Source organism: Streptomyces sp. NPDC012794 (assembly GCF_042901085.1).
In the GTDB taxonomy this organism is placed as follows: Bacteria; Actinomycetota; Actinomycetes; order Streptomycetales; family Streptomycetaceae; genus Streptomyces.
Map to the genome: position 1 here is coordinate 60,947 of NZ_JBIBCI010000017.1, position 54,706 is coordinate 115,652.

Consider the following 54,706-nt stretch of genomic DNA (forward strand, 5'->3'; position numbering starts at 1 on the left):
TGACTATGGGATGACGCGGAGGAAAATCGGTGATACACCGGAATACCGGAAAGAGCCGCACCTCCCTCGGGAGACGTCCCGGGGCCCGCGTGACCCTTGTCCAGGCTCTGGCCAGGCCCCCGGCCGTCCTCGCGGACCACGGGAGCCATCGGCGACGGCGGATGGCTCATGGCACCGGCGAGGCGACCGGGGACTGTCACGTCGGGGGTGCCCGCGGAACGGGTTGCGCGTTCCCTCACTTCCGCGTTCCGCCGCCCGCGTGCCCCCCGGCGCTCCCGTTCCCCGGCACCCGCCCCCTCGGCTCGTCAGCGGCCCGCCAGCACTCCCCCGATGCCCCGCGCGAGGCAGGGGATCCGGTCGGCCGGGATGCCCGCGATGTTGATGCGCCCGGCGGTGGTTCCGTAGATCGCGTACTCCCGGCGCAGCCGGAGCATCTCCTGCGCCGTCAGCGGCAGCATCGAGAACATGCCCCGCTGCCGGGCGAGCGAACGCGCCTGCGCCTGGTGCCCCATGACGTCCAGGCGTGCGGTCAGGTCCGCCCGGTTGGCCTCGATCCGGCCGCGCATCGCGTCCAGTTCCGCGCGCCAGAGGTCCCGCAGCCCCGCGTCGTCCAGGATCGCGGTGACGACGGCGGCCCCGTGCTCGGGCGGCATCGAGTACAGGGTCCGGGCGGCGTTCTGCAGGGCCGTCTCGGCGTGCCGCACCGCCCGGGCGGACGCGCCGAGGACGATGGCGCAGCCGGTGCGGTCGCTGTAGAGGCCGAAGTTCTTGGAGCAGCTCACGGCGATGAGCATCTCGGGGACCCGCTCGGCCAGCAGGCGCGTGGCCGCCAGATCGGCCTCCAGCCCGTCGCCGAGTCCGTGGTAGGCGAGGTCGATGAAGGGGACCCAGCCGTTCCGGGCCGCCAGCTCCGCCAGCGCCGCCCAGTCCTGCGGCGCGGGGTCGGCCCCGGTCGGGTTGTGGCAGCAACCCTGGAGCAGGACGACGTCGTCGCGCCGCGCCCCCGCGAGGCCGTCCAGGACCCCGGCGGCGTCGAAGCCGCCCTCGGCGTCGCACCAGCCGAAGGTACGGACCTCCAGGCCCGCGGCCTCCAGGATGGGGCGGTGGTTGACGTAGGCGGGGTCGCTGATCCACACGGTGGTGCCCGGGCGGGTCCGGCAGATCAGGTCGGCGAGCAGGCGCAGCGCGCCGGAGCCGGCGACGGTCTGCACGGCCGCGGCGCGGTCGGACGGCCCCTGCGGGCCGAGGACCAGGTCCAGCAGGGCCCGGTTGAAGGCGGCGTTGCCGGAGAGCCCCCGGTACTCCTTGGACTCGGAACGCTCGGCGAGGCGTATCTCGGCCTCGCGGACGGCGGCCATGACCGGGGTGCGGCCGGTGTGGTCGCGGTAGACGCCGAGGACGAGGTTCAGCCGCTCGGCCCGCTCGTCGGAGCCGAACTCGTAGGTCAGGTCCCACAGCGGGTCGGTGGGCGGCGGGGGAAGGAGCTCAAGCATCTGCGGGGACCTCGGGGCGGGGACGCGGACGGACGGGGGGACGGGGAGGGACGGGGGTACGGCGGCGGTTGGCCAGCACCACCCCGGCGGTGATCAGCGGTACACCGACCAGCACGGCCGGGGTCGGCGACTCGCCGAGGACGGGAATGGCGAGGAGGACGACGGCGACGGGGCTGAGGCTGCCGACGACGGAGCTGCGCTCGGCGCCGAGCCGGCGGATGGCGAAGGCGTACAGCAGGCCCGCGCACAGCCCGACCCCGAGCCCCTGCACCACGAGGAAGGTGACGATGTCGCCGCCCGTGGCGTGGGCGAGGCCGGTCGGGAGGACTCCGGTCAGCACCAGCAGCCCGATCACGGCGAAGGAGGGCAGGCACAGCAGCCCGATCGACCCGACGGGGTCGAGGTCCACGTCCCGCAGGCCCACCGTGTACAACGCCCACAGGCCGCTGGCCACCAGGAGCGTGCCCGCTCCCTCCAGGACGTCGGCGTCAACGGGGACGACGTACCGCCAGACGAGGGCGGCCACCCCGGCCGCGATCAGCGCGAGCCCGGCCACCTGCGTGCCCTTGGGCAGTCCGTGGCCCCGGGCGGCCATCAGCGCGGCGACGAAGAGCGGGACCATGCCGGGGACGATCGAGCCGACGAAGGCGGCCGAGGTCAGGGATCCGCCGTGCATGGCGGCGAGGAAGAACGGCACCCCCGCCCCGCAGACGATCTTGAGGGCGGCGGCCGGCTTCACGGCGGCGATGCGGCGCCTGCGCCGCCACAGGGCCGGCAGCAGGACGAGGAGCGGGACGCCGAAGCGCAGCAGGGCCGCGTCGGCGGGCTCGAGGGTGGAGGTGCTCAGGCCGCGCGCGCTGAGGGCGAAGGCCGCCCAGATCGCCACGGTCACCAGCAACGCGGCCATCCCCCGGGCCTGCGGTGACGGTCCGCGCCGGCGGGGGTTTCCGGCCGGCGGGACCGCCGTGTCGTGAGGCGCGGCCGCGCCGGTGGTGTTGGTCGCGACCAAGGAATCTGCTCCAGCCTGTGAGAGCGGGCCGGTCCGGCCCGTTCCCGGGCAACGTTAGGGCTTGTGCCGGGGCAGCCGATTGCCAGTTCTGCCTCTCGGACATACGTTTGGGGCAGGATCTGCCAAGGACTGGCGGAAAGGCCCGAGGAGCAACCGTGGACGCGGTCGATCTGCAGATCATCCGGGAGTTGCAGGCCGACGGCCGCCTCTCCAACCAGGACCTCGCGGACCGCGTCCGCCTCTCCCCCTCCCCCTGCCTGCGCCGGGTCCGCCGGCTGGAGGAGGCGGGCTTGATCCGCGGCTACACGGCGGTGGTGGACCAGGTGTCCTTCGGGCTCCCGATCACCGTCTTCGTACGCATCCGCCTGGAACGGCACACGGCGGAGGCCGTCGCCCTGTTCGAGGAGCACGTCGCCGTCATCGAGCACATCCAGGACTGCTATCTGATGGCGGGCAGCAGCGACTACCTGCTCCGGGTGGTCATCGAGGACCTGGAGGCGTACGAGTCCCTGGTGCGCCACCGCATCCACGCCATCCCCGGCATCGCGTCGATCGAGTCGAGCTTCGCGTACGGCAGCGTCAAGCAGTCCCGCACCTATCCGCGCCCGACCCCGGGCGGCGGCGCGCGGACCCCCTGAGGGCGGCGGGCCGGGCGGAAGGACGCGGCACGGGGGTGCGCGGCTCGGCGCCGGGGGCGGCGGCCCTCCCCCGCACGGGGGAGCCTGATCGTGCGCCGGTCTGATGCCCGCGCGCCGCGCGTCCCGGACAGTGGTCCACGGGTTGGCCGAGGACGATGAGGAAGCGGGGACATCCATGGCGGTCTGGCTCGGGTCGCTCCCGGCGTTCGTATGCCTGCTGGCCGTGTTCGCCGTGGTGGAAAGCGTATGGCGATGGTTCACGGGGCTGGGCCTGATCCCGTGGGTACGCAGGCGCACGGGCCGGTCGCTGTCGAGCATCGCCTTCGACGAGTTCACGGCGGTCGTGAACGGGAACAAGACGGCCGAGCTGGAGCAGCGGCGGGTGGAGCTGCTGAGGCGGGACGACGAGAGCGACGGTGCGCCGCCACGCCGCTCCCGCGTCAACCTGGCCGGCGGCACGGCGTGCATCGTGCTGCCGCCGGGGGCTCCCAGTCGCATGCCGGGGCCGGATGGCGGCCGCGCCGGCCGCGACGGCCCCGGCGCGTGCGGACCAGCCGGCGACTAGGTCGTGGCGGCTTCGAAGGCCGCGTAGGCGGCGGCGTCGAAGAGGACGAAGCGGACCTCCTCCACCGAGGTACGGGCGGTCCGGACGGTTTCGATCGCGATGCGGGCGCCGTCGTCCATCGGCCAGCCGTAGATGCCGGTGGAGATCGCCGGGAAGGCGACCGTACGCGCCCCCAGCCCGTCGGCGACGCGCAGGGATTCGCGGTAGCAGGAGGCGAGGAGGTGCGACCGGTCCTCCTCCCGTGACCAGACCGGGCCCACAGTGTGGATGACGTGCTCGGCGGGCAGCCGGCCGGCGGTGGTGGCGACGGCCTGGCCGGTCGGGAGGCCCTTGCCGTAGTGGGAGCGGCGCAGGTCCTGGCAGGCGGCGAGGATCTCGGGGCCGCCGCGCCGGTGGATGGCGCCGTCCACTCCCCCGCCGCCGAGCAGCGAGGAGTTCGCCGCGTTGACGATCGCGTCGGCCTCCTCGGCCGTGATGTCGCCCTGGACGAGGGTGATGCGTACCATCAGCCGGCCTTTCGCAGGTGCCGCCAGACCGCCTTGGCGGCGTTGTGTCCGGACATGCCGTGCACGCCCGGGCCCGGCGGGGTCGCCGAGGAGCAGAGGAACACCGCCGGGTGGGCGGTGGTGTACGGGGACAGGGTGAGCTTGGGCCGGAGCAGGAGCTGGAGGCCGGAGGCGGCGCCGCAGGCGATGTCCCCGCCGACGTAGTTGGGGTTGCGGGCCGCGAGCTGCGGCGGGCCCGCCGTGGCGCGGGCCAGCACCAGGTCGCGGAAGCCGGGGGCGAAGCGCTCCAGCTGCCGTTCGACGGCTTCGGTGAGGTCTCCGTCCCAGCCGGAGGGGACGTGGCCGTACGCCCAGAAGACGTGCTTGCCCTCCGGTGCCCGGCCGGGGTCGACCAGGCTGGGCTGGGCGGTGATGAGGAAGGGGGTGCGCGGGGCGCGGCCGCCCGAGGCCAGCTGGAGGGCGGCGTCGATGTCGCGGCTGCCGGGGCCGATCTGGACGGTGCCGGCCCTGCGGGCGGCCTCGGCGGTCCAGGGGACGGGCCCGTCGAGGGCGTAGTCGAGCTTGAAGGCCGCCGCGCCGTACCGGTAGCCGTCGTACGCCCGGCCGAGGCGGGCGATCCGGGCCAGCGCGGTCGGCGAGGTGTCGAAGACGTAGGCGCGGGCCGGGGGCAGGTCGTCGAGGCGTTTGACCTCGAAGCCGGTGTGGAGGGTGCCGCCGAGGTCCGTCAGGTAGCCGGCGAGGGCGTCGGAGATGGACTGCGAGCCGCCGCGCGGCATCGGCCAGCCGCCGGCGTGCGCGGCGAGGGCGAAGACCAGGCCGACGGCGCCGGTGGCGATCCCGTTCAGCGGGGCCATGACGTGCGCGACGAGTCCGGCGAACAGGGCGCGGGCGCGGTCGTCGTGGAAGCGGCGCAGCAGCCAGGTGGAGGGCGGCAGTCCGGCGAGGCCGAAGCGGGCCAGGGTGAGGGGGTCCCGGGGCAGGGCGGTGTTGGGCAGGGACATGAAGTCCCGGGCGAGGGTGTCCCATGTGCCGAGGAACGGTTCCACCAGCCGGCGGTACACGCCCGCGTCGCGCGGCCCGAGGGAGGCCGCCGTCTCCGCCACGGAACGGGCGAGCACGGCCGCCGTGCCGTCGTCGAAGGGGTGCGCCATGGGCAGCGGGGCGTGCAGCCACTCCAGCCCGTAGCGCGCCAGCGGCATGGTCGCGAACACCGGGGAGCCGGCGCCGAGCGGGTGTACCGCGGAGCAGGGGTCGTGCCGGAAGCCGGGGAGGGTCAGCTCCTCGGTGCGGGCGCCGCCGCCGATCGTCCCGGCGGCCTCGAAAACGGCCACCGAGTGGCCCCGGCGGGCCAGTTCGACGGCGGCCGTCAGGCCGTTGGGCCCCGCCCCCACCACGACTGCGTCGAGAATCGACGGCACTGACAACAGCTCCTTCGTCCGGCGACGGCAACTGCCTCCAGCCTAGGCCCTGCCGTCGGAGCCCCTCCCGCGGCTATCGCGGTGAGGTGCTCCGCCGGGAGGTGCTCCGCCGGCAGGTGCTCCTCGGCGTTCGGCGCGGCGGCTACGCGCCCCGCAGCAGTTCGCGGACGCGGACCGCGGTGGCCTCGTCACGGCCGATCGCGAACGGGAGGGCGTTGTCCCGGTCCACCCGGAAGGGGACCCCGTCGACGGTGCTCTGTGCGCCGCCCGCCTCGGCGACCAGCAGCAGACCGGCCGCGTGGTCCCATGCGGAGGGCCAGGTGAAGGCGAGCGCGTCCATCTCCCCGCGCGCCACCTTCAGGTACTCCAGACCCGCCGAACCGCACGGGCGGGCGGCGACGCCGGGCACGTCGAGCCGGGCCAGGTTCCGCCGGTCCTCCTCGGACGTGTACAGCGGGTGCGCGGTCGCCACGCGCAGCTCGGCGCCGGGCTGGGGCGAACCGCTGTGGATCCGCTCGCCGTTGACGTACGCGCCCTGCCCGCGTACGGCGGTGGCCATCTCGTCCAGGGCCGGGGCGAAGGTCCAGGAGGCGAGGATCTCGCCGCGCAGGGCGAGCGCCACCAGGGTGCAGAAGCCGGGGTCGCCGTTGACGAACTGCCGGGTGCCGTCAACCGGGTCGACGATCCACACGGGGGCGTCGGCGCGCAGTGCCCCGTAGACGTTCGGGTCGGCGTGCACGGCCTCCTCGCCGACCACGGCGGAGCCGGGAAGCAGCCGGGTCAGGGAGGCGGTGAGGTGTTCCTCGGCCTTCCGGTCGGCGATGGTCACGAGGTCGTGCGGGCCGCTCTTCTGGTCCACCTCGTGTTCGGCGAGCTGCCGGAACCGGGGCATGATCTCGACCGCCGCGGCCTTGCGGACGGCTTCGTCGACAGCGGACAGGTCAAGGGCCGGAAATTCATCGATCATGCCCCCAGCAAAGCACGTGCGGCTGACAAACCCATCGCCGTTTCCGGTCGGCGTCCCGTACACGGGGGGCTGTCCGGTGAACGGCCGGGCCGGACCCGGGCCCCGCCCGCTCCGCCCGCCCCCGTCGCTCCGCGTCAGCCTTCTCCGGCCGCCGCCTCCACCAGGACGCGGGCCGCCGGGGTGGAGGCCTGGCCCGGGGCGAGGGACCACGGCGAGTACTTCAGCAAAGCGTCCGGGCGAGAGCGTGCGGTCCGAGGCCTGGTCAAAGGTGCCGCGCGTGCGCAAGGATGCCGCGTCCGCACCACGCGGCCACTCTTTTCTCCGCCGTCCCGCACCCCTCACAGGAGGATGTCCATGCCGCGCACACCCCGCGGGTTCGTCGCGGCGGCCACCGCCGCCGTCGCACTGTTCGGTCTCGCCGTCCCCGCCTCGGCCACCGCTCCCCGACCCGCCAACGCCCTGCCGCAGGGCCGCGTGTTCATGGTCAACCCCGTGCAGTCGTCCGGCGACCAGACGCTCAGCGACGCCAAGGACTCCGTCGGCGCGATACCCGCCTCCGCCTACGCCATCGCCTCGCTGCGCAACCTCGACGCCAGTGGCGGCCTGTCGGGCAAGTGGGCCGCCGTCCGCTCGGAGACCGGCGCGCCGGCCTCGGTGGCCGACGCCGCGGGCTACAACCGCTCCGACGACCAGTTCGAGCAGGTCATGGCGTACTTCTGGGTCAACGAGGCGCAGGAGTACCTCCAGAGCCTGGGCTTCGGCAGCGAGCTGCCCGGCGCCAACGACCGCGTCCAGCCGGTCCGCATCAACCAGTGGGGCGCCGACAACTCCTACTTCACCGACAAGAAGGCCGAGATCCGCTTCGGCAAGGGCGGTGTGGACGACGCCGAGGACGCCGAGGACGCCGAGGTCATCCTCCACGAGTACGGGCACGCCGTGCACCACGCGCAAGTCCCCGGCTTCGGCACTTCCACGGAGGCCGGGGCGATCGGCGAGGCCTTCGGCGACTACCTGGCCGTGGAGGTCGGCGACCACGCCGCCGCCGCGTACGGCTGGCCCCGGGTGGCGGACCGGGCGTGCGTCGCCGACTGGGACTCGGTCCCGTACAGCGCCGCCCCGCACTGCCTGCGCCGCATCGACGGGACGAAGGTGTACGAGGACCGGGTGGGCGAGGTCCACGCCGACGGCGAGATCTGGTCCCGCGCCCTGTTCGACATCCGCGGCGCCCTCGGCGCCAGGACCGCCGACCGCATCATCGTGAACGCCCAGTTCCGGTTCGCCCCGGACACCGGCTTCCGGGAGGCGGCGCTGGCCACGATCGACACCGCCCGGAGCATGTACGGACAGAGCGCGGCGGACGCCGTCCGTACCGCGTTCAAGGACCGCCGGATCCCCGGGGTCCAGTAGGCCCGGACCGCCCGGCGCCCGCCGCACCGGGGGCGGGCGCCGGAAAGCTCCGGTTTTCGGTCGTTGAGCGGACATCGATCTCCGCTCCCCGGATAACAGCAGGTCAAATAATTGTTGCGTACCTGTCATTGAGTGGCTTCTCTCTGGCAATCTCCGTGGCGTCCCCCACGACACCAGGAGAGCGAGTGACCCACCCCATGTCCTCTTCCCCCACCTCTCGCAACCGCACCCGCATGCTGCGCACCGCCGCCGTCGTCGCCTCGGCCGCGATGGTCGCGGTCGCGGTCCAGAGCGGCACGGTCAGCGCGGCAGCCGAACGGGAGGCGGGCGCGACCGCCCTCACGCTGTCGTCCGGCGCCCGCGCCCAGGCGATATCCGCCGCGCAGAGCGAGGCGGCGACCACCGCCCGCGCCATCGGCCTCTCCTCCGAGGAACGCCTCGTGGCGCGGGACGTCATCAAGGACGCGGACGGCACGGTGCACACCCGGTACGAGCGCACCTACGCCGGACTCCCGGTCCTCGGCGGCGATCTGGTGGTCCACCAGAAGAAGGACGGCAGCCGCAAGACAACCAAGGGCACGGAGGCCCGCATCGCCCCGGCGGCCGCACGCGGCCTGAAGCCCGCTCCCGCCGGCGCCCGGCAGGTCGTATGGGCCGCCACCGGCACGCCGGTCTTCGCCTACGAGTCCGTCGTCACCGGCACCGAGCCCGACGGCACTCCCAGCGAGCGCCACGTCATCACGGACGCCGCGACGGGTGCCGAGCTCTACGCGTACGAGGCCATCCACACCGGGACCGGCACCAGCGGCTACTCCGGCACCGTCCCCCTCGGCACCACGCAGAGCGGATCCGCGTACAGCCTGACCGACGCCGCGCGCGGCAGCCACAAGACCTACGACCTGAACGGCGCGGCCTCCACCGCCACCGGCACCCTCTTCACCGACGCCGACGACGCGTGGGGCGACGGCACCCCGTCCAACCGGCAGACCGCCGCCGTCGACGCCCACTACGGCGCGGCCGTCACCTGGGACTTCTACAAGTCCGAACTCGGCCGCAACGGCATCGCCGGCGACGGCAAGGCCGCGTACTCGCGCGTCCACTACGGCAACGCCTACGTCAACGCGTTCTGGTCCGACAGCTGCTTCTGCATGACCTACGGCGACGGCGCGAACAACCAGAAGCCGCTCACCTCACTGGACGTCGCGGGCCACGAGATGAGCCACGGCCTGACGGCGGCCACGGCCAAGCTGAACTACAGCCGCGAGTCGGGCGGCCTCAACGAGGCGACCAGCGACATCCTCGGCACCTCGGTGGAGTTCTTCGCCAACAACTCCTCCGACGCCGGCGACTACCTCATCGGCGAGAAGATCGACATCCGCGGCAACGGCACGCCGCTGCGCTACATGGACAAGCCCAGCAAGGACGGCGTCTCCGCCGACTACTGGTCCAAGACCGTCGGCCGGCTGGACGTCCACCACTCCTCCGGCGTCGGCAACCACTTCTTCTACCTGCTCTCCGAGGGCAGCGGCGCCAAGACGGTCAACGGGGTGTCCTACGACTCCCCGACCTACGACGGCTCCACCGTCGCCGGGATCGGCCGCACCAAGGCGTACAAGATCTGGTACAAGGCGCTCTCCACCTACATGACCTCGACCACCAACTACGCGGGTGCCCGCACCGCGACCCTCCAGGCGGCGGCCGACCTGTACGGCGCCTCCGGCCCCGAGTACCAGCAGGTGGCGGCCGCCTGGAAGGCCGTCAACGTCAACTGACCCACCCCGGGGCTCCTCGAGCACCGTACGGCCACTCTGCCCGACGCTCCCTTGTCACGGCTGCAGCGAGCCGCGGAACACTCCTCGGCATGGGAGAGCCAGTCGACGTCATGCCTTACGACCCCGCTTGGCCGGCCATGCTCGCCAAGCGGGGTGCGGGCCTGCGTACAGCCCTCGGTGATACTGCGGTTCGTATCGACCACATCGGGTCCACCTCGGTGCCAGGGCTGGCAGCCAAGCCGGTGATCGACATCCAGATCTCGGTCACAGTGCTGGAGCCGGCCGAGGAGTTCCTGGGCCCGCTCACCGGCATGGGCTTCGTGTACCGGGCGGCCAACCCCGAACGGACCAAGCGGTACTTCCGGGAACCACCGGGCCGGCACCGCACACACGTGCACGTGCGACAGCTGGGCACCTTCTCCCAGCAGTTCCCCCTCCTGTTCCGCGACTACCTCCGCTGCCACACGTCCGCCGCGGCCGCGTACGCGGAAGCCAAACGGCGCTGCGCGGCCCGTTTCCGTGACGACCGGCCCGGCTACGTCCAAGCGAAAGACGACTTCGTGCGGGACATCATCCGACGCGCTGACGCATGGGCCCAGCGCACGGGTTGGACCGCCGGTCCCAGTGACGCCTGAACCGCCGGTCCGACACCTCCGCCGCTGCACGCGCCCGGCGTTCGGCCGCGCGCCGAGCGTACGTACGCGCCTGTGCCGATCAGTGGGCCCAGGGCAGACGAACCGCCTCGATCTCGGAGTCGTTCAGCAATGCGTCGATGAGGGCCGGGGGGCCGGAGACCTTGGTGGCCCATAGGTCGTAATCGGTGCACAGGACCCAGGAGTGGTCGTCGGCCCACAGGTTGGACGGGCTGAAATCCGCTTCGGACAGGTCGTACAGGACCTCGGCATCGCCGAGTCGACCCGCACGCACATGAAGGTTGTCGAAGTCGGCGGCTCCGAGCATCAGCGGGTTGTAGTAGGCCGAGCAGCGGGTGTCGGGGCCCTCGGGACCGTAATGGGTGAGGACGGCGATCAGTCGGCTCCAGGTCTCACGGTCCAGGCTCCCTTCGGTAGGCGGTACCACGCCCAGCGGCCAGCTGCCCTCCTTCTTGGCCGAGGGGAAACAGCGATAGGAGGGCATCAGCCCGTCGGGCACGATGGGGTCGCCGGTCCGCCGGGCGAGCTCGACCCAGCGCAGCCGCCGCCAGCCGGGGCCGGGGTGCCGGGCGCGGCCCAGACCCCCTCCGGTGGTGATGCTCACGGCGTCGAGATCGATGCCCCCCACGACGTGGGGCCGGGTGCTCCCGTCGGCCAGGCGTGCCTGGTGGTGCTCGTGGTACGACACGTCGAACGGCCCCTGCTCGTGCTCGTACATCGCGTTGAGCACCCATACCGCGTCGGGCATCGCCGGAGGCATGAACCCGGTCAGGCCGTCGCCGCACAGCTCCAGCAGCCAGTCGGTGGCACCGGACGGCGCGAGCGGCCACAGGCAGGACATCGGGGGTTCCTCGATTCAGGGCTTGGCCAGCCCTGCGAGGGCTGCCCGCCCGCTCGTCGCCGGCGCATCTTCCTCAGCCTCCTCCTCGGCTGTGGATCTCACAGCGGCGGGGGTGCACAGCACAGCGGCGGCTGCCAAGACGAAGGCCAGGCCGGTGGCGAAGATGCCGAAGATCAGGTGCTTGGTGTTCTCGATCGCCTCGCCGTACATGGCGGTGACGAACTGGGTCAGGGTGGCCCCGCCGAGGCAGATCATCATGGCCAGGAAGGCGCGGCGACGCGGGTGGTCCGGGCTGCGGCGCAGCCACCAGGCGCCGGCCACCACGAGCGTGAACTGGAGGCCGAGCACCCAGCCGCCGCCGAGGGTCCGCAGGAATCCGGTGTAGAGGGCCAGTCGGTGCTCCTGGGTGCCGGCCGGCTTGCCGGCGCTGACCGGGTAGGAGCCGAGGTTGTCCGGCCGGGAGGCGGCGAAGTCGTCCAGCCCGCCGTCGGCGATGCGGAGCGCGACGCCGGGGTGCTTGGCCAGGTAGGTGCCGATGTTGGTGTAGGTGATGCGGTCCCGGACTTCGGGCCAGCGGGGGTCCTTCTGGGGTGCCTTCTCCCCCCACCAGTTCAGCCCGGCGTACTGGCCGAAGTCGGCCGGCAGCCCGAGCTCGACGGCGTCCTTGGCAGGGTCGGGGCTCTTGCCCATGATCCCCACGAAGATCACCTCGGTCCGGTTGATCTCCTTGAACGCCTCCATCTGGAACAGCAGCGTGTGCGTGCCCGCCGCGCCGATCACCACCGCGGCAGCGAGCGGGAGTACCCGGGCGGAGAACCGGCCGGCGAGCCGGCCGACCGGTACTTCGGAGAAGAGCAGGAGCGCCAGGAGGGGCACAGCCATGGTGAGTGCCTGCATCTTGGATCCCACCAGGGTGACCGACCCGACGGTGAACAGCAGCAGCCCGCCGAGCCTGGCCCGGGGCGAACCGCCGAGGTGGACCGCACCCGCGGTGGCGAGCAGCAACCCGGTCAGCCCGGCCAGCTCACTGAACGGCGAAGCGGCATACCCCGCCACCACGGAGTCCCCGACCACCAGGAACAGCGCGGCACAGACCAGCAGGCGGAGCAGGAGACGGCCCCGCAGCGCGATGGCGAAGACCCCGAAGGCCACGCCCACCAGGGCGCACCAGAGCAGTGCCTGGGCCCGGAGGTCAATCGCGCCCGGATAGCCGAGCAGGTGACTCAGCGGCCGGGCCAGCATGGGCATCCACTTGCCGCTGCCCGGGTAGGTGTTCGCAGATGTGCACGCCTCCGGGCTGGCCTGGTCATACCGGAAGTTGGCGTAGTGGAACCACCACGCGGACCCCTTGTCGAGGTGGACGGAAGTGTCGAGCGCGCACATCCGGGACGGACCGTCACCGTTGTCCGCCATCCCGATCGGGCCGTTGTGGAAGATCCGGACGGCCATCGCCACGGCGGCGGCCAGGCCGACCAGCGGGCCGAACACCCACCAGCGGCCGAAGGATCCCGCCAGCCGGGCGGAGGTCCCCGCCGCACGACACCCCCACACCCCCGATATTCGCATATGCGTACTCTGATCTCTCACCGGGACATATTAGTCCAGCCGTTCGATACGCCAGCACCCCCGGGGCCTCGCGCTGGGCTTCACGGGCGAACCCCCGCGTCTGCGTCCCGGGCCCGACCCCGCGCTCGAGGCACTGACGACGGGCACCGGAGGGCAGGTCAGTCGTGGGCGGGGCCATCCAGGTTCTTGGTGAGCCACTCCAGGGTGTGCGGGATCATCTTCCTGAAGTCCGAGGTGAGGTGCTTGCCGCCGGGCTGCTCGTAGTACTCGATGGACACCGGCGGGGCCGCCTTGGCCATCCAGCTCTTGACGACGCGCTTCTCGTAGGCGTCGGCACCACCGGCCGTGACCAGCATCTTCACGTCGGCCTTGCCCTGGGTGACCAGCTGGTCGGGGCTGTTGGCCGCCTTCTCCGCGTCATGACCGTGCCACAGGCGCGAGTCCGGGGTGAAGTAGCCGTCGATCGGCACCGCGGCCTTGTAGACGTCCGGGTACTGCAGAGCGAGCTTGGCGCTGCAGAACCCCCCGGTGGAGGCCCCCATGATGCCCCAGCTGTCGCGGCCCTTGAGGGTACGGAAGTTGGCGCGGACCCAGTCCGGGATGTCCTGGGTCATCCAGGTCGCCATCTTGGGCTGGCCGGGGATGTCCGAACAGTCCAGCGTCTTCTTCTCGTCGCCGCTGAAGTTCTGCACCGGCATGACCATGATGAAGGGATGGGCCTTGCCCGCCTTGGCCAGCCGCACGTTCTCCTCCTGGATCGGCAGCTCGCTGCCTGCCCAGGTGTTGTAGCCGTTGCTCTGACCGCCCGCGTACAGCGTCAGCACCGGAAAGCCGGTCTTGGCGTATTTCGGGTCGTGGTACTCGGGAGGGAGCCAGACCCACACCTGGCCGGTCACACCGGACTTCGGGCCCGCCAGTCTGGTGGTCGTGATCGGGCCGACGGCGGTGTCCCGGGCCTTGGTCATGGCGGCGGCCGGACCGGCCGGCATCCGCACCTTCGCGGCCGCGGTGGGGGAAGGGGCCGCGGCGGCCGGGCCGCTCGCCGCCACCGGGCTCTTCGTCCCCTGCTCACCCTTGGTACCCCCGCAGCCCGCGAGCGCGACGGCCAGGGCCACGGCGGTGGCGCCGGTCACGACGGCACGGGAACGGGAACGCTGTCCAAACACGGCGAGAACTCTCCAGAGCGCTGGGCGGAACGCCCTGTACGGAAGCGCACCTACAGCAGCTTTGCGAGAGGGCACGCGATGGGCGGGTTGCGCCGCCGTGGAATCCTAACCTGGTCCATTCGGGTTGTCGGACAACCCTCAGGCCGACTGCGGCGACGGCCCGCACACCTGCGCAGACGCGGGAGAGCAGGTACGCGGATCAGCCGTGCAGCGCCGGGATGACGTGCTGCCCGTAGGCGTCGATGGTGGACTCCCTCGCATCGTGCATGTCGTAGACGGCGAACTGGTCGACGCCGAGGTCGCGCAGGGTACGGAGCTTGTCGATGTGCGTCTCGACCGGGCCGAGCAGGCAGAAGCGGTCGACGATCTCGTCGGGGACGAAGTCGGTGGACGGGTTGCCGGCGCGGCCGTGGTGGCTGTAGTCGTAGCCCTGGCGGAACTTGACGTACTCGGTGAGTTCGTCCGGGACCATGCCCGAGTGCTCGCCGTAGCGGGAGACCAGGTCGGCCACGTGGTTGCCGACCATGCCGCCGAACCAGCGGCACTGGTCGCGGGCGTGCGCGAGGTCCTCGCCCACGTACGCGGGCGCCGCCACGCAGATGGTGATCGCGTCCGGGTCCCGGCCGGCCTTGGTGGCGGCGGCGCGGACCGCCTTGACCATCCACTCCGTGAGGTAGGGGTCGGCGAGCTGGAGGATGAACCCGTCCGCCTTCTCCCCGGCCAGGGCGAGGGCCTTGGGCCCGTACGCGGCCATCCAGACGGGCAGCCTTCCGTTCCTGATCCACGGGATGCGGACCGGGTTGCCGTCGACGAGCGCTTCGCGGCCCTCGGCGAGGTCGCGGATGACGTCGATGGCCTCGCCGAGGCGGGCCAGGGTGTTGGGAGCGCGCCCCGCGACGCGCATCGCCGAGTCGCCGCGGCCGATGCCGCAGACGGTGCGGTTGCCGTACATGTCGTTGAGGGTGGCGAAGGTGGAGGCGGTGACCTCCCAGGTGCGGGTGCCCGGGTTGGTGACCATGGGGCCGATGTGCAGCTTCTGGGTGTTGGCCAGGATCTGGCTGTAGATGACGAACGGTTCCTGCCAGAGCACGGCCGAGTCGAAGGTCCAGCCGTAGCGGAAGCCGTTGCGCTCCGCGCGCTTCATCAGGCTGACGACCTGGGAGGCCGGCGGGTCGGTCTGCAGGACGAGGCCGAAGTCCATGGGCGGGCTGCTCCTTGCTGGGGAGTGCGGGTGCCGGGGCGGGCTGCCCCGGCACCCCCTAGAGGTACTGGCAGGTGGAGCGGTGCACGAAGGTGCCGTGCCCGGCCCGTCCGGTGAACTCGCGGCGGTCGATGACCAGTTCGCCGCGGGAGAGGACGGTGTCGACGCGTCCGGTGATCCGCTTGCCCTCGTACGCCGAGTAGTCCACGTTCATGTGGTGCGTCTCGGCGGAGATGACCTGCTCGGCGTGCGGATCGTAGAGGACGATGTCGGCGTCGGAGCCCGGCGCGATGGTCCCTTTCTGCGGGTAGAGGCCGAACATCCGGGCCGGGGTCGCGCAGGCGATCTCGATCCAGCGGCGGCGGCTGATGTGCCCGTCCAGGACCGCCTGGTGCAGGAGGTCCATGCGGTTCTCCACCCCCGGCAGCCCGTTCGGGATCTTGGAGAAGTCGCCCCGCCCCAGCTCCTTCTGGCCGCGGAAGCAGAAGGGGCAGTGGTCGGTGGAGACCACCTGGAGGTCGTTCGTCCGCAGGCCGCGCCACAGGGCCGCCTGGTGCTCACGCGGCCGCAGCGGGGTGGAGCAGACGTACTTGGCGCCCTGGAAGTCGGGCTCGGCGAGATTGTCGGTGGACAGGAACAGGTACTGGGGGCAGGTCTCGCCGAAGACCGGCAGGCCCTTGTCCCGGGCCGCGGCCAGCTCCGCGACCGCCTCCTCCGCCGAGACGTGGACCACGTACAGCGGGGCTCCGGCCACCCGGGCGAGCTGGATGGCGCGGTGGGTGGCCTCGGCCTCCAGGAGCACCTTGCGGACCTCGCCGTGGTGGCGGGGGTCGGTCTCCCCGCGCGCCAGGGCCTGTTCGATGAGCACGTCGATCGCGATGCCGTTCTCCGCGTGCATCATGATCAGCCCGCCGTTGGCGGAAGCGCGCTGCATGGCCCGCAGGATCTGCCCGTCGTCCGAGTAGAAGACCCCCGGATACGCCATGAACAGTTTGAACGAGCTCACACCTTCCTCGACGAGTCCGTCCATTTCCTTGAGCGTGTGCTCGTTCACGTCCGACACGATCATGTGGAACGCGTAGTCGACCGCGCATTTCCCGTCGGCCTTCTCGTACCAGGTGTCGAGCCCCTCGCGCAGCGAGCGGCCCACGCTCTGCACGGCGAAGTCGACGATGGTGGTGGTGCCTCCCCAGGCGGCGGCGCGGGTGCCGGTCTCGAAGGTGTCCGAGGCCGCGGTGCCGCCGAAGGGGAGTTCCATGTGGGTGTGCGCGTCGACCCCGCCGGGGATGACGTACTTCCCGTTCGCGTCGATCGTACGGTCGGCCGTCCAGGCCTCGGCGGCCGCCGAGCCGTGCGCGGCGAGGGCAGCCACCCGGCCGTCCTCGATCAGGACGTCCGCGTGGAGCTCGTCGGCGGCGGTGACGACCAGGCCGCCGCTGATCAGCGTACGGATGCTCATGTGCGTCCCCCTACTGGATGCTGCGCAGCGCCTGTTCGAGGATCCCGGCGCCCTCTTCCGCCTCGGCGACGGTGAGGGAGAGCGGCGGCGCGACGCGCAGCACGCTGGTGTTGTGCCCGCCGCCCTTGCCGAGGAGCAGCCCGCCCGCGCGGGCGGCCTCCAGGACGGCGGCGGCGGCCTGCGGGTCGGCCTGGTCGGTGCCGGGCACGGTCAGTTCCACTCCGGCCATCAGGCCCCGGCCGCGGACCTCCCGTACGGCGGGCACGTGGGCGGCGATGGCGCGGAGCCGCTCCAGGAGCAGGCCGCCGACGCGGCGGGCGTTGCCCTGGAGGTCGTGGTCCAGGAGGTACGCGAGGTTGGCGAGTCCGGCCGCCATGGTGACGGGGGAGCCACCGAAGGTGGAGATGGAGTTGGAGTCGAGGCAGTTCATCACCTCGGCCCGCGCCACCACTCCGCCGATGGACATGCCGTTGCCGATGCCCTTGGCGAAGGTGAGGATGTCGGGCGGGCCGTTCTGGGCGTGGGCCTGCCAGCCCCAGAAGTGGTCGCCGGTGCGGCCCCAGCCGGTCTGCACCTCGTCGCTGATCCACAGGATGCCGTGCCGGTCGAGGATCTCGCGGAAGGCTCCGTAGAGTCCGTCGGGCGGGGAGGTGAACCCGCCGACGCCCTGGATCGGCTCGGCGATCAGCGCGGCCGCTCCCCCGCGCGCCTGGCCGAGTACGTCTTCCAGGTCGGCGACGGCCGCGGCGGTGAAGGCGCTGTCGTCGAGGCCGGCGAAGGGGCCGCGGGAGCGGACCGCGCCGTGGACGTAGTAGGTCTGGAGCGGCGAGAGGCTGGTCGGGGACCAGCCCCGGTTGCCGGTGATGGAGACGGTGGAGAAGGACCTGCCGTGGTAGCTGTTGCGCATCGCCAGGATCTGGTTGGAGCGGCGGTACGTGGTGGCGAGCAGCAGGGCGGTGTCGTTGGCCTCGGTGCCGGAGGTGGTGAAGAAGACCCGGGCGTCGGGGATGCCGGACAGGGCGGCGACCCGTTCGGCCAGCTCGATCATGGGCCGGTTGAGGTACAGGGTGGAGGAGTGGATGATCCGCCCGGCCTGTTCGGCGACGGCCTTGGTGACCTCGGGCAGGGCGTGGGCGGTCATCGTGGTGAGGATGCCGCCGAAGAAGTCGAGGTAGCGGTTGCCGTCCGCGTCCCAGACGTGGCGGCCCTCGCCGTGCGTGAGCTCGATGGGGCGGTCGTAGTAGAGCGCGAGCCAGTCGGGCAGGACGGTGCGGTGGCGGCTGTGCAGCGGGATGGGGTTGGTCACGGCTGTACGAGTCCTCCGTAGGCGTCGGGTCGGCGGTCGCGGTAGAAGGCCCACTGGTCGCGGACTTCCTTGATCAGGTCGAAGTCCAGGTCGCGGACGAGGAGTTCCTCCTCCTTGTCGCTGGCGACCTCGCCGACGAACTGGCCGCGCGGGTCGACGAAGTAGCTGGTTCCGTAGAAGTCGTTGTCGCCGTACTCCTCCTGGCCGACGCGGTTGATGGCGGCGATGAAGTACTCGTTGGCGACGGCGGAGGCGGGCTGTTCCAGCTGCCACAGGTAGGCCGACAGGCCGCGGGAGGTGGCGGACGGGTTGTAGACCAGCTGGGCGCCGCCGAGCCCGAGTTGGCGCCAGCCCTCGGGGAAGTGGCGGTCGTAGCAGATGTAGACGCCGACCTTGCCGACGGCGGTGTCGAAGACGGGCCAGCCGAGGTTGCCGGGGCGGAAGTAGAACTTCTCCCAGAAGCCCTTGACCTGGGGGATGTGATGCTTGCGGTACTTGCCGAGGTAGCTTCCGTCCGCGTCGATGACGGCGGCGGTGTTGTAGTAGAACCCCTCGCTCTCCAGCTCGAAGACCGGGACGACGATCACCATTCCGGTCTCGCGGGCCAGGTCCTGCATCCGGCGGACGGTGGGGCCGTCGGGGACGGGCTCGGCCCAGCGGTAGTGCTCGGGCTCCTGGACCTGGCAGAAGTAGGGGGCGTTGAACACCTCCTGGAAGCCGATGATCCGAGCGCCCTGGGCGGCCGCCCGGCGGGCGTGCGCCTCGTGCTTGGCGATCATCGACTCGGTGTCTCCGGTCCAGGTGGCCTGGACGAGTGCGGCGCGGACGACTTGGGCCATGAGCTGCTCCTCGCGACGGGAACGCCGGCTTCTACGCACGTAGAGGGTGTCCGTAGGGAGTCGAAGGTAGGCCTCGTCACAGCCTGGGGCAAGACCACCTTGCGCGGTTGGAGTAGTCGATCACGTTACGACGCCACGCGGTCGTTTGCGGTCAGCGGACGGGCGGTTCAGGGCACCGTGATTCCCGCCACCCTCAGGGCGTGCGCCAGATCGCGGTGCCGGGTCCCGGACAGGGCCCGGGCCGCGCGCAGCAGCCGGGGGGCGAACCAGTGCGGGTCCCGGCGGGCCAGGCCGGCCGCCTCCTCCGCGGTGCGCAGCCGGACGAAGGCGCCCAGCAGGGCCTGGGCCTCGCGGTCCCGGCCGGCCGTGCCGAGGGCGAGGGCCGCCTCGGCCACCTCGGCGGCCGGGCGGGCCGCGCCCTGGCGCAGCAGGCCGTCGCAGTCGGCCTCCCGGCCCGCCTCGCCGAGGGCGGCGGCGGCCGCGGCGAGCCGGTCGGGCGGGAGCGAGGCCGCCTCCCACAGGAGGGTGGCCCAGTCGGCGGCCAGGCCGGCGCGGCCCAGTTCGGCGGCGAGGGCGGGGAGTTCGGCGGCGGGCCAGGCCGCCGCCTCGCAGAGCAGGGCGTGGGCCTCGCCGCCGCGGCCCTGGGCGCGCAGCATGAGCAGCTCGGCGGTGAACCCGCCGCGCGGGCCGGGCGCCGGGGCCCCGGCCGGGGTGTCCCGTACGGAGGGCGCGTCGGGGCCGGCGGGGGCCGGGGCGGGGTGCGCATCGGGGTGCGGGCCGGGGTGTCCGGCCCGGGTGGCGCCGGCCGCGGCCGGTGCGGTCCCCGGCGCCGGGGAGGCGTCGCCACGCGCCGGCGGGGTCCGGCCGGCGGCCGGGCGGATGTAGCGGGCGCCGCGCGGGGCCGGAACGGGGAGGTCGGGGACGGCCGCCGCCGGGGCGGGCTCCCCGGGCGCGGGCACCGCCGCCGACGGTGCGCCCGCGTACCGGGCTCCTCCGGCGCGCCGGGCGCCGCGCAGCCACCGGCCCTCCCGCTGCGGCGAAACGGCCGGCAGCGGTTCGGGCGACGGCGGCGGTTCGGGCGACGGCTGCTGCGGCTGCGGTTGCAGTTGCACGGGCGACGGCTGCGGCCCCGACTGCGGCCAAGGCGGCGGCGACGGCTGCGGCGACGGCGACGGCGTCCCCGGCTGCGACAGTTGCGACCCCGGCCGCCGCTGCGGCAGCTCCGGCGGCCGGGCCCCCGGCTGCGACGACTGCGGCCCCCGCGCCCCCGCCCCCGGCTCCGCCCGCAGGGCCGCCAGCCGGGCCGCCAGGTCCGCGGCCCGCGCGGCCGCGCGGGCCGCGTCGTCCCGGGCCCAGGCCAGCTCCCGGTCCAGGGCGGCCGCCTCCGCCGGGCTGCCGGCGCCGGCGCGCCGGGCGGTCAGGCCGCGCAGCGCTTCCTCCAGGGCGGCCCGCTGCGCCACGGCCGCGTCGAGCAGGGTCCGCAGCTCGCCCTCCCCGCCCGGCATCGCGTCCCACGCGGCGACGGCCGCCGCCCGCAGCGCGGCCGCGTACACGGCCTCGCCCGCCGCGTCGCCCGCCTCCCGCGGCAGGTCACCGAGGAGCGATTCCAGTACGTCCCACGGCGGCATCGCCACCCCGTCGAGGCAGGCGCGCATCCCCTCCGGGTCCCGCCGCAGGAATTCCCCGTACCAGCCGGCTCCGGGATCCAGTCTCCGCGTCAAGCCCCTCAGGTAGTCCGTGAGTTGCCCGATCACCCGCGCAGTCGGCGTCTCCATGCACGCATTGCATCCCACCCGCGTTACGGGCGGGCTACGGAAATCTCAAACCTTGACGGCGAAGGCGCGTCCGCGGCGCTCCCGCCGGCCGTGAGGAAGCCGTCGTGCGGGGCCGGGGGCAGGGCGCCGGTCCGCCCTCCGGGGGTGGAGCAGGCGGCGGCCAGCAGGCCGGCCGCGAGGAGGGCGCCGAGTAGTGCGAGGCCGAGGCGTTTCGTTGCGTTCATCACTGACACGCCTGCACCACTGCCCCCGGTCCCGCCCCTCGCACCGCCCGTTGGGCCGTCCGGCGGCCGGACACGCCCCGTGAGGGGCCGGGCCGGTCCGTCAGGCGGGCACGAGCGCGCAGCGCCGTACGACCTCGTCCAGGGAGAGTCCGAGCACCCCGGCCAGGGCGGCGACCGTGAAGAAGGCGGGGGTGGGCGCCCGGCCGGTCTCGATCTTCCGGAGGGTCTCGGCGGAGAGGCCCGCGCCGGCCGCGACCTCGACCATGCTGCGGCCTGCGCGTGCTTCGCGCAGCAGCGCGCCCAGGCGCTCGCCGCGCTCGCGCTCTTCGGGTGTCAGGGGAGTACGGACCATGCCCCCATCCTACCCCGGAGCCCAATAACTATCCCGGTAAACTTATACCGGTATAGTTATTGGCATGGTTCAACTCAAGACGGATCGAGCGATCGACGAGATGCGCGCCGCCGGCCGGGTGGTCGCCCACGCCCTGACAGCCGTACGCGGGGCGGCCCGGGTCGGGGTGTCCCTGCTGGAGCTGGACGCGGTGGCCCGCACGGTCCTGCGCGACGCGCGCGCCACCTCCCCCTTCCTCGGCTACCGGCCGCACTTCGCGCCGGTGCCCTTCCCCGGGGTGGTGTGCGCCTCGGTCAACGACGCGATCGTCCACGGGATCCCCGACGGCTACCGGCTGCGCGACGGCGACCTGGTCAGCATCGACTGCGGCGCCCGGCTGCGCGGCTGGGTCGGGGACGCCGCCGTCAGCTTCACTGTCGGCCGCCCCCGCCCCGCCGACCTGCGCCTCGTCGAGACCGCCGAACGGGCCCTGGCGGCCGGCATCGCCGCCGCCGTGCCCGGCAACCGGATCGGCGACATCGCCCACGCCATCGGCACCGTCTGCCGCTCCGCCGGCTACGGCATCCCCGAGGGCTTCGGCGGCCACGGCGTGGGCCGCAGCATGCACGAGGACCCGGGCGTCCCCAACGAGGGCCCGCCGGGGCACGGCATGAAGCTGCGCCCCGGCATGGTGATCGCGATCGAGCCGATGCTGATCGCGGGCGGTACGGACGACTACGCCTGCGACCCCGACGGCTGGACCCTGCGCACCACCGACGGCTCGCGCGCCGCCCACGCCGAACACACGGTCGCCATCACCGCCGCCGGCCCGAGGATCCTCACGGCGCTGTAGGAACCCGGGCCGGACACCCCGGCCGAAACGGCGGGAACGGCCGGGGCGGCCCGAGCGCTACGGCTTGCCGTGCGGGCGCACCACCATCGCCGAGCCGCCGCCCCGGCGGGTCGTCTCGGCCGCCGCCAGCCAGCGGCCGTCCGGCAGCCGCTGGACGCCGGTGGCGGCGCCGATCTCCGGGTTCTGCCGGAAGGCCTGCCCCAGGCCCTCCAGTTCGGTGCGCAGCGGGCTGTTCCACAGGCCCGGCTCCAGCTCGGTGGTGGTCTGGTTGCGCTGGCTGGCGCGCGGGGCCGCGATGGCGTCTACCAGGGGCAGGCCCCGGTCCAGGTGGCCGGTGAGGGTCTGCAGCACGGTGGTGATGATCGTGGCGCCGCCCGGGGAGCCGACCGCGAGGAGCGGACGGCCGTGCTCCAGGACGATGGTCGGGGACATGGAGGAGCGCGGGCGCTTGCCCGGCCCGGGCAGGTTCGGGTCGGGGACCCCGGGGGCCGCCGGGGCGAAGGAGAAGTCGGTCAGCTCGTTGTTGAGCAGGAAGCCCCGCCCCGGGACGGTGATGGCGCTGCCGCCGGTCGACTCGATGGTCAGGGTGTAGGAGACCACGTTGCCCCAGCGGTCGGCGACCGTCAGGTGGGTGGTGTTCTCCCCCTCGTAGGTGGTCGGGGCGGCCTCGCCCGTGGTGGCGCACGGGACGGGATTGCGGGGGTCGCCGGGGGCCAGCGGGCTGGTCAGCGTCCGGTCGGGCCTGATGAGGCAGGCGCGCGAGTCCGCGTACCGCTGCGAGAGCAGCTCGCGCGTGGGGACGGGCACGGCGGCGGGGTCGCCGACCCAGCGGCCCCGGTCGGCGAAGGCGATCCGGGACGCCTCGATGTACCGGTGCAGGTACTGCGCCGGGGACAGCTTCGACAGGTCGGTGCGCTCCAGGATGTTCAGCGCCTCCCCGACGGTGGTGCCGCCGGAGGAGGAGGGGGCCATGCTGTAGACGTCCAGGCCCCGGTAGGAGATCTGGGTCGGGGCCTGCCGCTTGGTCTCGTACGCGCGCAGGTCGGCCGTGGTCAGGTCGCCGGGGCGGACGTTGCGGGTGGCGGCCGGGTCGACGGGGGGCTTGCGGACGGTGTTGACGATGTCCTGGGCGATCGGGCCCCGGTAGAGCGCGCCGGTGCCCTTGCGGGCGAGTTCGGCGTAGGTGGCGGCGAGGTCCGGGTTCTTGAAGGTGGAACCGACGACGGGCAGCTGCCCGCCGGGCAGGAACAGCTCGCGGGTCGCGGGGAAGTCCTTGAAGCGGTCCTGGTTGGCCTCGGTCTGGGCGCGGAAGGTGCCGTCGACCTCGAAGCCGTCGCGGGCCAGTTTCTCGGCGGGGCGCAGGAGCTGGGCGAGGGGGCGGCTGCCCCAGGCGTCGAGGGCGCTCTTCCAGGTGGCGGGGGTGCCGGGGACGCCGACCGAGCGGCCGCTTGTCTGGCCCTCGGCGAAGGGGATGGGGGCGCCGTTCTCCTGGAACAGGGTCTCGGTGGCCGTGGCCGGGGCGGTCTCGCGGCCGTCGATGGTGTGCACCCGGCGCGAGGAGGCGTCGTAGTAGACGAAGTAGCCGCCCCCGCCGATCCCCGCCGAGTACGGTTCGGTGACCCCGAGCGCGGCGGCGGTGGCGATCGCCGCGTCCACGGCGTTGCCCCCGGCGCGCAGCACGGCGATGCCGGCGGCGGAGGCGTCGGCGTCGACGCTGGCGACGGCCCCGCCGTAACCGGCGGCGACGGGCACCTTGGGCGGGACGGGGAGCTGCGAGGGCGGGGCGGCGGCCCCGGTGGAGACGAGCGCCCCGGCGAGGGCTGCGAACGCTAACTGACGTGCGGCGGAAGCGCGCATCCGGTTCCTCCAGTCGACGGCCGGTCAGACCGGGGCCGGTCGTCGGAGCTGCTCCCGGCCCGGTGCTGCCCCGACGACGGGTCCCAGGCCCGGCAGCCTAGTCCGCCCCGCCCCCCGCGTCAGGAAGGCGGCGCGGCGGCTACCATCCGCCGCATGAACGACGACGTCCGCAACATTGTGCTCGGAGTGGTGGCCACCGCCCTCAGCGGTGGTTTCGGCTGGTTCACGCGGACGTACGTGTGGCGCCGCGCGCTCCGCCGCAAGCAGGCCTTCTTCGGGCTCCCGGCCGGCTCCGACTGCCTGTTCGTGGTGAACCGCCAGATGGGCGGCAAGGAATCCTCGCTGCACCGCAACGACGCCTTCGCGCTGCTGGAGATATCGTCCCTGATCAAGGACTGCGGGGCGACGGTGCAGATCGTCACCCACGAGGCGCGGCAGGGCTTCGGCGAGCGCGCCGAGTTCTGCGTCGGCGGTCCCTCGTCCAACTCCCGTACGGCGGCCCACCTCCACTCCCTGCTCCCCGGGGTCCGGGTCGAGGTGTCCTCCGAACCCGGCCCGGACCGGGGCATGATCACCGTCGGCGGGGAGGCGTACCGCTGGGAGCCGGGCCTGGTCGAGTACGTGCTGCTGGCGCGGCTCACGACGGAGCAGGGGTCGCGGCCGGTGTTCCTGCTCTCCGGGCAGACCGCCAACAGCAATCAGGCCGCGGCCCGTTACCTCGCCCGCAACCACCGGCAGCTGGCGCGCGACTACCGCGGGAAGTCCTTCTGCCTCATGCTGAAGGTGGTCAACTCCAACGCCTACGGGCCGGACGTGACCGAACTGGTCGCCGATGTCACCGTCGCGGCCCGGACACCCGCAGCGGCAGTCGCGTGATGCCGTTGATGAAGTTGGAGACCAGCCGGCGGGGCGGACCCGCGAGTTCCGGAGCGGGCATGGAGTCGCGCCACTCCTCGTAGAGGGTGCGCAGCTGGAGCCGGGCGAAGTGGGCGCCGAGGCAGACGTGCGGGCCGTCGCCGAAGGAGACGTGGGGGTTGGGGGCGCGGTGGAGGTCGAGCCGGTGCGGGTCGGTGAAGACCCGCTCGTCGTGGTTGGCGGAGGCGTGGAAGACCACCACCTTGTCCCCGGTCCGGATCGGGGCGCCGGCGAGCTCGGTGTCGCGGGCGGCGGTGCGGCGGAAGCTGAGCACGGGCGGGTGGACGCGCAGCAGTTCCTCGACGGCCCGGCCGGCCGGGGCGGTGCCGTCGGCGAGGCTCCGGTAGGCGTCGGGGTGGCGGGCCAGGGCCAGGAGGCCGCCCGGCGCCGCGCTCCGTACGGTGTCGTTGCCGGCGACGGTCAGCAGGAAGAAGAACATCTCCAGTTCGGCGGGCTCCAGTCCGGCCTGTGCGAGGGCGGTCATGACGTCGTCCCCGGGGTGGGCGCGCTTGTACGCGGCCAGTTCGCGGGCGTACCCGAACATCTCGCCGAGCAGCGCCGGGGAGCGCGGGTTGAGCGGCTTGCCGTCCCGGCCGAGGAGGGGCGCGGGCGCGTCCTCGGGGTCCTGGTAGCCGATGATCCGTACGGTCCACTCCAGCAGCAGGCCCCGGTCGGCGGGCGGGACGCCCAGCAGGTCGGTGAGGTTGAGCAGGGCGTATTCGTCGGTGACGGCGCGCACCACGTCGGCGGTCCCGTCCTCGGCGCCGTCCCGCGCGGCGGCGAGGAGGGTGCGGGCGCGTTCCCGGACCCGGTCCGCGAAGGCGTCGACGCGTGCGGGGGTGAAGGCGCGGGAGACCAGGCGGCGCAGCCTGCCGTGGCCCGGCGGGTCCTGGTTGAGCATGGTGCTGCGCAGGAACGGCAGGTCGGCGGGGTCGGGGTCGCGGATCTGGGTGGCGCCGAGCCAGGAGGAGTACGAGGCGTGGTCGCGCAGGACGCGGACGACGTCGGCGTGCCGGGTCACGGCCCAGAAGCCGGGGCCGGCGGGCCAGCCCTGGACCTCGGGCTCCTCCTGCCAGGCCACCGGGTGGCGGTCGCGGAGCAGGCGGTAGCGCTCGTGCGGGACGGCCTCGGCGTAGAGGCGGGGGTCGAAGACGTCGGGGATGCCGGGGGGCCGGGCGGCGCGTTCCATGGTCCACACGGTGGCGGGACACCGGGGCAGCCGCAAGGGGCCGTCGCCGGCCGGAGCCGAGGGGCCTCCCGGCCCCTCACCTCCCGGCCCCTCACCTCCCGGCCCTTCGAGCCCCTCCGCCCCCCGTTTCGCAGCGGGCCGCCTCCAGCGCCGTGTCCGAGCCGCGCAGCACCACGTCGAAGGCCGGGGCCAGGGTGGACAGGTCGCTGCACACGAGCTGGCGGCGGGCGACGGGATCCAGCCCGGCCACGGGGAAGGGGAACCGTGCCTCGACCCGGTCCCGGGCGGTAAAGCCGGCCCCGACCTCCGCGAGCCGCCGCTCGTCGACCGGGGGCAGCCTGGTGCCCAGTCCGGCCTCCAGTTCCGCGGCGCCGGGGCCGCTCGGCAGCCCCCTGAGGCTGCCGCGGGGGCCGTCGCGGGTGTGCTCGGGGTGTACTCCCGCTATCTGCGGACCTTCCGGCGCAGGGAGTCCAGCAGGTCGGTGATCTCCGCCAGGCGCAGCGGCCGGGCGAGGAGTACGACGACCAGGGCCAGCGCGGCGGTTCCCGCCGCCGCGGCGGCGAAGGCACCGAGGCCGCCGGCGGCCCGGGCGGCCCCGTAGGCGGCGGCGGCCGCGGGCAGGCAGGCGGCCAGCAGCCGCAGGTGGGTGCGCAGCGCCGTGGCGGTACGGCCGCCCGTGCGCGGCCCGAGCCGGCGGGAGAGGGCGTACGCGGTGACGGCGGCGCCCGCCGTGAAGGCGAGGGAGGTGGCGGCGGCCATGCCGGTGACGGCCCAGCGCGCCGGCAGCAGGAGGTAGGCGGCGTACGACAGTCCGGCGTTGCAGGCGACGATGACGAGGTTGAGGAAGAAGGGGGTCCGGGTGTCGGAGAGCGCGTAGAAGCCGCGCGCCAGCACGTACTGGGCGGAGAAGGCGACCAGGCCGGGGGCGAACGCGGTCAGCATGCCGGCCATGGCGGCGACCTCGGCGGCGGTGACCTTCCCGTACCCGGAGACGCAGTCCATCACCCAGGGGGCCAGCGCGGCGAAGAGCGCGGCGGCGGGCACCACGAGGGCGGCGCTGGAGCGCAGCGCGTACGAGACGTCCTCGCGGACGGCGCCGAGGTCCCCGTCGGCCGCGGCCGAGCTCATCCGGGGCATGAGGGCGGTGACCAGGGAGACGGTGATGATGCCCTGGGGGACGATCCACAGCTGGTAGGCGCTGGTGTAGGCGGCGTAGCCGAAGCCGCCGGCCCGGTGGCCGACGGTGGTGGAGAGGACGGTCACCACCCAGTAGGCGATCTGGTTGGTGAGGACGAGCAGGACCAGCCAGCCCGCGTTGCGCAGCGGGCGGGTGAGGCCGCTGCCGCGCCAGTCGAAGCGGGGGCGCCAGCGGAAGCGGGCGGCGCGCAGCGAGGGGACGAGGGCGAGCGCCTGGACGACGATGCCCGCGGTGGTGCCGATGCCCAGCAGCCGGGTGTCCGCGGTGCCGAGGGCGTCGCGGCCGCCGTGGGAGGTGTACAGGAAGAGGCCGAAGACGCCGATGATGACGAGGTTGTTGAGGACGGGGGTCCACATCATGGCGCCGAACCGGCCGCGCGCCCCGAGGACTTGGCCGAGCACGGTGAAGAGCCCGTAGAAGAGGATCTGCGGCAGGCAGAAGCGGGCCAGGGCGATGACGGTGCTCCGCTGGGCCGGTGTGTACGCCTCGGGGGTGTACGCGTCGACGATCAGCGGTGCGGCGAGGACGGCCGCGGCGGTGAGGGCGAGGAGCGCCACGGTGCAGGCGGTCAGCAGCCGGTCGGTGTACGCGGCCCCGCCGTCGCGGTGTTCCTTGGCGGCGCGCACCAGTTCGGGGACGAAGACGGCATTGAGGGCTCCGCCGACCAGCAGCATGTAGATGATGTTCGGGATGGTGTTGGCGACGGTGTAGCCGTCCCCGAGGAACCCGGCGCCGAGCGCGGCGAGGACCACGGCCGAACGGACGAAGCCGGTGGCGCGGGAGACGACGGAGCCGGCGGCCATCAGCGCTCCGCTGCGCAGCACCGAGGTCTTCGCCGGTGCCGGTGCGGCCACGGGCGCGGGGTCCGCCTCCCGGGCGCCGCCCGCCTCCGGGCGCGGTGGGGCCTGCTCGCGCGCCGCGCTGCCGGTGGATCCGTACATCGGGGTGTTTCTCCTTCGCCGGGCCGAAGATGGAGGGTATCCCGGCCGCCGGAGCGTCCCGTTACCGGGCGGCCGCGGTGAATTGGCGGGGGGCGGTAGGGACTTTTGGCCCCCCGCCGGGTGCGGAAGGTCCTTTTCCGGTTGCGGGGCCGCGGGTGGGTGAATTCCGGACGGCCGGTTTCCGCATCGGCCTTCCGGATGTGACCGGTTGGCAACGGTTCCGCTGCGGCACATGTCACAACCGCCTGGAGGAGATTTTTCGGGGAATGCGCAACCTGAAGTGGCCGCGTTCGCTCCTCATATGAGGACGACCGTTATTCCGGAGGGGTTTTCGTTGAGCCGTACACGCCGCACCGCACTTCCGCGCCGCCGCACCCGTCACGCGATACTGGCGGGCACCGCGCTGCTCACCCTGGCGCTGAGCGCCTGCGGAGGCGGTGGCTCCGGTGGGAACGGGGGCGGTGACGGCAAGGGGGCGGACCCGGAGAAGCGCCCGGACATGGCGATCTCGGTGAACCTCACGGGCGAGCAGGTCAAGGCGGGCGAGCCCGTCAGGGTGACCCTGGCCGACGGGAAGTTCTCGCTGGTGAAGGTGACGGACGGCAAGGGCGGGGAGCTGCCCGGGCAGATATCCGCCGACGGCCGGACCTGGACCTCGGAGCGCAACGCCTCCCCCGGCACCGATTACCGGGTCGAGGCGCAGAACACCGCCAGCCAGAGCGCGAGCACCCAGTTCAAGACCTCGCCCGCGGACAAGGTGAACAAGGTCTCCATCAACATCCCGAAGGGCAGCACGGTGGGCGTCGCGATGCCCGTCTCGCTCGTCTTCGACAATCCGGTGAAGAACAAGGCCGAGGTCGAGAAGCAGCTGAAGGTCACCAGCTCGAACGGTACCGAGGGTTCCTGGGGCTGGTTCAAGGACTATTCCGGCAAGGACCGGGTGGACTGGCGCCCGAAGGAGTACTGGAAGTCCGGCACGGACGTGAAGGTCGACATGAACCTGAACGGCGTGGACTCGGGTCCCGGCGGCGGCCTCTTCGCCCGCGATTACACCACCGAGTTCAAGATAGGCAAGGACCGCCGGATGGAGGTCAGCCTCGACACCAAGAAGATGACGGTGACCGAGGACGGCCAGGCGGTCAGGACGATCCCGGTCTCGGCGGGCACGCCCGGCGGCCAGAAGGCCTCCTGGTCCGGGAAGATGGTGCTGATGTCGAAGGAGGGCACCATCCGGATGGACTCCCAGACGGTGGGGCTGGGCGATTCCTACGACAAGATGGTCGACTACTCGATGCGGCTGACCTGGTCCGGCATGTACGCGCACGCCGCTCCGTGGAACGCCGCCAACTTCGGCCGCGCCAACAGCAGCTCGGGCTGCGTGGGCATGAGCGACGCCGACGCCAGGACCTTCTACGAGCGGGTCCAGGTCGGCGACCCCTTCGAGGTCGTCGGCAGCGGCTCCAAGGGCAACGCCGACCTCGGCAACGGGTACGGCGAGTGGAACCTGTCGTGGGACCAATGGAAGGCGAAGAGCGCCTTGGCCGGCGGCGGCTCCCAGCAGGGCTGACCAGGGGGAGGGCCCCTCCCGCAATTGTTACCGCTACGTAACTTACTCATGGGTTACCACGGGTAAGCCCCTCCCGTTACCGTCGGGTCACTTTCGGACACCGGCGCACGCGAGGAGCCACCGATGAGAACCCGCCCCACCACCGCGACGACGGTGGCCGCGCTGCTCGCGGCAGCCGTCCTGGGCCTGGCCCCCCACCAGGCCCAGGCGGCCCCCGCCGCCACCGCGTCACGCACGGACGCCTCCTCACAGGTGCGCTTCCACGACATCCCCGGCTCCGGCGGCATCACCCTCAAGGGAAACGTCTTCACCCCGGCCGGCGCCGAGCCCGGCCGGAAATATCCGCTGATCGTGCTCCCCACCAGCTGGGGCATGCCGCAGATCGAATACATCGCCCAGGCCAAGCAGCTCGCCGACTCCGGCTACGTCGTCGTCAGTTACACCTCCCGCGGCTTCTGGCTCTCCGGCGGACAGATCGAGACGGCCGGGCCGGCGGACATCGCCGACGTCTCCGCCGTCATCGACTGGGCCCTCGCCAACTCCCCCGCCGATCCCGGCCGCGTCGGCCTCGGCGGGGTCTCGTACGGCGCGGGCATCAGCCTGCTGGCCTCCGCGCACGACCCCCGGATCAAGGCGGTGGTCGCCCTCAGCGGATGGGCGGACCTCATCGAGTCCATCTACTCCGGCCGGACCCAGCACCTCCAGGCCGCCGGGATGCTGGGCGCCGCCGGCTACCTCACCGGCCGTCCCGGCCCCGAACTCCAGCGGATCCTCGGCGACTTCCTCGGATCGAAGCTGGAGAACGAGCAGGCGATGATCGAGTGGGGCCGCAAGCGCTCCGCCTCCGAGCAGGTGGACCGGATCAACGCCAACGGCGCCGCGATCATGCTGGGCAACGCCTGGGGCGACACCGTCTTCCCGCCCAACCAGTACGCGAAGTTCTTCGAGAGGCTCACCGGCCCCAAGCGCCTGGAGTTCCGCCCCGGAGACCACGCCACCGCCGAGGCCACCGGCCTGCTCGGCCTGCCCAACGACACCTGGACCAACGCCCACCGCTGGTTCGACCGCTACCTCAAGGGTGAGCGCAACGGGGTCGACACCGAGGCCCCGGTACAGATCAAGTCCCGCACCGCCGAAGGCTACGAGGGCTACGCCGACTGGGCGTCGGTCGGCTCCGGCGGCACCGAGAGGCTCCCCCTCGCCGACAGCGAGCACGTCTGGGCCAACGTCGACTCCGGCGCCAACGGCGGGATCCTCTTCCTCTCCAGCGTGCTCGACCAGTTCGCGAAGGCGCCGCCGACCGCTTCGGTCCCCCTGCTCCCCCGCGCCTTCGCCGCCGTCTGGCAGTCACCGCGCTACGAGGAGGAGCGCCGGATCCGCGGCACCGTGCGCCTGCACACCACCGTCACGCCCACCAAGGGCGACGGCACCTTCGTCGCCTACCTCTACGACGTCGGCCCGCTCGGCGTCGGCAAGCTCGTCAGCAACGCCCCGTACACCTTCCACGGGAAGACCCCCGGCCAGTCCTTCGGGGTCGACCTGGACCTCTTCTCCACCGCCTACGACGTGCCCCGGGGCCACCGGCTCGCGCTCGTCGTCGACACGGTCGACCCCCTCTACATCGAGCACAACCCCACCGGCGCGCAGCTGACCTTCTCCTCGCCGGGCACCGATCCCTCGTACGTCTCGGTGCCGCTGCGCGAGCAGTGATCCGCGGCTGCCGCCGGTGGGGTCCCCCCACGCCCCCGGGCGTGGGGGGAGGAGGGCTCCGGGCCTACCTCCCCGGCAGCACCGTGCCCGGTTCGGCGGGGGCGACCTCGACGGCCCGGGTCTTCGGGTTGCGCCGCTCCCGCCGCGCCACCCACGTGGCGAACCAGGACAGCAGCATGCACATCCCGATGTAGATCGGCGAGATGATCAGCACGACGGGGATGAACGGCAGGTCGTAGTCCAGGTTCGAGGCGATCAGCTTGCCGGCGTGCAGGAACTCCTCGTAGGTGATCAGGAAGCCGAGCGAGGTGTCCTTCAGGGCCACCACCAGCTGGCTGATGATCGTGGGCAGCATCGCGCGGACCGCCTGCGGGGCGAGGACGAAGGTCATCACCTGCGTCTTGCGCATCCCGAGCGCGTACGCCGCCTCGCGCTGACCCCTCTCCACGGAGTTGATGCCCGAGCGGAAGACCTCGGCGAGCACCGATCCGTTGTAGAGGGTCAGCCCGGCCACCAGCGCGGGCAGGGGCTGGACCTTCAGCGCCACGAAGATGAAGAAGATCATCACCAGGACCGGCATGGCCCGGAAGAACTCCACGCACAGCGTCGCCAGCCAGCGCACCGGCCGGTGCGCCGAGAGGCGGCCGGTGGCGAGCACGGCGCCGAGGGCGAGCGAGAGCACCGAGGCGTACGCGAAGGCCTTCAGGGTGTTCCCGAGCCCCTCCAGCAGCAGCTCCTGGATGCCCTCGTACGCGAAGGGCCGCCACTTGGCGGTGGTGAACTGGTCGGTGTCGAAGAGCAGGTAGAGGAGCCAGGCCAGCAGGGCGAGGATCACCGCCGTCGAGGCGATCCCGTAGAAGAAGTGGCGGCGCCGGGCCCGGGGCCCGGGCAGGTCGTAGAGGGCGGTGGACCCCAGGTCCCCGTGCAGCGCGTGCGCGGTCATCGGGCGACTCCGTAGCGCTTCTCCAGCACGTTGAAGAGCGCGCTGATGGACAGGGTGATGATCAGGTAGCCGACGGCGATCCAGACGAAGGTCCAGATGATGCTGTAGCCCAGCTCGTTGAGGTTCTTGTACGTGCCGAGCAGCTCGGTGACGCTGAAGGCGCCGGCGATCGCGGAGTTCTTCGCGAGCGCGATCAGGGTCGAGCCGATGGGCGGGATGACGGACCGGAAGGCCTGCGGGAGCACCACCGTGCCCAGGGTCTGCCCGAAGGACATGCCCAGGCTGCGCGCCGCCTCACCCTGCCCCTTGGGCACGGTGTTGATGCCGGAGCGCAGTGCCTCGCAGATGAAGGCGGAGGTGTAGCAGCCGAGCGCGAGGACGGCGAAGAGCTGGAAGGGCAGGACCAGCCCGAAGCGGGGCAGCCCGAGGAGCACGGCGAAGAAGAGCAGGGTGAGCGGGGTGTTGCGCAGCACGGTCACCCAGACCGTGCCGAAGACGCGGAAGGAGCCGACGGGCGCGACGCGGAAGGAGGCCATCAGGAAGCCGAGGACCAGGGCGAGGAGCGAGGCGTAGAGGGTCAGCTCGACCGTGCCGAGGAAGCCCTTGCCGTAGAGCGCGAAGTTCTCGGTGAGTACGTCCATGGAGGTGTGCTCTCCCCTCAGCCCGCCGGGTAGCGGTCGATGGCGGGCGGCTTGGGGGCGGGCCGGCCGGAGAGGCCGAGCGTGGCCTCGTAGGCCTTCTTCCAGGAGCCGTTCTTCTCGTGCGCGGCCAGCGCGTCGTCGAGGGCGAAGCGCAGGGCGTTGTCACTGCGGGGGACGCCGATGCCGTAGGGCTCCTCGGAGAAGGGCTCGCCGACGACCTTGAGCTCCTCGGGGACCTTCGCGGCGTAGCCGAGGAGGATGGAGTCGTCGGTCGAGACGGCGTCGACCTGGTAGGTCAGCAGGTTGTCGACGCAGACCGAGTAGGTGTCGTAGGCGACGAGGACGGCCTTGGGGAACTCCCGCTGGAGCCGCTGGTAGGGGGTGGAGCCGGCGGCCGAGCAGACCTTCTTGCCGTCGAGGTCCTCGGGGCCCTTGATGTCCTTCTCCTTCCTGCGGACGAGCAGTGACTGGCCGGCCATGAAGTAGGGGCCGGCGAAGCCGACCTGCTTCTTGCGGTTGTCGTTGATCGTGTAGGTGCCCACGTAGTAGTCGATCTGGCCGTTCTGCAGGGCGGTCTCGCGGTTGGCGGAAGCGATCGTCCTGAACTCGATGGTCTTGGGGTCGAAGCCGAGCGAGGCCGACATCATCTTGGCGATCTCGATGTCGAAGCCCGAGTAACGGCCGGTCGCGGGGTCCTTCTCCCCCATGTAGGGCTGGTCCTCCTTGACGCCGACCACGAGGTGGCCGCGTTTCCTCGCCTTCTCCCAGGTGCGGGACCGGGGCAGCGAGAAGCCGGTGTCGACCTGGTAGACGGGCAGGTCCTCGGGCTGGGGGCCCTTGACCGGGGGGCTGCCGGACGTGCCGCAGCCGGCGGCGGCGAGGAGGAGGGCGGCGGCCAGGGCGAGTGCGCGCAGGGTGTGCTTCATCGGGGCGCCCGTCAGTGCTTGAGGATCTTGGAGAGGAAGTCCCTGGCCCGGTCGCTCTCGGGGGCGGTGAAGAAGGCCTCCGGGGTGCGGTCCTCCACGATCCGGCCGTCGGCCATGAAGACGACGCGGTTCGCGGCGGAGCGGGCGAAGCCCATCTCGTGGGTGACCACGACCATGGTCATCCCGTCCCGGGCGAGCTGCTGCATGACCTCCAGCACCTCGTTGATCATCTCCGGGTCGAGGGCGGAGGTCGGCTCGTCGAAGAGCAGTGCCTTGGGGTTCATGGCGAGCGCGCGGGCGATGGCCACGCGCTGCTGCTGGCCGCCGGAGAGCTGGGCGGGGTACTTGTCCGCCTGACTGGCGAGGCCCACCCGGTCCAGGAGTTCCCGGGAGCGCTTGTCGGCCTCTTCCTTCTTGCGCTTCCTGACCTTGATCTGGGCGAGCGAGACGTTGGCCAGGACGGTCTTGTGCGCGAAAAGGTTGAAGGACTGGAAGACCATGCCGACCTCGGCCCGCAGGGCCGCCAGTTCCTTGCCCTCGTCGGGCAGCGGCCGCCCGTCGAGGGTGATGGTGCCGGACTGGATGGTCTCCAGCCGGTTGATGGTGCGGCAGAGGGTGGATTTGCCGGACCCGGAGGGCCCGATGATCACCACCACTTCGCCGCGGCCGACGGTGAGGTCGATGTCCTGGAGGACGTGCAACTTCCCGTAGTACTTATTGACGTCCCGCAGCTCGATCAACGGATCGACGGCCATGCGCTGCCCTGCCCACTTGTCGGTGTGTCGAGGTCAGCGCAAACTATCCAGCGGTCGAAGGGGACTTCACCTCGACACGCTTAAAAGGCACATAAAGTACATTGGCCTTTATTCAGCCTTCGGAGGCCTCGGCGTAGGCCTGACTGAGCTCGGGGGACCCGGTCACCGCCCAGGACAGCCCCGATTCGATGACGTTGAGCTCCCGCCCCGAGGCCAGCCGGATCACCGGCTGGCCGTTGGGCCAGACCTGCCAGCCGGCACCCGGCAGACTGCGCACGATCACGGTCCCGAAGTAGAACCCGGCGTCGTTGCCCAGCCAGGGCACCGCCTCGGGATCCCGGCGCCAGCGCGGCATCAGCTGGTCCAGGGCCTCCAATGAGGCCGGGGTGTGGTCGAGTTCCAGCCCGGCCGCCCTCGCCTGGGACCGCAGCATCTCGCACTCCGCGAACAGCTCCGCGACGCCCTCGGGATCATCCACCAGGGCGGCGGCGAGCCCCGCACCCTGTTCCGTTTCGTGCCGGTTCAGCCAGTTGGCCAGGAAAGGGATGTTCATACCGACCACCCTGACACCCGGATCCCCCGCTGGCCACAGGGCGCGCCTTGATCCCTCCGCCTTCTGGACCTCCGGGCCGGCGGCCTTCTAGACGTCCAGGTCGACGACGACCGGGGCGTGGTCGGAGGCGCCCTTGCCCTTGCGCTCCTCGCGGTCGACGTAGGCGTCCTTGACCGCCTTCGCGAAGGGCTCGTTCCCGTACACCAGGTCGATGCGCATGCCCCGGTTCTTGGGGAAGGCGAGCTGGCGGTAGTCCCAGAAGGTGTACGGGCGGTCGTACTTCAGGGCGCGCGGCATGACGTCGGAGAGCCCGGCGACCCGCAGCGCCTCCAGGGCGGCCCGCTCTGCGGGGGTGACATGGGTGAGGCCCGCGAAGACCGCGGGGTCGTACACGTCCTCGTCGGTCGGCGCCACGTTGAAGTCGCCGAGCACCGCGAAGGGGCGGACGCCCGCCGCGTCCTCGGCGATGGCGGTGGCCAGGGCGCCGAACCACTTCAGCTTGTAGCCGTAGTGGTCGTGCTCGACCTCGCGGCCGTTGGGCACGTACACCGACCAGACGCGCACCCCGCCGCAGGTGGCGGAGATGGCGCGGGGCTCCTGCACGCCCTCGTAGTCGGGGCCGCCGGGCAGCCCCATGACCACGTCCTCCAGGCCGACGCGGGAGAGCAGGGCGACGCCGTTCCACCGGCCGGTGGCGTTGACGGCCGACTCGTACCCCAGCTCGCGCAGCTCGGCGGCGGGGAACTGCTCCACGGAGCACTTGGTCTCCTGGACGCAGAGCACGTCCGTGCCGGAGCTCTCCAGCCAGGCCAGCAGGCGCGGCAGCCGGGCGGTGATCGAGTTGACGTTGTACGTGGCGATACGCATGTACACCAACCTACCGCCCGGCACCGACAGTCAGACCACGGCGCTCTCACCTGCGCCGAGACGGCCGTGCGGGGCTCCGCCGAAGTTGTCCAGGACCATGTCGTAGACCGGCCGGGCGACGTCCGCGAGGTAGGCGTCGTGGATGTCGATCGCCCGGGCGGGCTTGACCTCGCGGACGTAGTCGATCACTTCGGCGATCTTGTTCCAGGGCGCGTGCACCGGCAGCATCAGCGTCTCCACCGGGGCGTCCGGCACGGTCAGGGCGTCCCCGGGGTGGAAGAGGGAGCCCTCGACGAGGTAGCCGACGTTGGTGACCCTCGGCATGTCGGGGTGGATCACGGCGTGCAGTTCGCCGTGGACCTGGACCTCGAACCCGGCGGCGGTGAAGGCGTCGCCGTGACCCACGGTGTGCACCCGGCCCGGGTAGGCGGCGGCCATCCGGTCCGCGACGCTGCGCAGGGTCCACAGGGCTGCGGCCGGGTTCGCGTCGAGCGCCGCGCGCAGCCGGCCCTCGTCGAAGTGGTCGGGGTGCTCGTGGGTGACCAGCAGGGCGTCCGCCCCGAGGCCCGCGTCCGGTTCGCTGAACGCGCCCGGGTCGATGACGAGCACGCGCCCGTCCTTCTCCAACTGGACGCAGGAATGCAGCCGTTTGGTGAGCTTCATGATCCCACCATAGGCCGTGTCCGGAGGCGGTCTAGGGAACGGCGGTGGAGACCACGTACACGCGGGGAGCGGCCGGATTGGTGGAGTCGACCGTGATGTCCCGGGTGGGGCGCGGGTCCTGCGCCTCCAGGGTGACCCCCGACCAGGTGTGCTGCGGGCTCCAGCTCCAGCCGGCGACCGCGGCGTCGCGGTCGGAGACGGACACGCCGGGGGTCAGTGCCTCCCTGCTGGTCCCGGCGTCGGCCAGGAAGGCGTCCAGCTGCGCGGGGGTCACCTGGAACTGGACGTACAGCCGGCTGGTGCGCCAGTTGTTGGTCTCCAGGTAGCCGACGTGGGAGGCCATCAGCGGGATGGGCACCTCGTAGATGCTGCGCTGCACCCGGGAGGGCCAGTCGGTGCGCACCTTGACCGCGCCGACCCGGGCGGCCTTGTCCCTGCCGCTCTGGCGGCTCTGCTGGGCCGAGACGAACAGGTAGCCCGCCGGGACGCCGATGAGCAGCAGGATGATGATCGCGGTGACCCAGCGGCGCCGTACGGTGCGGCGGCGGTCCTCGCGCTCCTCGGGAGTGGGCGGCCGGTCGCCTCCTCCTTCGGGGGAGGCGGCCTGGCGGGGCAGGGAGGGCGGTGTCACTGCGGTTCCTGATCCTTGGGGTCCGTGGGGCCCGCGGCGCCGCGCCGGCCGAGCTGCGCGTAGCGCTCGTGCCGCTCGACGCGCCGGCGCGTGGCGCGGCGGAAGCGGCGGGCGACGAGCCGGGCGAGGTCGGCGGCGCCGACCATGCCGGCCTCGGGGCCGAGCTGGGCCTTGGCGATGCGGGCCTCGGGGCGGTAGCCGCGGCCGGTGAGGTGGCGGCGGAAGGCGTCCCGGGCGGGGCCGATGAGCAGGTCGTCGGCGGCGCTGACGCCGCCGCCGATGACGAAGCAGGAGGGGTCCAGGGCGGCCGCGAGGTTGGCGATGCCCACGCCGAGCCACTGGCCGATGTCCTGAAGCAGCTCGACGCACATGGCGTCGCCCTCGCGGGCCAGCTCGGTGATAAGGGGACCGGTGATCTCGTGGACGTTCCCGCCGACCCTGGCGATGATGTTGTACGCGACCGGGGAGTCGGCGGCGGCCAGCTCGCGGGCCTCGCGGACCAGGGCGTTGCCGGAGCTGTACTGCTCCCAGCAGCCGCGGTTGCCGCAGGGGCAGCGGTGTCCGCCGGGGACGACCTGCATGTGCCCGAACTCGCCGGCCACGCCGTAGCGGCCGCGCTTGACCTGGCCGTCCTCCAGGATGGCCCCGCCGATGCCGGTGCCCAGGGTGATCATGACGAGGTGGTCCTCGCCCCGGCCGGCGCCGAAGCGCCATTCGGCCCAGGCGGCGGTGTTGGCGTCGTTGTCCACCATGACGGGGACCGCGAGCCGGGACTGGAGGGCGTCGCGCAGCGGTTCGTCGCGCCAGGCCAGGTGGGGGGCGAACAGGACGCGGGAGCGGTCGGCGTCGACCCAGCCCGCGGCCCCGATGCCGACGGCGTGCACGTCGTGCCGGTCGGAGAGGTCGAGGACCAGCTCGACGATGGTGTCCTCGACGACCTTGGGGCTCTTGGACTTGTCCGGGGTCTCGGTACGGATCTTCTCCAGGATGACCCCGTCGGCGTCGACCACGCCGGCCATCACCTTGGTGCCGCCGATGTCGATGCCGACGGTCGGGACGCGCGGGGCGGTGCGCAGCGAGCGGCGCTCGCGGGTCCCGACGGTCCGCAGGACGGTGCCCCGCGCCGCCCCCCGGTGGGCGAGCGTGAAGTCCCGGTACGTGCTCATCGAGTCGTTTCGTCCCTGTCGGTGGCCGGAGCGGAGGGGGCGGTCGCCCCTGATTCTGCCACCCGCTCCAGCTCGTGGCTCAGCTCCTCCAGCTCCGAGCCGCCGGCCATCTGCCGGGTGAGCTCGTCCAGGGTGATCGAGTCGCGGTCGTGGCTGCCCGCCATGGCGCCCCGCTTGAGGAGGACGAAGCGGTCGCCGACCAGGTAGGCGTGGTGCGGGTTGTGGGTGATCAGAACCACCCCGAGGCCCGCGTCGCGGGCGGCGGCGACGTACTTGAGGACCACGCCGGACTGCTTCACGCCGAGGGCGGCGGTGGGCTCGTCCAGTACGAGGACCTTGGCGCCGAAGTACACGGCGCGGGCGATGGCCACGCACTGCCGCTCGCCGCCGGAGAGGGTGCCGATCGGCTGGTCGACGTCGCGCAGGTCGATGCCCATGCGCAGCAGCTCGGTGCGGGTGGTCTCGCGCATGAGCTCCACGTCGAGGCGGCGGAAGGGGCCGCGGCCCTTGGTGGGCTCGGAGCCGAGGAAGAAGTTGCGCCACACCGGCATGAGGGGGACGACGGCCAGGTCCTGGTAGACGGTGGCGATGCCGCGGTCGAGGGCGGCTCGGGGGTTGGCGAGCTCCGTTTCCTCGCCCTCGATCGCGAAGCTGCCGGCGTCGTGCCGGTGCAGCCCAGCGATGATCTTGATGAGGGTGGATTTGCCGGCCCCGTTGTCGCCGAGCACGCAGGTGATCTCGCCGGCCGACACCTCCAAAGAGACGCCCTGGAGGGCGCGGATGTTGCCGTAGTACTTGCTGACGTCCGTCAGCTTCACCAGCGCGGTCACTTCGCCTCCGCCCGCTTGCGGACCCATGCGTTCAGCAGTGTGGCGAGCAGCAGCATGGCGCCCAGGAAGAATTTGAACCAGTCCGGGTTCCACTGCGCGTAGACGATGCCGTTGCTGGTCATGCCGAAGATGAAGGCGCCGACGGCCGATCCGATCGCGGAGCCGTAGCCGCCGGTCATCAGACAGCCGCCGATGACGGCCGCGATGATGTAGAGGAACTCGTTGCCGACGCCCTCGCCGGACTGGACGACGTCGAAGGAGAAGAGGATGTGCTGCCCGGAGATCCAGGCGCACAGGGCGACGCCCATGTAGAGGCCGATCCGGGTCTTGACGACCGGGACGCCGGTGGCGCGGGCCGCGTCGGCACCGCCGCCCACGGCGAAGATCCAGTTCCCGGCGCGGGTGCGCAGCAGGATCCAGGTGGCGACGGCGACCAGGGCCAGCCACCACAGGATGGTGACCTTGAGGGTGACCGAGCCGATGTTCCACTGTGAGGCGAACAGGGCCCGGGCGGAGGAGAAGCCCTCCATGTCGGCGATGGTCTTGGTGGAGACCGAGCCGCTGATCAGCTTGGTGAAGCCGAGGTTCAGGCCGGTCAGCATGAGGAAGGTGCCGAGCGTGATGATGAAGCTGGGCAGCCGGGTGCGGGTCAGCATGAACCCGTTGAAGAAGCCGATGGCCAGGGTGACCAGCAGGGAGACGAGGACGCCGACCCAGACGTTGGCGGTCATCTGGTAGCTGAACATCGAGCTGAACAGGGCCGACGTGGTGACCATGACGCCCGCGGACAGGTCGAACTCGCCGCCGATCATCAGGAGGGCGACCGGGACCGCCATGATCCCGATGGTGGAGGCCGAGTACAGGACCGTGCTGAGGCTGGAGGGCTTCAGGAAGCTGTCCGCGGCGAAGCAGAAGAAGACGAAGACCGCGGCGGCGCCGACGACCGCGCCCAGCTCGGGGCGGCCCAGCAGCCGGCGGACGTACGAGGCCGGCGCGAGGCGTTCGTCCACGGCCGGGGCGGCGGGGGTGCTCATCGGCTGCCCCGCTTGATGTACTCCTCCAGCTCGGCGGCCTCGGCGCCGGTGACGATCTGCGGGCCGGTCAGCACGGGGCGGCCGCCGCCGAGGACGTCCGCGTTGTAGCGGTGGAGCCACAGCAGGTCCACGGCCTCGTAGCCCTGGAGGTAGGGCTGCTGGTCCACCGCGAAGCCGAGGGTGCCGGACTTCAGGTCGCGGGCGACGGACTCGTTGAGGTCGAAGGTGTCCACCTCGGCCTTGCTCCCCGCCGCGTCCTTCGCCTTGACGGCGGTGGGGGCGAAGGGCGCGCCGAGGGTGACGATGGAGTCGACGGCGGGGTCCGCCTGGAGCTTGGCCTGGACGGCGGCCTGCACGGACGGCATGTTGGTGCCTTCGACGTACAGGTTCTCCATGACCCCGCCGGACGTGGCGAAGGTCTTCTTCGCCCCGGCGCAGCGCTGCTCGTGGCCGACGTTGCCCTGCTCGTGCAGGACGCAGACGGCCTTCTTCCGGCCCCGCTTCGCCAGCTCGGTGCCCACGGCCTCGCCCGCGATCTGCTCGTCCTGCCCGATGTGGGTGAGCGCCCCGTACTCGGCCGACTGGGCGGAACCGGAATTGACCGTGATCACCGGGATGCCGGCCTTGACGGCCTTGCCGACGACGTCCTTGAGGGCCTCGGGCTTGGCGAGGCTGACGATGATCCCGTCGACCTTCTGGTCGATGGCGTTCTGCACGAACTGGGCCTGCTGCTGCGCCTGGTCGTCGTGCGAGTAGACGAAGTTGATGTTGTCCTTCGCCGCGGCCTCCTTGGCGCCCTTCTGGACGATGTCCCAGAAGGTGTCGCCGTCGCCCGCGTGGGTGATCATCGCGAAGGTCCAGCGCGGCGTGGACACGGCGGGCCGGCCCGCCTCCGCGGCCTTCGCCCGTTCCTCGGCGCGCTTGCCGCCCGTGCTGCTGCAGCCGGCGAGGGAGGCCCCCAGTACCGCCGCGAGCACGGCGCCGACGACGCGTACCCCTGTCCGAACCCTAGCCACGTCCCCGTGCCCTTCCCTCGTCCGTCATCAATCGGTCATTCCGGCTTCAGCCGCCCAGTATCCGCCACAGTGGACCATGAAGGGTCATCGGGGCAGGCGCGGGCAGATTGACAGGTCCCCCGTACGGGGTCACGTTGAGTGCATGCGCATCGGGCTCATCGGAACGGGCCGGATCGGTTCCTTCCACGCGGCCGCACTGGCCCGCCACCCGGACGCCGGCTCGCTGCTGCTGGCCGACGCCGACCCGGGGCGGGCGTCGCGGCTCGCGGACCGGCTGGGGGCCACCGCCGCGCCGACGGTCGACCAGGTCTTCACCTGGGGCGTGGACGCCGTCGTGGTGGCCTGTGCCACGGAGGGCCACGCCGACCTGGTGGTACGGGCGGCGCGCGGCGGGCTGCCGGTGTTCTGCGAGAAGCCGCTGGCCCCGGACCTGGCCCGCACCCTGGCGGCGCTGCGCGAGGTGGGGGCCGTCGGCGGGGTGCTCCAGGTCGGTTTCATGCGCCGCTTCGACGCGGGCTACCGGACCGCGCGCGAGCTGGTCCGGTCGGGTGCCCTGGGGCGGCTGCACACGGTGCGCACGATGACCGCCGATCCGGCTCCGCCGCCGGCCGGGTACCTGGCGGTTTCCGGGGGCCTGTACCGGGACTGTCTGGTGCACGACTTCGACATCGTCCGGTGGGTGACCGGGCGCGAGGTGGCCGAGGTGTACGCGGCCGGCTCGGACGGGGGTCCGGCCCGGTTCCGCGAGACGGGGGACATCGACACGGCGGCGGCCGTCCTGACGCTGGACGACGGAACCCTGGTCACCAGCACCGGCACCCGCTGCAACGGCGCGGGGTACGACGTGCGGATGGAGCTGGCCGGGGAGCTGGACCAGGTCTCCTCCGGGCTGGACGACCGCACGCCGATCGCCTCGACGGAGCCGCACGGCCCGCCCCCGGCGAGCAAGCCGTGGACCGGCTTCCTGGAGCGGTTCGGGCCCGCGTACGAGGCCGAGCTGGCGGCTTTCGTACGGCTGGTGCGCGGCGAGGGGGGCAATCCCTGCGACGGGTTCCAGGCGCTCGCCGCGTTCCGCGTGGCCGAGGCGTGCGAGCGCTCCCGGCGCGAGCGCCGCCCCGTACGGCTGGAGGAGCTCCCGGACCTGTAGGGCGGACGCGCTGGCGGGCATGCGGGCCACAGTAGGGCCCGTGATCAAGCCCGCAGGAGCCGTATACCGGCCATTCGGCGCGTCGCCCGGCCGGTGCGGTGGGGGCGGTCAGCCCGCCGTGCGGCGCCCCCAGGCGGTACCTGCGAGGACGAGCGCCGCGCCTGCGAGGCCCGCGGCCCCGAGGTGCTCGCCGCCGATGGCGATGCCCGCGGAGGCCGCCCACAGCGGTTCGGTGCCGAGGAGCAGGCTGACGCGGGAGGGCGAGGTGCGGCGTACCGCCCACATCTGCACGAAGAAGGCGAAGAGGGTGCAGAAGACGGAGAGGAAGACGAGCCCGGCCCATTCGGCGGGCCCGAACCCGGCGGCCGTGGCCCAGGGGCCGTCGCCGGTGCCGGGCACGAGCGTCAGCAGCGCGAAGACCAGGACGGCGCCGCCGAGCTGGACGGTGGTCAGGGACAGCGGGTCGGCGTCCTGGACGGCCTTGATCCGCGCCATCAGCAGGACGTGCGCGGTGCGGGCCAGGGCGGCGCCGAGGATCAGCAGGTCGCCCGTGCCGGGCACGGTGAACCCGGCACCCTGCGTGAGCAGTACGACCCCCGCGACCGAGACGGCGGCGGCCCCGAGGAAGCCGGCCGACGGCGCCCGGCGGCGTACGGCGGACTCCGCCAGCGGGGTGAAGATCATGGTCAGGCTGATGATCAGACCGGCGTTGGTGGCGGAGGTGTGCACCACCCCGTAGGTCTCCAGCAGGAAGATCCCGCCGAGTACGAGTCCCAGCGCCGCGCCGCCGCGCAGCTGGGCGGGGCTCAGCGCGCGCAGCCGCCGGTGGCCGGCGAGGACGAGGGCGGGCAGCACCAGCGCGAAGCGCAGCACGAGGACCGCGATCACGGTGTGCGTGGTGGTGATGCCCTTGGCGGCGAGGTAGCTGCCGCCCCAGACGACGGCGACGAGCAGTACGGGCAGGTCCGCGAGCCAGGCGCGGCGGGGGGCGAGCGTGGGCGCGGGGGCGGCGAGGGTGGACACCGGGGCGGCTCCGACGGCGTGAAGGGCGTGGAGACGGCGGCGGCTCGCACGGGTGCGCGCCCACGGTAACCGTCCCCATCTTGCCGGTCGACCGGAAATCCCGGTATCCGGACGCTCCGCCGCCCGCGCCCGGGCTCAGTCCTCGAAGGTGCCGAACGAGGCGCGCCCCGTGGGGCGGTAGGTGTGGATGGCGGTGCCGCTGCCGGTGGTGCGGGAGCCGGTCAGCGCGAAGGCCGTGGGCAGCCCGCCGGTGGGGAACAGACGGCGGCCCGCGCCGAGGAAGACGGGGAAGACCAGCAGGTTCAGTTCGTCGACGAGGTCGCGCGCCAGCAGCCACTGGGCGAGCCGGCCGCTGCCGTGCACCTGGAGCTCCCCGTCCAGGGCGTCCTTGACGCGGACGACCTCCGACTGGAGCTGCTCCCCGTCGATCACCGTGGCGGGGCCCCAGGCCGGGTCCTTGAGGGTGGTCGAGGCGACGTACTTCGGCAGCCGGTTGAGCTTGTCCGGGACCGGGTCGGCCGGGTCGTCGTGCTGCGGCCAGTACGAGGCGAAGATCTCGTAGGTCCGGCGCCCGAGGAGGAAGGCCCCGGCGCGGCCGAAGAGCTCGTTCACGAACTCCCCCATGCCCTCGTCGGCGAAGGGCACGAGCCAGCCGCCGTACTCGAACCCGCCGCTGCGGTCCTCGTCGGGCCCGCCGGGGGCCTGCATCACTCCGTCGAGGGTCAGGAAGGTGGTGAGGGTCAGCTTGCCCATGGCTCGGCGCTCCTTGTGTCGGTGGCTGGGGTCCCGTTGTCGGTTCAGACTCCCGTCGGCGCCGCGCCTCATCGGTGCGGCGCGCGTGAACGCCAGGGCGGATTCCCGCCAGCGCCGTCCACACCCTCCCGTTTTCATTGAACCCGCAACCAAATGGAGCGGAGAGGAACCACATGGACGGCAACACGGTGGCACTCGTGACGGGCGGCAGCCGGGGCATCGGGGCGGCGACCGCGCTGCGGCTGGCCGCGGACGGCTTCGACGTGGCGCTCACCTACGTCAGCGGCGCCGCGGCCGCGGCCGAGGTCGTCGGCGGGATCGAGGCGCTCGGCCGCAGGGGGCTGGCGGTACGCGCCGACGCGGGCGCCGCCGACGGCCCGCGGACCGCGGTGGAGGAGACCGTACGGGCGCTGGGGCGGCTCGACGTCCTGGTCAACAACGCCGGCGTCGGCGTGCTCGGCCCGATCGGCACGCTCGGCACCGCCGACGTGGACCGGGTCCTCGGGGTCAACGTCCGAGGCGCCTTCCTGGCCGCGCAGGCCGCGGCCGGGCACATGGGCCCCGGCGGACGGATCGTCACCATCGGCAGCTGCGTGGCGCTGCGGGTCCCCGGCGCGGGCTGCACGCTGTACGCGATGAGCAAGGCGGCCGTGTCGGGCCTGACGAAGTCCCTCGCCCGGGAGCTCGGCGGGCGCGGCATCACCGCGAACCTGGTGCACCCCGGCCCCACGGACACCGACATGAACCCGGCCGGCGGTCCGTACGCGGACCCGCAGCGGTCGATGACGGCCCTCGGGCGCTACGGCACCCCGGAGGAGGTCGCCGCCATGGTGTCGTTCCTCGCCGGGCCGGACGCCGCGTACGTCACCGGTGCGGAGTTCTCGGTGGACGGCGGCCACGCCGCCTGACCGGCGGCACGAGGGGAGCCCTGCCCGGCCGCCCCGGGAACGCCTGTGGGGCGCACCGCGTGCGGTGCGCCCCACAGGGCCGTGCCCGTGCCCCGGGGGTGTCGGCCCCCGGAGCGGTCGGCCGGGGCGGGTCAGCCGCCCAGCTCCTGGTGGCGGGCGGCGTGCGCGGCCGCGCCGCCCTCCGTCAGCGAACCGAAGAGGCGCAGGCGGGAGAAGCCGCCGTCCGGGAAGATGTCGATCCGCACGTGGGTGCCGACCGCCGGGGCGTCCAGCACGAAGCGGTGGTTGGTGTCGGGCTGCAGGCGGGTGCGCGGCAGGAACTCCTTCCACTCGCCCTCCTCGCCCGTCTTGATGGACAGCGAGGCCCAGCCGGCCGAGTTGCCCTTGAGGTAGGCGGTGTCGATCTCCACGGCGCGGATCTCGGACTCGGCGACGAGCCGGTAGCGGATCCAGTCGTTGCCGTTGTCGCGGCGGCGGGCCGTCTCCCAGCCGTCGTCCATCTTGCGGGAGCGGCCCGGGTTGATGGTGTTGGCGGGCGGGGAGTAGAAGCGGTTGGACGCGTCCTCGACCGAGCCGCCGTTCTCCAGGGCGACGACGTCGAAGGTGCCCAGCGCGGCGAGCCACCGCGGGTCGGGGCGGACCTCGCCGTAGACGCGCAGACGGGCGATGCCGCCGTCCGGGTGCTGGTTCAGGCGCAGGTGCGTGAAGCGCTGCTCGGCGTTGACCTCGAAGCCGTTGGCCGCGTGACCGCCGACGGGGGTGCGCTCGACGAGGGTCGTCCACTTGACGTCCTCGGAGAGCAGCTCCTCCGCGGTGGGGGAGCCCTGGACCGAGGCGCCCTCGACCGATACGGCCTGGGGCATGTTGCCGCGGAAGTGGGCGGTGTCGACGACGATGCCGCGGATGACTCCGGGGGCGCCGAGCCGGATCAGGGCGTAGTCGTGGTCCTCGGCGGTCGGCCAGGGCTGCTCGGCGGACACGCCGCGGCGGCGGCGGGTCTCCCAGCCGTCCATGACCTTGCCCTTGTGCCCGAAGTGCTCGGGGTCGAAGTGCGGGGCCTCGCTGATGAGCAGGTTCTCCCGCTCGGCGAAGAACTCGTCGTTGGCGGCGATGACGCCGGCGCCCAGCTCGCGGGCCGCGAGGTTCGCGTACTGGGTGAAGGGGAACTCCGCGGTGCGGTAGTCCGCGAACGGGTCGCCGCCCCCGTACGGGTTCGCGTTGCCGGTGAAGGACGTCAGTCCAGTCGAACGCTGTGCCACTGTCAGTTCTGCCTTTCGAGGAGGAGGCCCGTGGGCTCGGTCGGGGTGCCGTGGTCGGCGATCTTCCTGCCGCGCAGCCAGGTGGACCTCACGACGCCGTGCAGGGTCCTGCCCGCGTACGCCGTGACCTGGTTGCGGTGGTGCAGTTCGGCCGGGACCACGGTGAAGGTCTCTTCGGGGGCCAGGACCGCGAAGTCGGCGTCACGGCCGGCCTCGATGGCGCCCTTGGCCGCCAGGCCGGCCAGCGCGGCCGGGGCGGTGGACATCCAGCGCGCGACCTCTTCGAGGGTGCGGCCGCGCTTGCGCGCCTCGGTCCAGATGGCGGGCAGGCCCAGCTGGAGGGAGGAGATGCCGCCCCACGCGGTGGCGAAGTCGCCGGTCTTCAGGTCCGCGGTGGAGGGTGAGTGGTCGGAGACGATGCAGTCGATGGTGCCGTCGGCGAGGGCGTCCCACAGGAGGTCCTGGTTGGCGGCCTCCCGGATGGGCGGGCAGCACTTGAACTCGGTGGCGCCGTCCGGGACTTCCTCGGCGGTGAGGGTGAGGAAGTGCGGGCAGGACTCGACGGTGATCCGCACGCCCTCGGCCTTGGCGGCGGCGATCAGGGGCAGCGCGTCGGAGGACGACAGGTGCAGGACGTGCACGCGGGCGTTGAGCCGCCTGGCCTGGGCGATCAGGTTCTCGATCGCGGTGTTCTCGGCGTCCTTGGGGCGCGAGGCCAGGAAGTCGGCGTACTTGGGGCCCGGCTTCTGGGGGGCGGACTCCAGGTGGTGCGGGTCCTCAGCGTGCACGATCATCAGGCCGCCGAAGCCGGTGATCTCGGCGAGGGAGGTGGCCAGCTGCTCCTGGTCCAGCTGGGGGAACTCGTCGACGCCGGAGGGCGACAGGAAGCACTTGAAGCCGTAGACGCCGGCGTCGTGCAGCGGGCGCAGGTCCTTGACGTTGTCCGGAAGGGCGCCGCCCCAGAAGCCGACGTCCACGTGCGCCTTGGTCCGGGCGACCTCCTGCTTGACGCGGAGGTTCTCCACGGTGGTGGTGGGCGGCAGGGAGTTGAGCGGCATGTCGAGGATAGTGGTGATGCCACCGGCCGCGGCGGCGCGGGTGGCCGTCCAGAAGCCCTCCCACTCGGTGCGGCCGGGGTCGTTCACGTGGACGTGGGTGTCCACCAGGCCGGGGAGCAGCACGTCGTCGCCGAAGTCCTCGAGCCGTGCCCCGGCCGGTACCTCCGCGTCGTGCGCCAGCACGGCCGTGATCTTCCCCGCGGCGACGGCCACCGAGGCGGCGCGCGTCCCCTCGGGGGTGATGACGCGCGTCGAGCGCAGTACCAGTTCCACTGCGGCGTCGGCCACCGGAACCTCCCCATCTACTTCCACAGAGCGAAATTCAACGTTCTGTTGACGGAGTCTTCACCCCGATCCGGGGCCAGTCAAGAGCGTCGGGACGGACGGACGGCCCGCTCGCATCCCGATTGGATGTTTCCACAGGATGGAATTAAGATTTCACCATCCAGAATGTAGCTATCGCCACGGGCATCCGGGCGGGTAACTTCCGGAGGACGTCCACCCCCGGACAAACCACCTCTGACCGGCGCGGACGGCGAGGCCCGGATCTAGGGCCGCAGCCGGCCGACCGGTAGGCTGCTCCCTTGCCTGCCAGCACCGAAAGGACCGCGCCGTGCCGACGTCCAGCGCCAGCACCACCGACGCTTCCGCCAAGCCCACCGCCGGCGGCGGTGGCGTCCAGTCCCTTGAGCGCGCCTTCGATCTGCTCGAACGCATGGCCGATGCCGGCGGCGAAGTCGGTCTCAGCGAGCTCTCGGCCGCCAGCGGCCTGCCGCTGCCCACCATCCACCGCCTGATGCGGACCCTCGTCGCCTGCGGGTACGTCCGCCAGCAGCCCAACCGACGGTACGCCCTCGGGCCCCGCCTGATCCGTCTCGGCGAGTCCGCGTCGCGGCTGCTGGGCACCTGGGCCCGCCCGTACCTCGCCCGGCTGGTCGAGGAGACCGGCGAGACGGCGAACATGGCCCTGCTCGACGGCGACGAGATCGTCTACGTGGCGCAGGTGCCGTCCAAGCACTCCATGCGCATGTTCACCGAGGTCGGCCGCCGGGTGCTGCCGCACTCCACCGGCGTGGGCAAGGCCCTGCTCGCCCACACCCCGGCCGACGAGGTCCGCGCCCTGCTGGCACGCACCGGCATGCCCGCCGCGACCGAGAAGACCATCACCACCCCCGAGGGCTTCCTGGAGGCCCTGGAGCAGGTCCGCCGGGTCGGCTACGCGGTCGACGACAACGAGCAGGAAATAGGAGTCCGCTGCCTCGCCGTGTCGGTGCCCGACTCGCCGACCGCCGCCGCGATCTCCATCTCCGGTCCGGCGGGCCGGGTGACCCAGGCCGTGGCCGAGTCCTTCGTACCGATCCTCCAGGGCGTCGCCGCCGAGCTGTCGGTGGCCCTGCAGAGCCAGGCCCCCGCGTAGGAGATCCGTTCGGGCGGCTCCGCGCAAGGGCGGTGCCGGCGGCGCTGGGCCGGCTGGTGGTCCGCGATGGCGGGGTGCGGCCCGGCGGGGCAGCGTGGGGAGGCAACCGCCCTCTCCCCGCCCCGAGGTCCGCCCATGGTCACGAACCCCGTCACGGCGCCGAGCCCGCCCGATGCCCCGCCGGGAGCCGGCGCCCGCCCGGGGCGGCGGCGCGATCTCGCCTTCCTGGCGCCCGTCGCCGCCGCGTACGCCGTGGCCCAGCTGCTCCTGGCCGTGCCGGGCACCGGACTCGGCTGGGACGAGACCGTGTACGTCAGCCAGGTCTCGCGCGATGCCCCCGCCGCGTTCTTCAGCGCCCCCCGCGCGCGCGGGATCACCTACCTCGTCGCCCCCGTCGCCGCCCTCACCCCCTCCGTCACGGCCCTGCGGATCTATCTGGTGCTGCTGTCGTCGGGGGCGCTCCTGATCTGCCTCTGGGTGTGGCGGCGGCTGCTCCCCGCGCCCGTCCTCGCCCTGGCCGGAGTGCTCTTCACCGGCCTGTGGCCGACCCTGTTCTACGGCTCGAGGGCCATGCCCAACCTCTGGGTGGCCTTCGGAGCCCTCCTCACCGTCGGCTGCTTCCTGCGGGCGGCCCGCGATCCCGGCGACCGCCTCGCCCTCGCGGGGACCGTCGCCGGGGCCGCCCTCGCCGCGCTCATGCGCCCCTCCGACGCGGTGTGGCTCGTCCTGCCCCTGGCGTGCGCCGCGTGCGCCGTCCGCACCGGGAGGCGGCTCGCGCTGGTCGTGGCGCTCGCCGTGGGCGCGCTGCTCGGAGCCGCCGAGTGGGTCATCGAGGCCGAGCTCCGCTACGGCGGCCTCCTCGCCCGGCTGCACCGCGCCGACGAGATCCAGGGCGGCATCGGCTGGCACCCCGCGTTCGGCGACCACCTGCGCGCCCTGGGCGGCCGTACGCTCTGCCGCCCGTGCGACGGGCCCGGGTCCCACCCCCTCACCGTCCTGTGGTGGTTCATCCTGCCCCCGGCGGCCGCCGGCGGGCTCGTCGTCGCGTACCGGGCCGGGCGGCTGCGCGGGGTCCTCGTACCCACGGCGGCCGCGGTGTCGCTCGCGGCGCCGTACCTGCTGACGATCGGGTACGCGGCGCCCCGCTTCCTGCTGCCCGCGTATGCCCTGCTCTCCCTGCCCGTCGCCCTGTGCCTGGCCCGGCTGTTCCAGCGGGCCCGCACCCGGCCCTTGGCCCTCGGGGCGCTCTGCCTGGCGCTGGCCGCGCACCTCGCACTCCACCTCGCCCTCACGGCCACCCTGGGAGCGCGCGGCAGGGCCAACCGGACGGCCTTCACCGCCGTCGCCGCCGACCTGCGCGGCCAGGGGGTACGGCCGCCCTGCCTGGTCAGCGGCGCGGAGGCGGTCAGGGTGGCGTTCCTCGCCCGGTGCGCCTCGCGCCAGGTCGGGGGCCACGACGGCAGCATCACCGCGGACGGGCTCGCCGCCCTGGCCCGGACCCGGCCCGCCGCGGTGCTGGTGGCCGGCGGGTCGCCACCGCCCGCGTGGGCGCGGGGCTGGCGGACGCTGCTCCTGCCGGACTTCCCTGGCCGGCGCGGCCACCTGGCCTACCTGTCCCCCTCGGCGCGGCCCGACGGGCCCGGGGGAGCTACGCGGGAACCGACGCGGTGAGGCGGCCGTCGGCCATCGTCGCCGTACGGTCCATCCGGTCCAGGTGGGCCCGGTCGTGCGTGACCAGCACCGTGGCGGTGGAGCGCTCGCGCGTGAGGGTGACCAGCAGGTCGAGGACCGCCGCGCCGCGCTCGTGGTCGAGGGCGCTGGTCGGCTCGTCCACCAGCAGGACGGCCGGCTGGTTCATCAGGGCCCGGGCGATGTTCACGCGCTGGCGCTGGCCGCCGGACAGCTGGTGCGGGCGATTGTCGGCCTTGTCGGCCAGGCCCACCGCGTCCAGCAGCTCCAGGGCGCGGCGGCGCGACTGCCGGGAGGGGCGGCCCGAGAGGTGGGCCATCACCTGGAGCTGTTCGGCGGCGGTCAGCGAGGCCAGCAGGTTGGGCTGCTGGAAGACGATGCCGATCTCCTCGCGGCGCAGGGCCGCCTTCTGCGCGGGTCCGAGCCGGCTGGTGTCCCGGTCCGCGACCACGACCCGGCCCGAGTCCGGGGTGACCAGGGTGGCCGCCACGGCCAGCAGGCTGGACTTCCCCGAGCCCGAGGGCCCGACGATCGCGGTGAGGGAGCCGGCCGGCACCTCCAGGGAGACCGCGTCGAGCGCGGTGAGACGGCCGTCCCCGTCGGGGTAGGTCAGCGTGACGTCGTCGACGAGCAGGGTCATCGGGCACTCCCCAGGGCGGTCAGCGGGTCGACGGCGGTGATCCGCCGGATGGACAGGGCCGCGCCGAGCGCGCCGAGCAGGATCATGATCCCGGCGGGGACCAGCACGGTGGCCGCGTCGAGGACGAAGGGCACGTCGCCGCCGCCGATCAGTACTCCGGCGCCGGCCGCGAGCCCCGTACCGGCACCGGTGCCGATCGCCAGCATCACCACGGCCTGGCCGAGGGCGTCCCTGAGCAGGTAGGGGGTGGAGGCGCCGAGGGCCTTCAGCACCGCGATGTCACCGCTGCGCTGGATCGTCCAGACGGTGAAGAACGCCCCTATGACCAGGGCGGAGATGGCGAAGAGGAAGCCGCGCATCAGCTGGAGCGATCCGTTCTCCGCCTGGTACGACCCCATGGCGCCCAGGGCCTCTTCGACCGTCAGGGCCTTCGTGCCCGCCGCCCGGTCACCGGCGGCCCAGTCCACGTCCCCGGAGCCGTCGAGGGCGATGACGGTGGCCACGGTGTCCGGGGAGGCGCCCGGGTTGCCGACGCGCTGCCAGTCGTCCAGGTCCGTCCAGATCACCGGGGTGTGGCTGTAGGAGGCCGTGCCCGAGACGGCGGCCACGGTCAGCTCCAGCGGACCGGCCTTGACGCGGTCGCCGGCGGTGAGGCCGCCCAGCTCCTTCGCCGCCTTCTCGGTGAGCACCGCCCGGCCCCGGCCGAGCCCCGCCCCGGCCGGGGCGAGCGGGCCGGCCGGCTCGACGCCGAAGACGGAGACCGCTGCGGTGCGCCCGCCCGAGACGGCGTTGGTGGTGCGGATGCCGAGCGGCTGCGCGGCCGTCACCCCGGCCCGTTCCCGCCAGGCCTTCCAGGCGCCCTCGGGCAGCTGGGACTGGGTGAAGGAGACCTTCTGGTCCCCGGCGGGCGCCGCGAAGGCCAGCCGCGAGGCGGGCAGTCCGGTCAGGGCCGAGATGTTCTCCCGGGCCAGTCCGGAGGTCAGCCCCGACAGCAGACCGACCAGCAGCGTGATGAGCAGTACGACCGAGCCCATGAGGGCGAAGCGGCCCTTGGCGAACCGTAGATCTCTCCATGCGACGAACATGTCCCCCACCTTGGTCGCGCACGCGGGCCCGCGGCATCGCGCCACGGGAGGCATCCTGCTATCGAAGGTGGCATCCGGACATCAAACTTTCGGTTGACCGGGGCCCCGGACCACCCGCTTACGCTGGTCGGACGATGTCTGCCGCCCCGCCCTCCCGCGCCCTGCTCCCCGTCTCCCGCGTCCTGCGGCTGTGCCTGCACGCGCTGTTCCTCGGGCTGCTCGCGCTGGCCTCCGCCCGCGCCGCCGCCGGCCCCGCGCCGCACGCCGGGTGGGTGACCGGGCTCTGCGTCCTGCTGGCCGCCGTGTACGCGGCGGGCGTCCGGGCCCCCGCGGTGCGGCGCTCGGCCCGGGCCGCCGCGCTGTGGCTGGCCGGGGTGGGCGCGGTGTGGGCCGCGCTGCTGGCCGTCTCCCCCGACGGGCTGTGGATCGCCTTCCCGCTGTACTTCCTGGAGCTGCACCTGCTGCGGCTGCGCTGGGGACTGGTCGCCGTCGCCGTGACCGCCTGCGCCGCCATCGGCGCCTTCGTCGGGCACAGCGGCGGCTCCGCCGGCCCCGGGGCCTTCCTCGGACCGCTGCTGGGCGGGGCGGTGGCCGTCGCCACGGTGCTCGGCTACCAGGCGCTGTACCGCGAGAGCGAACGCCGCCGCCGGCTGATCGAGGAGCTCATCGCCACCCGGGCAGAGCTCGCGGCGGCCGAGCGGAACGCGGGGATCCTCGCGGAGCGGGAGCGGCTCGCGCGGGAGATCCACGACACCCTGGCCCAGGGCCTGTCCTCCATCCAGCTGCTGCTGCGGGCCGCCGAGCGGACGCTGCCCGAGGGCGCGCCGGCCGCCGGACACATCGCCCGGGCCCGCGGGGCCGCGCAGGAGAACCTCGCCGAGGCACGTCGTTTCGTACGGGCCCTCACGCCCCCGGACCTGGCGCACGGCTCGCTGGCCGGGGCGCTGGAGCGGCTGTGCTCGGGGGCCCCGGGCCCGCGGGTGCGGTTCTCGGTCAGCGGCACCCCCAGGGCGCTGCCCACCCCCTACGAGGTGGCCCTGCTGCGGATCGCGCAGTCGGCGCTGGCCAACGTGGTGCGGCATGCGGCGGCGGGGCGGGCGGAGATCACCCTGACCTTCATGGACAGCTCGGTCACCCTGGACGTGGTCGACGACGGCCGGGGCTTCGACCCCGCCGGCGCCGCCTCGGGCGGGGGCGGTTTCGGCCTGCCCGCGATGCGCGCGCGGGCCGAGTCGCTGGGCGGGCTGTTCACCGTGGAGTCGGATCCGGGCCAGGGCACCGCCGTGGCCGTCACCCTGCCGCTGCCCGTGGAGGCCTGAGATGACCATCCGGCTCCTGCTCGCCGACGACCATCCCGTGGTGCGCGCCGGGCTGCGCGCGGTGCTGGACACCGAGCCGGACTTCGCGGTGGTCGCGGAGGCCGCGACGGCGGAGCGGGCGGTGGAACTCGCCGCGTCCGAGCCGGTGGACGTCGTACTGATGGACCTCCAGTTCGGGGCCGGGATGCACGGTTCGGCGGCCACGGCTGCGATCACCGCCCGTCCGGGCGCGCCCCGGGTGCTGGTCCTGACCACGTACGACACGGACGCCGACATCCTGGCGGCGGTGGAGGCGGGCGCCTCCGGCTACCTGCTGAAGGACGCCCCGCCGGAGGAGCTCGCGGCGGCGGTGCGCACGGCGGCGGCCGGCCAGTCGGCGCTGGCGCCGGCGGTGGCGCTGCGGCTGATGGACCGGATGCGCACCCCGGCGGAGGCGCTGACCAAACGTGAGCTGGAGGTGCTCCAGCTGGTCGCGGACGGGCTGTCCAACCAGCAGATCTCCAAGCGGCTCTTCCTCAGCCAGGCCACGGTCAAGTCCCATCTGGTGCACGTCTACGCCAAGCTCGGCGTCGACTCGCGCACCTCCGCCGTCGCGGCGGCCGCCACCCGCCGGCTGATCCGGACGCGGTGAGGGGGCCGGCCCCCGGCCGCGGGGCGTACGGCCCGTGGCTGACCGCCGTTGCCGCCGGGGCTTCGAGACCGTGCTCGCCGTCTGATTCCGGACGCCCCGATATCGCTTTTGCCGCACGCTCGTGATCATTAAGGTCTGGACCATGAATCGCTTACTGACACGCGCCGCGGCCTCGGCCGCGCTGATCTGCTCCCTCCTCGTCGGCGGTACCGCGCTGACGGCCGGTTCCGCCGCCGCGGCCGACGGGCCCGAGCTCACCGGGCTGAGCTGCGGCTACGACAACCGCACCCCGCCGCCCACCGTGGCGGCCGGGGCCAGGGGCCGCACGGTGCTCGAGGCGCGCTGCCTGCTGAACTTCTGGACGGGCCTGCAGACGACCGGGGAGG

At 72.9% G+C, this 54,706-nt stretch carries 53 protein-coding genes (1 of these 53 only partly in view); 16 read left to right on the plus strand and 37 right to left on the minus strand.

Annotated elements, in window-relative coordinates; genetic code table 11:
- Nucleotides 1-305 precede the first annotated feature (305 nt).
- Together ACFY7H_RS26805 and ACFY7H_RS26810 are read right to left on the minus strand one after the other, a co-directional pair.
- Nucleotides 306-1,493: an aromatic amino acid transaminase gene (locus tag ACFY7H_RS26805; RefSeq protein ID WP_388942730.1), complete on the minus strand. Its 1,188-nt coding sequence runs from the start codon at nt 1,491-1,493 to the stop codon at nt 306-308.
- Nucleotides 1,486-2,400, minus strand: a complete 915-nt coding sequence (locus ACFY7H_RS26810) for a DMT family transporter (protein ID WP_388942733.1) — start codon at nt 2,398-2,400, stop codon at nt 1,486-1,488. The genes ACFY7H_RS26805 and ACFY7H_RS26810 overlap by 8 nt, the downstream gene beginning before the upstream one ends.
- Nucleotides 2,401-2,657: 257 nt before the next feature.
- Here ACFY7H_RS26810 and ACFY7H_RS26815 point away from each other — a divergent pair, with 257 nt between their 5' ends.
- Nucleotides 2,658-3,140 carry an Lrp/AsnC family transcriptional regulator gene (locus ACFY7H_RS26815; protein ID WP_125817366.1) on the plus strand — a complete coding sequence of 161 codons (483 nt, stop codon included), beginning with the start codon at nt 2,658-2,660 and terminating at the stop codon, nt 3,138-3,140.
- A gap of 175 nt (nt 3,141-3,315) precedes the next feature.
- Complete coding sequence (locus ACFY7H_RS26820) at nt 3,316-3,705, plus strand: DUF6191 domain-containing protein (protein WP_388942736.1); 390 nt, start codon at nt 3,316-3,318, stop codon at nt 3,703-3,705.
- On the opposite strand, the gene ACFY7H_RS26825 is transcribed toward ACFY7H_RS26820, so the two are convergent.
- The 3 genes from ACFY7H_RS26825 to ACFY7H_RS26835 form a co-directional block, all read right to left on the minus strand.
- Nucleotides 3,702-4,211, minus strand: a complete 510-nt coding sequence (locus tag ACFY7H_RS26825; RefSeq protein WP_388942739.1) for an O-acetyl-ADP-ribose deacetylase — start codon at nt 4,209-4,211, stop codon at nt 3,702-3,704. The two genes, ACFY7H_RS26820 and ACFY7H_RS26825, sit on opposite strands and share 4 nt — an antisense overlap.
- On the minus strand, nt 4,211-5,629 hold the full coding sequence (locus tag ACFY7H_RS26830; protein ID WP_388942742.1) for a phytoene desaturase family protein: 1,419 nt from the start codon (nt 5,627-5,629) through the stop codon (nt 4,211-4,213). The genes ACFY7H_RS26825 and ACFY7H_RS26830 overlap by 1 nt, the downstream gene beginning before the upstream one ends.
- A gap of 142 nt (nt 5,630-5,771) precedes the next feature.
- Nucleotides 5,772-6,596 (minus strand): inositol monophosphatase family protein, encoded by an 825-nt coding sequence (locus ACFY7H_RS26835; RefSeq protein ID WP_388942745.1) that lies wholly within the window; start codon nt 6,594-6,596, stop codon nt 5,772-5,774.
- Between the two features lie 354 nt (nt 6,597-6,950).
- Here ACFY7H_RS26835 and ACFY7H_RS26840 point away from each other — a divergent pair, with 354 nt between their 5' ends.
- From ACFY7H_RS26840 to ACFY7H_RS26850, 3 genes are all read left to right on the plus strand, one after another.
- Entirely contained in the window at nt 6,951-8,003 is a 1,053-nt protein-coding gene (locus tag ACFY7H_RS26840; protein ID WP_388942747.1) for a M4 family metallopeptidase, read from the plus strand.
- 197 nt (nt 8,004-8,200) lie between these two features.
- Complete coding sequence (locus ACFY7H_RS26845) at nt 8,201-9,775, plus strand: M4 family metallopeptidase (RefSeq protein WP_388942750.1); 1,575 nt, start codon at nt 8,201-8,203, stop codon at nt 9,773-9,775.
- An 89-nt stretch (nt 9,776-9,864) separates the two neighbouring features.
- Nucleotides 9,865-10,410: a GrpB family protein gene (locus tag ACFY7H_RS26850; protein WP_388942753.1), complete on the plus strand. Its 546-nt coding sequence runs from the start codon at nt 9,865-9,867 to the stop codon at nt 10,408-10,410.
- A 79-nt stretch (nt 10,411-10,489) separates the two neighbouring features.
- On the opposite strand, the gene ACFY7H_RS26855 is transcribed toward ACFY7H_RS26850, so the two are convergent.
- The 10 genes from ACFY7H_RS26855 to ACFY7H_RS26900 all read right to left on the minus strand — a co-directional run bounded on the left by ACFY7H_RS26855 (nt 10,490) and on the right by ACFY7H_RS26900 (nt 21,157).
- Nucleotides 10,490-11,269, minus strand: a complete 780-nt coding sequence (locus ACFY7H_RS26855) for a hypothetical protein (RefSeq protein WP_388942755.1) — start codon at nt 11,267-11,269, stop codon at nt 10,490-10,492.
- Between the two features lie 15 nt (nt 11,270-11,284).
- On the minus strand, nt 11,285-12,835 hold the full coding sequence (locus tag ACFY7H_RS26860) for a hypothetical protein (protein ID WP_388942757.1): 1,551 nt from the start codon (nt 12,833-12,835) through the stop codon (nt 11,285-11,287).
- Nucleotides 12,836-12,993: 158 nt separating this feature from the next.
- Nucleotides 12,994-13,968 (minus strand): alpha/beta hydrolase, encoded by a 975-nt coding sequence (locus ACFY7H_RS26865; RefSeq protein ID WP_388942760.1) that lies wholly within the window; start codon nt 13,966-13,968, stop codon nt 12,994-12,996.
- Nucleotides 13,969-14,200: 232 nt separating this feature from the next.
- Nucleotides 14,201-15,202: a TIGR03842 family LLM class F420-dependent oxidoreductase gene (locus ACFY7H_RS26870; RefSeq protein ID WP_388942762.1), complete on the minus strand. Its 1,002-nt coding sequence runs from the start codon at nt 15,200-15,202 to the stop codon at nt 14,201-14,203.
- A 58-nt stretch (nt 15,203-15,260) separates the two neighbouring features.
- Entirely contained in the window at nt 15,261-16,661 is a 1,401-nt protein-coding gene (hydA, locus tag ACFY7H_RS26875) for a dihydropyrimidinase (RefSeq protein ID WP_388942764.1), read from the minus strand.
- 10 nt (nt 16,662-16,671) lie between these two features.
- Entirely contained in the window at nt 16,672-17,967 is a 1,296-nt protein-coding gene (locus tag ACFY7H_RS26880) for an aspartate aminotransferase family protein (protein WP_388942767.1), read from the minus strand.
- Complete coding sequence (locus tag ACFY7H_RS26885; protein WP_388942770.1) at nt 17,964-18,806, minus strand: nitrilase-related carbon-nitrogen hydrolase; 843 nt, start codon at nt 18,804-18,806, stop codon at nt 17,964-17,966. The genes ACFY7H_RS26880 and ACFY7H_RS26885 overlap by 4 nt, the downstream gene beginning before the upstream one ends.
- Nucleotides 18,807-18,973: 167 nt before the next feature.
- Nucleotides 18,974-20,581 carry a hypothetical protein gene (locus ACFY7H_RS26890; protein WP_388942773.1) on the minus strand — a complete coding sequence of 536 codons (1,608 nt, stop codon included), beginning with the start codon at nt 20,579-20,581 and terminating at the stop codon, nt 18,974-18,976.
- Nucleotides 20,582-20,604: 23 nt separating this feature from the next.
- On the minus strand, nt 20,605-20,805 hold the full coding sequence (locus ACFY7H_RS26895; protein ID WP_388942775.1) for a hypothetical protein: 201 nt from the start codon (nt 20,803-20,805) through the stop codon (nt 20,605-20,607).
- Nucleotides 20,806-20,905: 100 nt separating this feature from the next.
- A complete protein-coding gene (locus ACFY7H_RS26900; RefSeq protein ID WP_361603255.1) occupies nt 20,906-21,157 on the minus strand; it encodes a helix-turn-helix transcriptional regulator in 252 nt (83 codons plus the stop codon).
- Nucleotides 21,158-21,221: 64 nt separating this feature from the next.
- On the opposite strand from ACFY7H_RS26900, the gene map reads away from it, so the two are divergent.
- Nucleotides 21,222-21,989: a type I methionyl aminopeptidase gene (map, locus tag ACFY7H_RS26905; RefSeq protein WP_388942779.1), complete on the plus strand. Its 768-nt coding sequence runs from the start codon at nt 21,222-21,224 to the stop codon at nt 21,987-21,989.
- 57 nt (nt 21,990-22,046) lie between these two features.
- Here the strand turns inward: map and ggt are convergent, their stop codons facing one another.
- Nucleotides 22,047-23,846, minus strand: a complete 1,800-nt coding sequence (gene ggt, locus ACFY7H_RS26910; protein WP_388942781.1) for a gamma-glutamyltransferase — start codon at nt 23,844-23,846, stop codon at nt 22,047-22,049.
- Between the two features lie 153 nt (nt 23,847-23,999).
- Between ggt and ACFY7H_RS26915 the strand changes: the two genes are divergently transcribed.
- Nucleotides 24,000-24,722 carry a hypothetical protein gene (locus ACFY7H_RS26915; protein ID WP_388942784.1) on the plus strand — a complete coding sequence of 241 codons (723 nt, stop codon included), beginning with the start codon at nt 24,000-24,002 and terminating at the stop codon, nt 24,720-24,722.
- Here the strand turns inward: ACFY7H_RS26915 and ACFY7H_RS26920 are convergent.
- From ACFY7H_RS26920 to murJ, 3 genes are all read right to left on the minus strand, one after another.
- Nucleotides 24,682-25,950 carry a cytochrome P450 gene (locus ACFY7H_RS26920; protein WP_388942787.1) on the minus strand — a complete coding sequence of 423 codons (1,269 nt, stop codon included), beginning with the start codon at nt 25,948-25,950 and terminating at the stop codon, nt 24,682-24,684. The two genes, ACFY7H_RS26915 and ACFY7H_RS26920, sit on opposite strands and share 41 nt — an antisense overlap.
- Before the next feature lie 91 nt (nt 25,951-26,041).
- A complete protein-coding gene (locus ACFY7H_RS26925) occupies nt 26,042-26,200 on the minus strand; it encodes a hypothetical protein (protein WP_388942789.1) in 159 nt (52 codons plus the stop codon).
- A gap of 191 nt (nt 26,201-26,391) precedes the next feature.
- A complete protein-coding gene (gene murJ, locus ACFY7H_RS26930; protein ID WP_388942792.1) occupies nt 26,392-28,089 on the minus strand; it encodes a murein biosynthesis integral membrane protein MurJ in 1,698 nt (565 codons plus the stop codon).
- Nucleotides 28,090-28,390: 301 nt separating this feature from the next.
- On the opposite strand from murJ, the gene ACFY7H_RS26935 reads away from it, so the two are divergent.
- A complete protein-coding gene (locus tag ACFY7H_RS26935) occupies nt 28,391-29,656 on the plus strand; it encodes an Ig-like domain-containing protein (RefSeq protein WP_388942795.1) in 1,266 nt (421 codons plus the stop codon).
- 123 nt (nt 29,657-29,779) lie between these two features.
- Nucleotides 29,780-31,366, plus strand: a complete 1,587-nt coding sequence (locus ACFY7H_RS26940; RefSeq protein ID WP_388942798.1) for a CocE/NonD family hydrolase — start codon at nt 29,780-29,782, stop codon at nt 31,364-31,366.
- Nucleotides 31,367-31,430: 64 nt separating this feature from the next.
- Here ACFY7H_RS26940 and ACFY7H_RS26945 read toward each other — a convergent pair whose 3' ends face one another.
- The 12 genes from ACFY7H_RS26945 to ACFY7H_RS27000 form a co-directional block, all read right to left on the minus strand.
- Complete coding sequence (locus ACFY7H_RS26945) at nt 31,431-32,309, minus strand: amino acid ABC transporter permease (RefSeq protein ID WP_388942800.1); 879 nt, start codon at nt 32,307-32,309, stop codon at nt 31,431-31,433.
- Nucleotides 32,306-32,950 carry an amino acid ABC transporter permease gene (locus ACFY7H_RS26950; RefSeq protein WP_388942803.1) on the minus strand — a complete coding sequence of 215 codons (645 nt, stop codon included), beginning with the start codon at nt 32,948-32,950 and terminating at the stop codon, nt 32,306-32,308. Before ACFY7H_RS26950 ends, ACFY7H_RS26945 begins: the two co-directional genes overlap by 4 nt.
- A 17-nt stretch (nt 32,951-32,967) precedes the next feature.
- Nucleotides 32,968-33,876 (minus strand): glutamate ABC transporter substrate-binding protein, encoded by a 909-nt coding sequence (locus ACFY7H_RS26955; protein WP_388942806.1) that lies wholly within the window; start codon nt 33,874-33,876, stop codon nt 32,968-32,970.
- Between the two features lie 11 nt (nt 33,877-33,887).
- On the minus strand, nt 33,888-34,631 hold the full coding sequence (locus ACFY7H_RS26960) for an amino acid ABC transporter ATP-binding protein (RefSeq protein ID WP_388942809.1): 744 nt from the start codon (nt 34,629-34,631) through the stop codon (nt 33,888-33,890).
- Between the two features lie 112 nt (nt 34,632-34,743).
- A complete protein-coding gene (locus tag ACFY7H_RS26965; protein ID WP_388942812.1) occupies nt 34,744-35,184 on the minus strand; it encodes a DUF6278 family protein in 441 nt (146 codons plus the stop codon).
- An 87-nt stretch (nt 35,185-35,271) separates the two neighbouring features.
- A complete protein-coding gene (locus ACFY7H_RS26970; RefSeq protein WP_388942815.1) occupies nt 35,272-36,051 on the minus strand; it encodes an exodeoxyribonuclease III in 780 nt (259 codons plus the stop codon).
- 30 nt (nt 36,052-36,081) lie between these two features.
- Nucleotides 36,082-36,714, minus strand: coding sequence for an MBL fold metallo-hydrolase (locus ACFY7H_RS26975; protein WP_388942817.1), 633 nt, complete (start codon nt 36,712-36,714; stop codon nt 36,082-36,084).
- Nucleotides 36,715-36,745: 31 nt separating this feature from the next.
- A complete protein-coding gene (locus ACFY7H_RS26980; RefSeq protein ID WP_388942820.1) occupies nt 36,746-37,345 on the minus strand; it encodes a hypothetical protein in 600 nt (199 codons plus the stop codon).
- Nucleotides 37,342-38,511, minus strand: coding sequence for an ROK family glucokinase (locus ACFY7H_RS26985; RefSeq protein ID WP_388942822.1), 1,170 nt, complete (start codon nt 38,509-38,511; stop codon nt 37,342-37,344). The genes ACFY7H_RS26980 and ACFY7H_RS26985 overlap by 4 nt, the downstream gene beginning before the upstream one ends.
- The gene (locus ACFY7H_RS26990) at nt 38,508-39,368 is read right to left on the minus strand and encodes an ATP-binding cassette domain-containing protein (RefSeq protein WP_388942825.1); all 861 of its coding nucleotides are present in this window, start codon (nt 39,366-39,368) and stop codon (nt 38,508-38,510) included. The genes ACFY7H_RS26985 and ACFY7H_RS26990 overlap by 4 nt, the downstream gene beginning before the upstream one ends.
- A complete protein-coding gene (locus ACFY7H_RS26995; protein WP_388942828.1) occupies nt 39,338-40,375 on the minus strand; it encodes an ABC transporter permease in 1,038 nt (345 codons plus the stop codon). The genes ACFY7H_RS26990 and ACFY7H_RS26995 overlap by 31 nt, the downstream gene beginning before the upstream one ends.
- Complete coding sequence (locus ACFY7H_RS27000; RefSeq protein WP_388942831.1) at nt 40,372-41,391, minus strand: sugar ABC transporter substrate-binding protein; 1,020 nt, start codon at nt 41,389-41,391, stop codon at nt 40,372-40,374. Before ACFY7H_RS27000 ends, ACFY7H_RS26995 begins: the two co-directional genes overlap by 4 nt.
- 142 nt (nt 41,392-41,533) lie before the next feature.
- On the opposite strand from ACFY7H_RS27000, the gene ACFY7H_RS27005 reads away from it, so the two are divergent.
- Nucleotides 41,534-42,538 carry a Gfo/Idh/MocA family oxidoreductase gene (locus ACFY7H_RS27005; protein ID WP_388942834.1) on the plus strand — a complete coding sequence of 335 codons (1,005 nt, stop codon included), beginning with the start codon at nt 41,534-41,536 and terminating at the stop codon, nt 42,536-42,538.
- A gap of 108 nt (nt 42,539-42,646) precedes the next feature.
- Here the strand turns inward: ACFY7H_RS27005 and ACFY7H_RS27010 are convergent, their stop codons facing one another.
- Entirely contained in the window at nt 42,647-43,561 is a 915-nt protein-coding gene (locus ACFY7H_RS27010; protein ID WP_388942836.1) for a DMT family transporter, read from the minus strand.
- Between the two features lie 135 nt (nt 43,562-43,696).
- Complete coding sequence (locus ACFY7H_RS27015; protein ID WP_388942839.1) at nt 43,697-44,314, minus strand: dihydrofolate reductase family protein; 618 nt, start codon at nt 44,312-44,314, stop codon at nt 43,697-43,699.
- Between the two features lie 173 nt (nt 44,315-44,487).
- On the opposite strand from ACFY7H_RS27015, the gene ACFY7H_RS27020 reads away from it, so the two are divergent.
- Nucleotides 44,488-45,222: an SDR family oxidoreductase gene (locus ACFY7H_RS27020; protein WP_388942842.1), complete on the plus strand. Its 735-nt coding sequence runs from the start codon at nt 44,488-44,490 to the stop codon at nt 45,220-45,222.
- 131 nt (nt 45,223-45,353) lie between these two features.
- Here ACFY7H_RS27020 and alc read toward each other — a convergent pair whose 3' ends face one another.
- Complete coding sequence (gene alc / locus ACFY7H_RS27025; RefSeq protein ID WP_388942844.1) at nt 45,354-46,481, minus strand: allantoicase; 1,128 nt, start codon at nt 46,479-46,481, stop codon at nt 45,354-45,356.
- Nucleotides 46,482-46,483: 2 nt separating this feature from the next.
- Nucleotides 46,484-47,827, minus strand: a complete 1,344-nt coding sequence (allB, locus tag ACFY7H_RS27030) for an allantoinase AllB (RefSeq protein ID WP_388942847.1) — start codon at nt 47,825-47,827, stop codon at nt 46,484-46,486.
- 325 nt (nt 47,828-48,152) lie between these two features.
- Here allB and ACFY7H_RS27035 point away from each other — a divergent pair, with 325 nt between their 5' ends.
- Both ACFY7H_RS27035 and ACFY7H_RS27040 read left to right on the plus strand, forming a co-directional pair.
- Nucleotides 48,153-48,956: an IclR family transcriptional regulator gene (locus ACFY7H_RS27035; RefSeq protein WP_388942849.1), complete on the plus strand. Its 804-nt coding sequence runs from the start codon at nt 48,153-48,155 to the stop codon at nt 48,954-48,956.
- Nucleotides 48,957-49,091: 135 nt separating this feature from the next.
- On the plus strand, nt 49,092-50,627 hold the full coding sequence (locus tag ACFY7H_RS27040; protein WP_388942851.1) for a hypothetical protein: 1,536 nt from the start codon (nt 49,092-49,094) through the stop codon (nt 50,625-50,627).
- Here ACFY7H_RS27040 and ACFY7H_RS27045 read toward each other — a convergent pair.
- Together ACFY7H_RS27045 and ACFY7H_RS27050 are read right to left on the minus strand one after the other, a co-directional pair.
- The gene (locus tag ACFY7H_RS27045; RefSeq protein WP_388942853.1) at nt 50,605-51,285 is read right to left on the minus strand and encodes an ABC transporter ATP-binding protein; all 681 of its coding nucleotides are present in this window, start codon (nt 51,283-51,285) and stop codon (nt 50,605-50,607) included. The genes ACFY7H_RS27040 and ACFY7H_RS27045 overlap by 23 nt on opposite strands.
- The gene (locus ACFY7H_RS27050; protein WP_388942855.1) at nt 51,282-52,370 is read right to left on the minus strand and encodes an ABC transporter permease; all 1,089 of its coding nucleotides are present in this window, start codon (nt 52,368-52,370) and stop codon (nt 51,282-51,284) included. The genes ACFY7H_RS27045 and ACFY7H_RS27050 overlap by 4 nt, the downstream gene beginning before the upstream one ends.
- Before the next feature lie 134 nt (nt 52,371-52,504).
- On the opposite strand from ACFY7H_RS27050, the gene ACFY7H_RS27055 reads away from it, so the two are divergent.
- From ACFY7H_RS27055 to ACFY7H_RS27065, 3 genes are all read left to right on the plus strand, one after another.
- A complete protein-coding gene (locus tag ACFY7H_RS27055) occupies nt 52,505-53,689 on the plus strand; it encodes a sensor histidine kinase (protein WP_388942857.1) in 1,185 nt (394 codons plus the stop codon).
- Nucleotide 53,690: 1 nt separating this feature from the next.
- Nucleotides 53,691-54,320, plus strand: coding sequence for a response regulator (locus tag ACFY7H_RS27060; RefSeq protein WP_388942860.1), 630 nt, complete (start codon nt 53,691-53,693; stop codon nt 54,318-54,320).
- Nucleotides 54,321-54,462: 142 nt separating this feature from the next.
- Nucleotides 54,463-54,706 carry the 5' portion of a peptidoglycan-binding protein gene (locus ACFY7H_RS27065; RefSeq protein WP_388942863.1) on the plus strand. 122 nt of this gene lie beyond the right edge of the window, so the window shows 244 of its 366 coding nt (coding positions 1-244); its start codon is at nt 54,463-54,465; the stop codon falls past the right edge of the window.

Excerpts from the sequence above, each read along its gene's own strand:
- ACFY7H_RS26805 (WP_388942730.1), bottom strand. The coding sequence starts at position 1,493 with ATGCTTGAGCTCCTTCCCCCGCCGCCCACCGACCCGCTGTGGGACCTG.
- ACFY7H_RS26810 (WP_388942733.1), bottom strand. The coding sequence starts at position 2,400 with ATGGCCGCGTTGCTGGTGACCGTGGCGATCTGGGCGGCCTTCGCCCTC.
- ACFY7H_RS26820 (WP_388942736.1), top strand. The coding sequence starts at position 3,316 with ATGGCGGTCTGGCTCGGGTCGCTCCCGGCGTTCGTATGCCTGCTGGCC.
- ACFY7H_RS26825 (WP_388942739.1), bottom strand. The coding sequence starts at position 4,211 with ATGGTACGCATCACCCTCGTCCAGGGCGACATCACGGCCGAGGAGGCC.
- ACFY7H_RS26835 (WP_388942745.1), bottom strand. The coding sequence starts at position 6,596 with ATGATCGATGAATTTCCGGCCCTTGACCTGTCCGCTGTCGACGAAGCC.
- ACFY7H_RS26840 (WP_388942747.1), top strand. The coding sequence starts at position 6,951 with ATGCCGCGCACACCCCGCGGGTTCGTCGCGGCGGCCACCGCCGCCGTC.
- ACFY7H_RS26845 (WP_388942750.1), top strand. The coding sequence starts at position 8,201 with ATGTCCTCTTCCCCCACCTCTCGCAACCGCACCCGCATGCTGCGCACC.
- ACFY7H_RS26850 (WP_388942753.1), top strand. The coding sequence starts at position 9,865 with ATGGGAGAGCCAGTCGACGTCATGCCTTACGACCCCGCTTGGCCGGCC.
- ACFY7H_RS26855 (WP_388942755.1), bottom strand. The coding sequence starts at position 11,269 with ATGTCCTGCCTGTGGCCGCTCGCGCCGTCCGGTGCCACCGACTGGCTG.
- ACFY7H_RS26860 (WP_388942757.1), bottom strand. The coding sequence starts at position 12,835 with ATGCGAATATCGGGGGTGTGGGGGTGTCGTGCGGCGGGGACCTCCGCC.
- ACFY7H_RS26870 (WP_388942762.1), bottom strand. The coding sequence starts at position 15,202 with ATGGACTTCGGCCTCGTCCTGCAGACCGACCCGCCGGCCTCCCAGGTC.
- hydA (WP_388942764.1), bottom strand. The coding sequence starts at position 16,661 with ATGAGCATCCGTACGCTGATCAGCGGCGGCCTGGTCGTCACCGCCGCC.
- ACFY7H_RS26885 (WP_388942770.1), bottom strand. The coding sequence starts at position 18,806 with ATGGCCCAAGTCGTCCGCGCCGCACTCGTCCAGGCCACCTGGACCGGA.
- ACFY7H_RS26890 (WP_388942773.1), bottom strand. The coding sequence starts at position 20,581 with ATGGAGACGCCGACTGCGCGGGTGATCGGGCAACTCACGGACTACCTG.
- ACFY7H_RS26895 (WP_388942775.1), bottom strand. The coding sequence starts at position 20,805 with ATGAACGCAACGAAACGCCTCGGCCTCGCACTACTCGGCGCCCTCCTC.
- ACFY7H_RS26900 (WP_361603255.1), bottom strand. The coding sequence starts at position 21,157 with ATGGTCCGTACTCCCCTGACACCCGAAGAGCGCGAGCGCGGCGAGCGC.
- map (WP_388942779.1), top strand. The coding sequence starts at position 21,222 with ATGGTTCAACTCAAGACGGATCGAGCGATCGACGAGATGCGCGCCGCC.
- ggt (WP_388942781.1), bottom strand. The coding sequence starts at position 23,846 with ATGCGCGCTTCCGCCGCACGTCAGTTAGCGTTCGCAGCCCTCGCCGGG.
- ACFY7H_RS26915 (WP_388942784.1), top strand. The coding sequence starts at position 24,000 with ATGAACGACGACGTCCGCAACATTGTGCTCGGAGTGGTGGCCACCGCC.
- ACFY7H_RS26920 (WP_388942787.1), bottom strand. The coding sequence starts at position 25,950 with ATGGAACGCGCCGCCCGGCCCCCCGGCATCCCCGACGTCTTCGACCCC.
- murJ (WP_388942792.1), bottom strand. The coding sequence starts at position 28,089 with ATGTACGGATCCACCGGCAGCGCGGCGCGCGAGCAGGCCCCACCGCGC.
- ACFY7H_RS26935 (WP_388942795.1), top strand. The coding sequence starts at position 28,391 with ATGAGGACGACCGTTATTCCGGAGGGGTTTTCGTTGAGCCGTACACGC.
- ACFY7H_RS26940 (WP_388942798.1), top strand. The coding sequence starts at position 29,780 with ATGAGAACCCGCCCCACCACCGCGACGACGGTGGCCGCGCTGCTCGCG.
- ACFY7H_RS26945 (WP_388942800.1), bottom strand. The coding sequence starts at position 32,309 with ATGACCGCGCACGCGCTGCACGGGGACCTGGGGTCCACCGCCCTCTAC.
- ACFY7H_RS26950 (WP_388942803.1), bottom strand. The coding sequence starts at position 32,950 with ATGGACGTACTCACCGAGAACTTCGCGCTCTACGGCAAGGGCTTCCTC.
- ACFY7H_RS26955 (WP_388942806.1), bottom strand. The coding sequence starts at position 33,876 with ATGAAGCACACCCTGCGCGCACTCGCCCTGGCCGCCGCCCTCCTCCTC.
- ACFY7H_RS26960 (WP_388942809.1), bottom strand. The coding sequence starts at position 34,631 with ATGGCCGTCGATCCGTTGATCGAGCTGCGGGACGTCAATAAGTACTAC.
- ACFY7H_RS26965 (WP_388942812.1), bottom strand. The coding sequence starts at position 35,184 with ATGAACATCCCTTTCCTGGCCAACTGGCTGAACCGGCACGAAACGGAA.
- ACFY7H_RS26970 (WP_388942815.1), bottom strand. The coding sequence starts at position 36,051 with ATGCGTATCGCCACGTACAACGTCAACTCGATCACCGCCCGGCTGCCG.
- ACFY7H_RS26975 (WP_388942817.1), bottom strand. The coding sequence starts at position 36,714 with ATGAAGCTCACCAAACGGCTGCATTCCTGCGTCCAGTTGGAGAAGGAC.
- ACFY7H_RS26985 (WP_388942822.1), bottom strand. The coding sequence starts at position 38,511 with ATGAGCACGTACCGGGACTTCACGCTCGCCCACCGGGGGGCGGCGCGG.
- ACFY7H_RS26990 (WP_388942825.1), bottom strand. The coding sequence starts at position 39,368 with ATGGGTCCGCAAGCGGGCGGAGGCGAAGTGACCGCGCTGGTGAAGCTG.
- ACFY7H_RS26995 (WP_388942828.1), bottom strand. The coding sequence starts at position 40,375 with ATGAGCACCCCCGCCGCCCCGGCCGTGGACGAACGCCTCGCGCCGGCC.
- ACFY7H_RS27005 (WP_388942834.1), top strand. The coding sequence starts at position 41,534 with ATGCGCATCGGGCTCATCGGAACGGGCCGGATCGGTTCCTTCCACGCG.
- ACFY7H_RS27015 (WP_388942839.1), bottom strand. The coding sequence starts at position 44,314 with ATGGGCAAGCTGACCCTCACCACCTTCCTGACCCTCGACGGAGTGATG.
- ACFY7H_RS27020 (WP_388942842.1), top strand. The coding sequence starts at position 44,488 with ATGGACGGCAACACGGTGGCACTCGTGACGGGCGGCAGCCGGGGCATC.
- ACFY7H_RS27040 (WP_388942851.1), top strand. The coding sequence starts at position 49,092 with ATGGTCACGAACCCCGTCACGGCGCCGAGCCCGCCCGATGCCCCGCCG.
- ACFY7H_RS27045 (WP_388942853.1), bottom strand. The coding sequence starts at position 51,285 with ATGACCCTGCTCGTCGACGACGTCACGCTGACCTACCCCGACGGGGAC.
- ACFY7H_RS27050 (WP_388942855.1), bottom strand. The coding sequence starts at position 52,370 with ATGTTCGTCGCATGGAGAGATCTACGGTTCGCCAAGGGCCGCTTCGCC.
- ACFY7H_RS27055 (WP_388942857.1), top strand. The coding sequence starts at position 52,505 with ATGTCTGCCGCCCCGCCCTCCCGCGCCCTGCTCCCCGTCTCCCGCGTC.
- ACFY7H_RS27060 (WP_388942860.1), top strand. The coding sequence starts at position 53,691 with ATGACCATCCGGCTCCTGCTCGCCGACGACCATCCCGTGGTGCGCGCC.